This window comes from Gilliamella sp. CG16, assembly GCF_046635785.1.
Taxonomy (GTDB): domain Bacteria; phylum Pseudomonadota; class Gammaproteobacteria; order Enterobacterales; family Orbaceae; genus Gilliamella; species Gilliamella apicola_I.
Window position 1 is genome coordinate 461370 of record NZ_JBIDFL010000001.1, and the last position, 57671, is coordinate 519040.

A 57671-nucleotide genomic window follows, 5' to 3' on the forward strand; every position below is an offset into this window, starting at 1 on the left:
AGAAGAACCAATTGTTTCGAGATCTGGCCACTCTTGTAAATTACCTTTAGCAACCTGATCAGCTGCACTTTTTAAACGTCTTGCTGGTTTTGCGATACTCCAAGATAACCAAAGTAAAAATGGCGAGCTAATTAACATTGTTAATGCTAACAACAAAAAGGGATGATCGAAGATAAGGCTAACAAACTGTGATTGAATATCCGATGCTGGTTGTAAAACATACAATTTATATTGCTCTTTAGCGTAATTAACCAGAAATGGACCGATGATTTCTTGCGAACCATAAATCTTTTTAGCAGGATCATCAACATTATGAGATTTTTCACTAAAGTTTTTTACTAAATCTATGTTTTTAGTATCTGCGGTTATGATTTGCTCATTGGGTGTTAAGATAAATAAGAATTGTTCGGATTTTTGATGATTATCCATAACAACAATAAAACGCATCCACCAACGAAAACTATTTTTAGGAACATTGATTAGCTCTTTTTCGAGCTGATTAGCGAGTATATTGCCAGTTTCTTTTTCTTTATTCGCCAAATAAGTTAAATTTCGGGAATCCAGAGTCGGCAAAACGATAATCAGCATCAAAAAAAAAGCTATTGTCAGTAAGAATATAGTGAATATTCGGATAGTCAGACGATCAAAAATCCACATATCTTCTTACCTTTTTAATAAACAACATCTAACTTTGTAACAGATCATCATTCTGATCTACGACAAATAGATAGCCCTTAGATCGCAATGTTTTAATCCACGGTAAGCCATCACTACGGGGTGGAAGCTTTTTACGTAAATTAGAAACATGAACATCAATTGAACGCGCAAGAGGAATAAACTCTTTACCAAGCACTGTTTCACTCAAGGTATCACGAGAAATTATTTTTCCTGCATTTTCAAGAAGTTTTAATAATATTTGAAATTCGGTGCCTGTTAATTCAATATATTTGTCATCAAAAGAAACAGATTGTTGCTTTCGATTAACGGTTAATTTATCAATCGTATATTGAAGAGACTTCTCACCAAAGCCACCAACTAAATTATCCCAACGTTTACGACGTAATAGTGCGTTAATCCGCGCAACTAACTCCCTATCATTAAATGGTTTCAAGATATAATCATCTGCACCAAGTTCAAGTCCAATAATTTTGTCAAACTCGTTGTCTTTAGCTGTTAAAAAAATAACTGGAACCGTGTATTTATTTCTAAGTTGAGATAAAACACTTAATCCATTCATTTCAGGCATCATAATATCAAGTAATATAAGATCAATGGTATTATCAAACTTATCTAAAGCCTGTACTCCATTATTAGCTGTTACAACTTCAAATCCTTCTAATTCTAATAATTCACACAACAACGAGGCTATCTCTGGATCATCATCAACTACAAGTAATTTGTTCATTACAACCCTCTTAATCCTATTGATTCATAATATTTATATTTTAATTAAAATTAATCCTATTATTGATATAGCTTTTATTTTTTCCTTACCGTTATTATATATGCAAAAAGTGCTAACAATATACAAAATTCTTAGCAATTTTATTCTTTAAATATTTTAACGTTACAAAAACCCTGTTCAATAAGGTATAAAGCCTGTAATTTACTCATTACACCTCGTGCACAATAAAGTAAATATTGCTTAGATTGATCTAAATCGCCGAATTGAGTGGCCAACTTATAAAATGGAATAAGCTTAACTTCAACATCGCTTAATTCAAGAGGCTGATCTTCTTGTTCATCTGGGGAACGAATATCAATAACCACATGTTCATCATTAAGTTTACTAACAGTTTCTACTTGCTTGATAGTTGTATCGGCTTGTTTAGCAATTTCGCGGATATCGATATTTTCAGCTTCGTCAACCGCCTTATCTAAAATAGAAAAATCAAAATTCAACTCTTCGGCTTCAATTTTTTCTTTTACTGCTTTCACGGTTGGACTTTTCGAAATCACACCACAAAATTCTGGCATCGTTTTAGCAATATCTTCCGTTCCAATCTGACGAGCAAGATTAATAATGGTTTCTTTATCATGCGTAATAAGAGGACGTAACACTAAAGTATCACTAACATTATCGATTAAGCGTAAATTGGTTAAAGTTTGACTTGAGACTTGCCCTAAAGCCTCACCAGTCACTAACGCTTCGACCTTATAGCGCTGAGCAATTTTTGAGGCAGCTCGAATCATCATTCGTTTAAGAATAACGCCCATTTGACCGTCATCCACCTTTTCAAGAATCTCACCTACCACGTCGGCAAAATCGATAGCAATAAAACGGACTTTATGCGAACTCCCAAAACGCTCCCATAAATAATGCGCCATCTGTTTAACACCAATTTCATGTGTCTTACCGCCAAGATTAAAAAAGCAATAATGAACACGACAGCCACGTCTAATGAGCATATAGCTTGACACACCAGAATCAAAACCGCCTGAAATTAACGAAATCACATCTTCTTGTGTGCCTGTTGGAAACCCACCAATACCATCATATCGACCTTTAACAAGCAACAACTTATCTTTATCAATTTCTAAATTAACGGTAATGTCAGGGCGAGTTAATTTCACTTTAGATGAAGCAACATATTGATTAAGCCCCCCACCGACATAACGCTCAACATCAATCGAGGTAAAATCATGTTTTCCTCGACGTTTAACCCGTACACAAAATGATTTGTTTTCGATTAACGGCGCATAGTAATTCAATGCTTTTTCGAATATGTCGTGAATATCCACATAAGGCAGCTCATCGACCGCTAAAATATGATGAATACCGGGAATCCGGATTAATAAATCAAGAATTTGCGCTTCACTGTTGGCAACTTTTGGACGGACTTCAATAAAATCCCAATGACGAATAACCGCAACGTCTTCAATATGACGTTTCAAAATGTTACGAATATTACTGGTCAATATTTTTATAAAACGTAAACGAACAGATTCACTTTTAATGGTAATTTCAGGAAACAGCTTAACAATAAATTTCATAAAACAACGATACTATAATAAAAATGGCGACATTATACTGATTTTTACCCCGGAAACATACAATTGATTACGATAAATACAGAAAATAAGAAAATATACTTGCTTGTTTGTCACACTTTCGCTAATATTTCGCATCTATAAATTTTTGTTGTATAACACTTAAAAAGTGACAGGTTAAAATGTACGGAATTTTAATAGCAGGTTATTTGGTTATTGCTTTAGCAATAATTGTACTAGTATTAATACAGCGTGGTAAAGGTGCTGAAATGGGCTCTTCATTTGGGGCAGGTGCATCTGCAACCTTATTTGGTTCATCAGGCAGTGGTAACTTTTTAACACGTACAACTACCGTTTTAGGTGTGCTATTCTTTGCATTAAGCATTGTGTTATCTAACATGGTCGGTACCAGTAAATTCAGTCACATTGACGTGAATGAAAGTACGCCTGTGACAACACAACAAAATACAAGCGAACAAGCAACACAACAAACAACAAATGATAATCCGACATCGGATATTCCAAATTAATTACGGCGCCGTGGTGGTGAAATTGGTAGACACGCTATCTTGAGGGGGTAGTGCTCTAAGGGCATGCGGGTTCAAGTCCCGCCCACGGCACCAATTCAATAATCAGCAACATTCTTCAAAATCCTTTAAAGCACATCAAAATCAGCATAAATAAGGCTTAAAACCTATTTTTACTTTTAAATATAATCTTAATCTTTTTGTTATAAAATTGATTTATTTGTCATTTATAAAGTAAAACAATTTTATTTAAAACACTGCAAATAAAATCCCCTCTTTTCATTAGTATTCACTACCTCAAATTTGACTTTATGAATATAAACACAGTGCTATAATGTAGCTAACTGAATATTATAATATTATTTGCATCTAGGCTGATCCCCGAACATTCGCAACCCTAGCGAACTGGTGCAAATATCTATTAGGGGCGTGAGGGGCGTATGAATCATTCTAAACTATTGACATTAAAAAGATATGTGACCTTATCAGAGGCAGCTGAACGGTTAACTAGATTATTTGGGGAATCAGTTACAGTTATTGATATTTTAGAGTGGGTTTTAGATAAAAAAATAGTTTTATCGGTTAAATTTCCTTATGGAGTAAAAGTAATTGCTTGTAAATACGGGGATCATAGGCAGCTACAAAGTGATTTCGATAGAATGATATTTGGAATGTTTCATGCTCCCAAAGAGCTTAGAAATGAACATTCAAGAAATACAGAAGAATATAAAAAATTAGAGATGGAATATTTAAAGGATCAATATAAACATCTGCTTTCTAATCTACAAGAAAAATATGAAAATGAACAGCCAGATATATATCAAGAATATCTAAAATATAAAGACAAATTCACATTTGATTTTTATATGGAAGAGCTAGTTTTAGTTACAAAAGGAACTATTGGTAAATCATTTTATTTAGATAAGGATATTTATGATTTTCCTTTGGTAGGAACAGAAAGAGTTTGGATTGAAAATCTTATTTCTTCATTAAAACAGCATACTGTAGTTGAACGATTTGTGATTGATGGTAGCTTTCTTCTCGATGAAGATGGAAATATTTTAAGTCTTAGAGAGCAGTTTGAGGATAGCCCAGAAGATTATCCTGCAGATAATTTACCTGAGGATCATGAGTTGGTTATTACGACCAAGCATTTATTAGAGTTTGAGCAGTCTTTAATGGGAAATGATGATAGTATTGACTATAAATATTCACAATTATTACTTGCTTCAATATTGAAAATTTTGAAAGAATCTAGCCCTAAAAAATGGACTCAAGGGGAGTTATCTGATTTGATTTCAGAACAATCACAATTCAAAGGGTTAGGAAAAAGGAAAATTGATTCTTTCTTTTCTCAATGTAATAAATTATTATATAATTCAATAAAATAGGATAATAATATTTTGCATGCAAAAATTTAATTTTGTGTGCAATGATATATTTTATTAACAGTTATATCCTTTACCTGTCTTTAAACATCAGGAGAATATAGCTAATGACCAATCAAATTTTATCCAAAAAAGATGTAAAAACCTTACTTCACTTCAAAAGTGACTCTAGCCTTTATACGCCAGAACAGAAAGATGAAACCTTTCACCTAAAAATCAGAATAGGTTTACGCCTTGTTGGCTATCGAGCTGATGAAATTTATTCTTGGCTTGAATCTCGCAAAGTAGGACGTCGCGAGGTGGCATAATGGAGATAAAGCAAAACCCTTTATATGACGAAATAGTAAAGGGCTTCGATTGGAACTTAGGCGCCTCCAATCATAGCCAATCTTGCTATAAGTGTCTACATAAAAAGATAACCATTTAGTTAATTATTTAAAAACAAAGCGCATTTTTGCGCTGACGGTATCCCCTTGCCTAAATTTAGCTAAATGGGGAATAAACAGATAGAATTGGAGAAAAAAATGGCAAATATAATTAATTTAGTACCAGTAACCGAAACGCAATTAAACGGCAAATTACAGCAAACAGTTAGCGCAAAGGATTTGCATAATTACTTAAACGTAGGAAATGATTTTTTAACCTGGATAAAGGGAAGAATAAAAGAATATGGGCTTATTAACAATGATGATTTTCTAATCATTGATTCATCAGAATTTAGGAATCAAAGCACAAATAACGAGCAACAAATAAAATGGACAAGTGAGCGAGGTGGAGATCGTAAAAGTACAGATTACATCCTGACAATCGGAACCGCTAAAGTATTAGCAATGATTGAAAACAACGAAAAAAGTAGAGCAATAAGAAAGTACTTTATTCGTTGTGAACAACATTTTAAGGAAATTGAGCCTGTAATCCAAAAGAAAGAGCTTAAGCGGTTAAAAGCACGCATTGAGGTGGCAAATTATACCCGTCCTATGCGTGATGCATTAACTTTACAAAGGTTATCACAGGGTAAAAAGACTAAAACATATCACTACACTAATGAATTTAATATGATTAATGGTATTGTGCTTGGTATGTCTGCGAAGGATTTTAGAAAAGCACATAATATCACTGGTGATATTCGCGACTATCTTAATGAACAGCAGCTTAATCACCTAGCCTACCTAGAAAAATCAAATATTACATTAATTGATATGGGGTGGGATTACGAAAAACGAAAACCAGAGCTTATCAAGCTATCAAAAAGCTATATGATTCGGTTATTGGGCGATGAAGCATTATGTCCTTAAATGCTAATTTAAACTATTTAAAAGCCCTAGCAATAGGGCAATCTATCCACTCCCTAAATAATCACTTAGTAGATCGCAACGGCACGATTAACGCTATCCAAAAGGTGAAATCTTTCTTCTTGGTTAGCAATGAAGATTTTCTACTAGCAATAGCCAATCAAATAGCTACTTTTTAGGAATAATTTAATTTTTCGACATACTGGCAAGATTTAATATTGAATTTAAAAAGTAGGTTTTGCACGTCCATAAAAAAAGAAAATAAGGAATTTAAGGGAATAATAATAAAGAACCCATAGCGAGAATAAAACCAATACCACTAATCAGTGGTATTAAGTTAAAAGACTATTTCTTTTTTGATTTAGCTAGCTTTTCACGACAAGCATCCTTGACCCATGCGCTAAAGTTACTATTTTCTTGTAATATTTGTCTTTCGATTAGTTCAAGTAAATCGTCTTCGAAACGGATTATTTTAGATGTACTTTTGGAACGATCAAAACTTCTTTTTTTATTTTCTTCTTGCATTGGTTTATACCATTATGTTAGATTATTAGTTAATGGTTTATACCATACTAAAGGTAAGACCATTAAAAAGCAATGCCTCGAAGTGCTACCAACACTATCGAAGCATCTAACCACAAACATTATACGGAGTAATGCTATGGCTAATAGTAATGATACCCTATACCCTGAAAACGGGCAACTTGACCTGTCTAATTTACTTTCTGTCTTAAATCTTTATAAGGCGGATTTTCCTGTCGAACATTTATCACGAGTAGAGAGCCATTTTGAAGAACTGCAACAATCGATTTTAGGTGGAATCGGTGCGATTGGTAATTTAATGTTCTGGGCTTGTGAAAATGAGGATTTTACCGAGCAAAGCCTTAAAAATGATATGCGTGACATAGGTTATTTGTTCATACAATTAAGAGATTTGGCTTGTTTCGCTACCAATCAAAGAAATCTACTCAATGCCAAACTTAGCAATAAGGAAGGTAAATAATATGTTGAACTCAAATCATAATATTAAATTGTTTATATTTTATAACATGTCACTTGCACAGGTAGTCAAAACGCTGGTGTTCATAGCCCATAAACAGGTAAAAGTAATACGGTTATCGGCACAATGGACACTTTATGCATATATTGAGTATGCTTTAAACACAGGGCTTAACAAGCCCCCTTTTACTAAACAGCTTTGGCACATCATTAGATTAGGCTATAAATGAAAACCATAAGGCTTATATTAAAAAACGTAATAACACTGGGATGGGAAAAAAATTACAAATAAATTGAGACATGAATAAAGATTGGCTATGAAGAGCAGAATAATTTAGTTGATTGTTATTATTTGTTATCATATAAACCGCCTAATTTTGGTGGTTTTATTAATAACAAAGTTTCAAACAACTAATGGGATAGTTTATGGATAGCATTAAATCTAAAATAGAAAATATTGAAAAAATTCAAAAACAAAAATTAGAGTTACAAGAAAAATTAAACCAAACAGATTTTGAATTAACACAATTAGTCAATGAGGTTATTTCATACAAACAGGAAGATGAAAAAATAAAAAACAAGCTACATGATTTCTTAAGTTTTTTCTTTATCCATATTAGAAACTTAAATTCATCTCTAGCTTTTTGGGGAATAAGTATTACCTGTGTAATACTTGTTGAACTAAAGAAAAAATTCGGAACTACATTCTTTATAATAGGTTTTGTTATATCAGCAGCTCCTTTGTTGTTTTCTTTAATCGATATTTTGTGCAGTATCTCTAAAGTTAAATCTAAATTTATTCAAGTATTATTATTGTTTTTACCATTTTTAGCTTATCTAATCATAATTATTGGTGCGTTAGTTATTTTTTATAATTCTTTTGATGTTGCACAAAAAATCCATCAACTATCATAAATCGAGTTTCAATTAAAAGGTAAACACTGGTGAACACTTTTTTTACAAAATTTTATTTTTATGGAGGTAAGGTAATAGTCTGCAACTTTTCAAATGGACACCGCCCACCAGTCAAATTTTTACACCGTCAAAATTTCAAAATCAATTTTTCAACTTTTCAACTTGGCAAAATAAAAAAGCCTAATTTATAGAGTTATCTTTTATTTTGGGGGTACAAATGGGATTACACCAAACTAATAAAACAAAAAAATACTACTTAAAAAAACGATTTAAAAGGCATATTTCAAGTCCCGCCCATGGCATCAATTCAATAATCAACAATATTCTTCAAAATTCTTTAAAACACATCAAAGCTAGTAAAAAAAGCCTTAAAGCCTAGTTTGCTATTCTTCAAGCGTCCATAAGATACATTTACAACTACATTATTTAGTTATTCGTATCTCATATAACTAAAAATCGTATAACGATGGCTTGTATAACTGTCCTATTAACAGTTACTCAAATCAAAACAATTAAATTATAAGATAAAGATTATTCGTTATCAGACAGCAACAATTTAGTTTTGAGTTTAATTTGGTTTGATTATTTTTATTCCTTTACTTTTGAATAAGGTTAAGGTATTGGTTGATATAAGGCTTAATCACTTAAATTATTCTCTTTTTTTAAATTGCGATTAATATTTGTTAATACTGGTTAATTTTTCTTATGTTATCACTACACTAACAAGAAATGACTACATATTATTTTCTTTTTAAGCTATTCTATTAAGTACGCTATAACTAATTTTTTTGTTATAGCTTTTCTATTAGCCTTTAATCATTTGGCTATATTACTTAATCCAATTTACTAAACCAAACAATGGAATATATCATGAAAAAATTCATTCCTATATTATTCTTATGTAGTTTGTATGGTAGTAATAGTTATGCAGATGAAAGTCAAAATAGTTTCCAAAAACAACCTCAGTCACAAACAAATACCGATTATACTGAATATAAAGCTCATTTAGCCGATAATCTTTCTTTGTCATTTTTTGTTGATAGCCAAGAACAAAAAGCCATACCCGTGTTATTGAAAGATGGCAAAAAATATCAGCCAATTAGTATCAAATACTGTATTAAAAATTCTGATGCTTGCTGGCGACAAATTATTTATCATAATTCACTTTCTCATATTAGTTACAACCTTGATAAACCCGAAAGCAGAAAGAATTTATTGATATGGAAAATAGAGTATCTCGATAATGGTCAATTAGCTGAAACCGATTTTACACAGGCACCAAAAACAGGAGCTTTACCTGATGGAGATGATGATTATGATCCGTATATCCTTTGGCAATCAGATTTGAGCAATTATTAGTTCAAAATAATGTCAGCAAATAAGTTAATATAATAAGAATTAGCAAATCGATAATTTGCTTTTTGATTATATTAACTTATGTTTTCTCTAAAAAATGAAATTTAATCGGTCACCACAAATTAGAATTTTATTCTTCTAACTCAATTTGTATTGAAAACTCACGTTAATTTACTAAAAAATCATTTCTAAAATTATCTTTTCAAATCAATGATAATGGCGATAACTAAAATAAGTAATATCCTATGTGAATATCTAAATTTTCCTTAAAACTTAATCAGTTTCAAAAATTTTATAATTAACAACTAGTTGTTAAAATTGTATTTTTATGTTAATTTGCATCATCAATTTAACAATCTTATAGTTAGACATAAGAGTTATTGGATATTTAATAAGGATATGTATGTTATCAACTATTATTATTATTCTAATTTTTATCACCGGTTGGTTATTCTTTGCCTATAATAAACTACGTGGTTTAGCCGAAAATGTTAAGCAGACACAGGCTAATATTTATGCTACGGTCAAAAAGAGACAAGATATAGCACAACGACTTTCTGATATTGCTTCGAGCTATGGGAATCACGAAAAGCTTACACACTTTACCATTACTGAAAGTGACAGCATTAGCAACGCAGCTACCCGCACGTCACAAACTTCTCAGATATTAGGGAATGTTCAAATGTTAGCTAATCGATATCCTGATTTAAAAGCCAATACAACTTACCAACAATTAATGGTTCAATTAGATGAAATTGAAAACTCCGTTCTGATACGAAGAGAAGCTTATAATGCCGCAGTACAAGTATATAATTCCACTCGCGGTAGTGTTCCTCATCTATTCTATGCTAGTAAACTAGGATTTGGTGAAGCGGCCTATTTTGAAATGGATCAAAATGGTACTGAACAACAAGCATCGTTTAAAACCGACGATGGTAAAATATTAAGAGACACAATTGGTAGAATGGCCTCAGTAGCTTCAGGAAGGGTAAAAAAAATTAAAGAAAAAACAAATAATAACTCAGAAGATAATCAGTCCAATCAACAAAATTAGTTAATCCTATTTTTACACTGACAGCCTTGTTGTTTTATCAGAATAACAAGGTAATCTTCATTTATAATAATTTTTTGTTTTTCATCACAATTAATTAAATTTTCAGCATTCTATAGTTGTAGGTTTCAAAAATGAAGGTAAAGCACTCTTCTGGATATTGTTAACCCGTACCTAGTCAATTTCGATATTCTTTTTATTAAAAGCTAATTGATGAATTTAATATCAGACAATAACCTCTTTATCGACTTTCATCAATAAAGAGGTGGTATAAATCAATCCAGTATTCCGTTATGCAAAGCCTTTTAATCCAACCACATGAACATGTTCTTGATTGTTGATTACTTTACGTACCAGTTTGTAAGTTGTACCTTTTTCTGGACTAATGTTTTCAGGTGCAGCAATAATAAGCTGCATTTCTAACCGTTCACAAAGTTCAAAGAGTGTAGCAATAGATTTGGCATCAAGTCGAGCGGCTTCATCCAAGAATAATAAACGACATGGCGAGATATCTTTATTACGTAAGCGTTTGGATTCTTCTTCCCAACTTTGAATAACCATTAATAGTATTGACATACCGGTACCGATTGCTTCACCGGTTGATAATGCACCACTTTCAGCACGTAACCAACCATCTGCCCCCCGATTAACTTCAACATCCATTTCTAGATAGTTGCGGTAATCAAGTAATTCTTCACCAATATTTTGTGCGGTTCGTTGTCCCATATCGATATGAGGATTTAAACGTTGATAAAGTTTTGCTAACGCTTCAGAGAAGGTTATGCGGTTATTGCTGAAGAGATCTTGATGCTCGTTCTGGTCATCTGCTAATGCCGCTAACAGTGATGAGTGAGCTTCACGAATCGTGACATTTAATCGTACGCCATTCACCTGTCCAAATGCCACCGCTTGTAAACCTTGGTTAAGCATACGAATACGGTTTTGTTCACGCTGAATAGTTTTACGGATAATATTTGCCACACTTTTTGAGCTGATGGCTAACTGTTGCTCACGTGAAGTTAATTCTTCGGTCAAGCGTGATAATTCAATTTCCATTTGTTCAATGGCTTCAATTGGGTCATCCGTTTTAACGATATCTTGGCGAATTCGCTCACGAAGATGTTTATAAACCGCAATGTAAAATTGAATTTTACGTTCTGGTCGTTTTGGATCTTCGGATAGTCTTAATACATCACGTAAGTGCTCGTTATCGTTGACCGCTAAACGTAATGAACCTAACGCTTTATCCGACATTGAACGTAGTTCATCTGCACTTAAATAAGCCAGCTCACGACGATGTAATCGGCGTTCAACGCTGTTTTCTTTTACTAAACGTAATACTAAGCACCACCCAGCTTTAGCTTCAACAACTTGTTCTCTTAGCTGTTTATAATCCCGCAGTGTTTGAGCAAGTCGTTTTTGCATTTGGGTCATTTCGCTTTCACACATAATGAGCTGCTTTTCAAGCGACGTACAATGTTGGCGATTACTATTTAGTTTTTGATGAATTTCATCACGACGAGCTCGAGCACGCTCTTCAGTGATCGCATCCGCTTTCACACCAATTTGATCTATTTCTTTATGCAGTTCATTTAGCATATCTCTTTTAGTTTCAAAAGCGCTTTTTAGTGAAGCTAACGTTTGATTGTATTGATTATACTTATCTTGATATTGCTGCATTTGACTGCGTGCTTCAGTTCTTTGTGCTTCAACAATTTCTAATCGAGCGCGCAATTTTTCGTTCAAATCAGTATTTTCATTCAACATTCCAGCTGAATCTTCGTAACTAAAGTGAGCTCGGCGTTGCATCACTTCAGTAAGTGCAAAGACTTGTTGGCGAATAGTGTGTTGCTGGGCTTTAACGATGTTGTATTGTTCACGCAATGCTTCGTTTTGCTCAGGATCACTTTGTAATACAGCAACTAACGGTTCAAGCTCAGAAACGGTATGGCGATGACGGCTGACGTATTGCGCCGCATCTTGTGCTTCAGCAACCTGTTCACGCAATTCATCTACTCTATCCGCTAAATCATCATCAGCCAGTAAATGCATTTGAGCAACTAATCGGTTTACTGTCACTAATTGCTCTTTACAATTGGCAACTTGCTGTTGATTTTGTTTATCAATCGATTCTTGTGATGTTAATTGACGTTCAATTTCATTGCGTCTTGTCGCTAATTTTTGCGCTTCAGCTTCGGGATCGATATCAAAGGCAACCGATAAATATTCACCAATAAATTGACCAACATTTTGTTCAATACGTTGTAATTTTTGTAAATCAAATGAGAGGTTAGCATAACGTTCATGCAGTTCATCTCGCTCTAATGATAGTTTTTCAAGATGAATTTCACGTGCTGCTCGCCCAAATAACGGAACTTTTGGAAAACTGGAGAAGCGCCATTGGCGTTCACCTGTTTTAACTAATACAGCCTTATTCATCTCTTCACAATCAAAAACACTATCATCAAATGAGGATGGATCACCTTCAATAAAATAGATATCTTCTGGATAATCTTCTTCACTGGTGGTCAGATTTTCAAGTTGTGCTTTAACTTGCGACAAATCCGGCACCACAATTGCTTGACGTGATGGACCATATAACGCTGAGAAGTAAGGTGCATCATCAATGGTGACATCTTCGTAAATTTCAGAAAGTAATACACCATTAAATCGCTCAGCTAATGCAGATAAACGACCATCATCAACCCCACTTGGTTGATTAAGTTGTTCAATTTGAGTATCTAATTGATTTCGTTTGAACGTTATCTGATCGCGTTCTGTAACTAATGCGCGTTCTTGTTCAAGTAGCTGTTGCATATGTTGCGTAACAGCTTGACTGTGGGTAAAGCTTTGTCCAGTTTGCTCTTGTAGGGCAATTAAGGCATCTTGTGCTTTTATCCACATTGGTGCTTTTTGTCGATAATCCGCTATTTTGGATTGAATTTGTTCAAGTTCTTGTCTGAATTCGATTCGTTTTTCACTTGATTCATTGGCCAATATTGCGTTTTCATCAAGTTGTATTTCAAGTTCTTGTTTCAACTCGTCAAGTTGATCATATTCAATTTGGCGACCAAAACGTTTACAGAATTGGGTTAATAGTGATTCGGCTTCTTTTTGTTCAAAAAAGCGTTGTTCTAATTCATCAAGTTGGAGTTGTAAATGTTCTGCTTGTTCAGCTTGATAACATTGTGACGGCCATTGTCTTAATGCTTCTTTGGCTGCACGCCAAGCATCACTACGAACAACATCGCCGACTAATTTCACCACTAATTGATATGCCCGATCAAATTGATTTATCGCTGCATCAGAAACACTGAGTCTTTGCTCCATTTCAAGCACTTGATCAGTTATTTCTTTTTGTTTTTCTTCAAAAATCTCAAAATGATTTTCGATATTGCTTATGCCTAATTTGGGTAATTGACATAAAGATTGAGCATTTTTTAGTGCTTGCAAAGCTTGTTGATATTGAATGGCACGGGTTTGTTGTACATCAAGCGCTTGTTGATAATCCGCTAATTGCGTTTTGATTTCATCCACTTCGCGTTCGGTGTGTTCGACTTGATCTCGATAAGTTTGATACTGTTCATTTGCTTCAAGTACAACTTCATTTTGCTCTTCAAGTTTTAAATTGAGATCATCTAAATCGGCTTGATAACGGTCAATTTTTTCTTGTTGGCGTAGCGCTGTTTGCGCTAAATTAAGGTGATCATTGGCTGCTTGTAAGTCGGTTTCTAAGTCACTTTGTGCATCTTGAAACTCTTTAAGTTCTTTTGCCATTTCAACTTGGCGGAACTGGTTACTAATGAGCAAATCTTGTGTTTTAAACATATCACGACGCAAACCCAGCACCGATTCAATATGTACACGACGCTCGTTAGCATGACGCATATAATCCGCAGCCACATAATCGGTTGATTCAGTGATAAGATGTTTAAATAGGTCTCGGTCAGATTGAGTCACCCGAATAGCTTCTAGTGTCATTCGGTTTTCACGAAGTGCCGCTTCCATATCCTGAAACGCTTTACGTACACCACTATTTTCAGGAAGTAAGTAATCACGAAGTGAGCGAGTAATCGCACTTGAAATACCACCATATAGTGACGCTTCAATCAATCGGTAATATTTACTACGATCGGATGAGGAACGTAAGCGCTTAGGTAATACACCAAAGTCAAACATAACCGAATGATAATCGGTAATTGAATTAAATTGCTTAAAGATAACGCCTTCTATTGTTTCGACTTTATCTTTTAATTCAGGCAAGGATAAAATTCTTGCTTGTTTATCATTTAAACGTTCGGTTACCAGTTCAGTTGGGCTAATGCCAACAGGTAAACCTTGTAATAGAAAAGGTTTGATATCGACTTTTTTATCACGCCCAGCCACTTGCTGTAATCGAACACCGCATATAATTCGCTGATTACGTGAGTTAATGACATCGAGCATGGAATAACAAACGCCAGGTTTTAATTTACCGTGTAGACCTTTATCACGTGATCCTGATGTTGCACCGGCTTCAGTAGTATTTCGAAAGTGTAATAGTGTTAAATCAGGAATTAATGCGGTCACAAACGCCGCCATGGTTGTGGATTTACCTGCCCCATTCCCCCCTGAAAGCGTGGTGACAAGTTGATCTAATTCAAATGTTCTGGCAAAAAAACCATTCCAGTTTATTAGGGTTAATGAGTGAAACTTACCGTGTCCAATCATAATTATTCAATCTCCTCATTAACATCTTCTTCTTGTTCTTCGTTATTATCATCGTCTAGGATAAGCGATGATTCGATTTTGATTGCTTCACCGTCTCGAATTAAACGTAATTGCGCTTCTTGTGCATCATCACTACTACGCACGTCTGCACCAAAACGGAAGATAGATTCGTTGATACGAAAACGGCTACTGTCATTTCCTACAATAAAAAATATCATGCCTAAACGACGTAATCGATTAAGTGCCGTTTTGACTTTATCAAATAGCTTTTGTCGATCCAAATCTGATCCAGTCGACCGTTGATTAACTAATTTAAGTAATTTACTTTCATCCGCTAACGAAACAAGTTCGTCAAAGAGTTCTTGTAAGGTAAAAATACCTTCATGCGCTAGCCGTTCAGGACTGAGATATAAGTAACAAAGGACTTTACCAACTAACATATCAAGTTCTGATAATACCGAACGGGGAATTAATGTTGTTGAACGAGGACGAAGGTAAAAAAAACCTTCTGGTGCACGAATTAATTCGACATTATAACGTTGATAAAATTGTTCCAGTTCAAGTTGAAAATCCATTAAAAAGGCGTGATTATCGAGTTCATCTATACCGATATGACGTCCGGAACGCAATAAACTATCAAGCTCAGGAAAAAGGGGATTGGCAATTGCCTGTGCTAATTTAACGGGCATATATTTATCGATAGATGCTTGGGAACTTGCCGCAATGCGCCCCATGACTTCATCAAGATGATGAGCTGTTTGTTCTAATTCTAAATCTTTAGTATCTGTTGATGACATGTGCTTGTACCTTAGCTCCATAATCGTTAATAGGTTTCCATTCGGCTGGGATACCGAGTAAATCATTTTCGGCAATCCCTAAACGAATAGCCTGATCGATAAATAATCTTGCAATATCAAAATGTTGTTCTCGAGGGAACTGTGCTAGATAACTATGAATAGCGATACTCATATCCAGTGGTTTATTTTCTTGTTTGAAGACCAATAAATTTTGTTCGATATGGGCAATAATGTGTTCTTGAATCTCTTCAATCATTTCAAATTCAAGTTCTGACGGTAATTCACCTGTTACTTCTGCTTCATGTAGTGCAAGTTCTTCATCACGCATATCAAGTAGGCGATCAGCATTGGCAAAAATAAGTGACCATGGTAAATCGAAATAGCCTTGTATTGATTTACGTAATCGCTGTGAAAAGACTCTATTTTTATCTAAGTCAATAGCGGTTCGGATAAATTTATGAACATGGCGATCATAACCAATCCAAAGATCAATCGCCTTTTGTCCCCAGCCAATAATACGATCAAGTTTGCCTTGTAAATCCATAACCACATTATTGATTTTATCAAGTTCAGGATTATCCATGGTTGCATCTTGAATCAAGAGCAGACTTGCTTGGAGTTTATCGCCTGCAGCGGCGAGTGTATCTTGCAATTCTCGTAATGTTTGTGACGTTTCAGTGAGTAAGCCTTCACAACTACTAATTGCTGCTTGCCAATCTTGGCTTAATAATGCCGAAATATTTTGTTTTACATCCGCTTGTTGCTCATCCATTACCCGTTGGGTAATATCAATACTATCAAAAATCTCTGCAACGGAGTATTTCAAGGGTGCAAAAACGTTACGATGCCAGTGAAGATCATCACCACCTTCTAGTGCTGCATCAGCCGCACGTTTTAGCTCTTGAGCAACAATAGAAAGCTGAATTGATAAACGTAACGTAGAAAATTCTCGTTGACGAATATAGTAATCCGAAATGCCTATTCCCAAAGGCGTCAAACGATAAATTGAATAACCATCCGTCATTTCGCTAGCAAAACGCGTAATTAATCGCTGGCGTACTAAATCATTAATGGCATTATTTGCTCGAACAGCAATGGTATCTTCACTCTGTTCAAAAATTTGTGATACATGCCTGAAAGCATCAATTAATTCAGATTCAGTCATTTCACCATCAAAGCGTTCGCTATTTAAGACGGCTATCGCCAATAAAAAAGCGAGCCGTTCAACTGGCAAATTAATTGAAAAATCATTTTTTTTTGCCCAAGAGACCAGTTCTGGCACTGATTGGGAAAAATCCATCATAGTGGTTCCTTAATAATAGATGCTCAATTGTTGAATGCGCCCTAAATATAAATGAGTAAGACAATATATTGCGTTAAGGACAAAATACTTTTGATTATATAACAAATTGTAATAGTTAAAAATAGCAAGTTTAAGATTTGTTATTCATAATATGTTTTTATATATCAAAAAAATAAAAACATAATTTGGTTATTTATATTCAAGAATTGTAATGCAATTATTTTATTACTAAAGCGATCAAAAACGAACAAAACATATTTTATATTTAATTATCATATTAAACATTTTTTGATGATCAATAATTACACAAATAGCATTGACTTTTTTTATATCGATATGATAATGATTATCATTTTCATAAAATATAAGGATTTTTATCATGCGTAAATTATTTGTACTCATCTTATCAGGAAGTGTTACTTGTATGATATCACAATCGCTTTCTGCTCATGGTATTTGGATCGCTAATCGGGTTGATCAAAAGCAAATCGTTTTAGGTGAAGGCCCGTTAGATAATGGTTATCAAACGGAATATGTAAAAAAGATTCATGCTTATAATGGTAATTGGACTTCTTTACCGATTAATCAAAAAAAACATCAAAATTATGTGACCGTTGAACCGACAGAAAATACCGCTGTTGTAACGGTTAGTTTTGATTATGGTTATTGGACTAAAAATGCACAGGGTAAATATGTTAATCTTCCGATGAATAAAGTAGAAGGAGCGAGTAAAGGAACCCATGCCATTAAATACAGTGTCAATTATTTATCATCCGTCAACGCACCTAAACGGGTTGAAGATATTCCGTTACAAATAGTACCAGCAGTTGATCCAACTCAATTAAAACGCGGTGATAATTTACTCGTAACGGTGTATAAAGATGGTCAGCCATTAACAAATACTGCTGTTATTATCGATGTCGTTAATAATTTAGATAAAACGGTTACAACTGATGATAAAGGTCAAGCGACCATTACTATTCCTAATCAAGGCTTAAACGTAGTAGGTGTCGAAATAGGTTTTCCCCTAAAAGATAGCCAACTTGCGACTCAAGAAAAATTTTTTACAACACTAGTTTTTACACTCATGCCAGAAGAAGATTAATTTAAACAATAAAAACGGGATTAAAAAATCCCGTTTTTATCTTGATTTTATACTTCAGCTTCGACAGGTCGAGGAATAAAGAAACTACAAACTAAGGCTAAAATTGTAATGATTAATCCTAATAACATTCCATTAAAATAACCCTTAACGGTATAACCACTTATCATTTGTACAGCAGGCAATAAAGCAAAACTTAATCCTGCACCTAAATTAAAAGCCCCTGCATTCATGCCTGGCAGAAAACCTAAGTTTTCTTTAGGCGATAAGACTATACCAAGACCATTTAAAATGATATTCGCCATTCCTGCATAAAAAATACCTAATGCAATAACACCAATAATTAATATCGGTAGTGAATCAATCCCGTAGAACATGATCATTAATTGACTAATGACACATCCTATTAAACCTAATTTAAGTACCTTATTGTAACCTAAACTTGGCGCCAAACGTCCAGAAAATGGCCCTATCAACCACCCAATTAAGGCATAAGGTGTTAATAAAATAAGTGAAGCCCAATCAGCTTCTAAACCAAATCCGATTTCAGTATTTTGCGCTAATGACATCACTAACCCATTAACGACGGCAAAAATCCCTGTCATAGTTAATAGTGTGGTTAACAATATTGCCCAAGTTGCTCTGGTTTTTAAATGTACTATCGTTACTAATGGTTGTTTACTGGTTTTTTCTGTTTTCCAAAATAGAATAAAACAGATACCAGCAAAAATAGTTAATCCTATGACTTTAAACCAGTTGGCAAGGGCTAAATTCCCTGCTTCATTTAGCGCTAGTAACAATGCAGCAACGGTAAGCACAATGAACAGCACGCCTAACCAATCCATTTTGGTTCCTTCAGAAGGTTTAGACTCAGGTGCATAACGATGAACAAAATAGGTAGATAGCGCTGCGGAAATCGCAATAACCCAAAACACCGAACGAAAACCGCAATAAGTTGCAAGCAGACCGCCGGCAATTGCATCTATGCCAGCAATACCGCCATTTACAGCAGTCACTATGCCCATTAACATGCCAGATTTTTTGACATCTTTAACTTCATGACTGAGCATCAGTAAACAAAGTGGAACGACTGGCCCTGATACACCTTGAATAATTCGCGCAATATATAATACAACGATATTCGGTGCAACCGCTGCAAGCACCGTACCTAATGTCATAATAAACAACATAATCGTTAAGACTTTTTTACGACCTTTTATATCACTTAAACGGGGTAAAAATAATGAAAACAGTGCAGCAGAGGTAAAAAAAGCGGTTTGGGATAATCCGACTTGAGCGTCGTTAGAACCTAATTCTTTAGCAATAGTGACTAATACTGGGCTTAACATACTCGCATTGAGTTGAAATGCTACACAAGCAGCAAGCAATGCAAACATTAATGTTAGCATACTATTTTTTTTCTGGCTTAATTCGGCCATATTTTACCTCGTTAATACTTATTATTGGACAATACTTGGTTTTACCATAACCTCAACAGCAAATTACAGAGCTATTAATTGTTACGTATAAATCAAAACAACACTGTTTTGTGTTTATAAGACTGACACTAAAAATCCCAACGATTTAATATCAATTGGGATAGGTTAACGTTTTATCTCGCCAGCATTATTTACTGATTTTTCCATAAATCTTTTTAATTGAACTATTTTTATTGAATATTCTGATAAATTCCAAGTTTTATACGATGAATCACAAGCCAACTAAACCTGTTTTCTTTCTAATAAATGCAAAGCTATCAGTAGAAGGAATGATCAATTTTAGGTAAACTAACACATCTATTTCTTCCTTAATTAGTTCACTATCAAAAAGATTTAATCACATTGGTTGCAGGGTAAATATTTTAATTTTAATTCACAGATTTAAAATCCAATTATTATTAAATTTAATATTAATATTTCGATAATAAAAAATAAATTCCCTACTCGCACCGTCGCTAATTTATGCTAAAATCGAGAAACATTTACAAGCTCACTTAACATAAGGACGTAACGCAATGCATATCGGTATACCTAAAGAACGGTTAGCCAATGAAGCAAGAGTTGCTGCTACACCACAAACTGTTGGACAACTGTTAAAACTTGGTTTTACAGTTTCAGTTGAACAAGGTGCTGGACATGCTGCTCATTTCGAAGACCAAGCTTTCATTGATGCTGGAGCCACAATTCAAAATACTCAAGATATTTGGCAAAATGACTTAATTCTTAAATTTCACGCACCAACTGATGAAGAAATCGCGTTGATGAAAGAAGGATCAACTCTCATTAGCTATATTTATCCTGCTCAGCATAAAGAGTTATTGGAAAAACTTGCTGCCAAAAACATAACAGTCATGGCAATGGATTGTGTGCCACGTATTTCACGAGCACAATCACTTGATGCATTAAGTTCAATGTCTAACATCGCTGGTTATCGTTCAGTTATTGAAGCGGCAAATCAATTTGGTCGTTTTTTTACCGGTCAAGTTACCGCTGCAGGTAAAGTCCCACCAGCAAAAGTTTTAGTCATTGGTGCCGGTGTTGCCGGTCTTGCTGCAATCGGTGCAGCGGTGAGTTTAGGTGCAATTGTTCGGGCATTTGATACTCGCCCTGAAGTTGCCGAACAAATTAATAGTATGGGCGCTGATTTTTTAGAATTAGATTTTGAAGAAGAAGCCGGTTCAGGCGACGGCTATGCAAAACAAATGTCAGCAGCTTTTATTGAAGCTGAAATGGCTTTATTTGCTGAACAAGCCAAAGATGTGGATATCATCATCACAACCGCTCTTATCCCCGGTAAACCTGCGCCGAAGTTGATTTCTAAAGAAATGGTAGAATCAATGAAACCAGGTAGTGTGATTGTAGATTTAGCGGCACTAACAGGTGGTAACTGCGAATTAACCAAACCAGGTAAAGTTTTTGAAACCAATAATAACGTTAAAATCGTTGGTTATACTGATTTAGCTAATCGTATGCCTGCACAAGCCTCACAGCTTTATGGTACGAATATTGTTAATTTGCTAAAACTGCTCGCTAAAGAGAAAGACGGCAATATTGATATCAACTTTGATGATGTTGTTATTCGTGGTGTGACAGTGGTTAAAGATAAAGAAATCACTTGGCCTGCACCACCAATACAAGTGTCGGCTCAACCGCAACAAAAAGCGACAACGCCTGTTGTAAAACCCGAACCGAAACAAATGGCACCACAAAAAAAATTTGGAATTCTGGCTCTGTTAATCATCGCCTATTTTTGGATTGCTAATTCAGTTCCGGAAAGCTTTTTAGGGCATTTTACTGTTTTTGCCTTATCCTGTGTTGTGGGTTATTACGTTGTTTGGAATGTCACCCACTCTTTACATACACCACTTATGTCTGTAACAAATGCGATTTCAGGCATTATTTTAGTCGGTGCCATATTGCAAATTGGTGATGATAATGGTTTAACGACTGCCATTGCCTTTGTAGCTATTTTGATTGCTAGCATCAATATTTTTGGTGGATTCTTTGTTACTCAAAGAATGCTAAAAATGTTCCAACGTGGCAAATAGAGGGGAGTATCAATAATGTTCAGTAATGGAATTATTCAAGCAGCCTATGTGATTGCTGCATTACTTTTTATATTTAGTCTACGTGGACTTTCAAATCAAGAGACAGCTAAATCTGGTAATATTTACGGTATGATCGGCATGACTATTGCACTTATTGCTGCCGTTGCAAGTATTAAAGGTGGATTGCATTGGATCATTATTGCCATGATTCTGGGTGCTGCTATTGGTTTATACCTAGCCAAAAAAGTCGAAATGACGCAAATGCCTGAACTGGTGGCATTACTTCATAGCTTTGTTGGGATGGCAGCAGTACTTGTTGGTTTAAATAGCTTTTTAGATTTAAATAGTGCAATACTGATATACCATAGTAGTGAAATGACCGTCCATTTAGTCGAGATTTTTGTCGGTGTCTTTATTGGTGCAGTAACATTCTCAGGTTCTATTGTCGCATTTGGCAAACTTAATGGACGCATTAGCTCAAAACCGTTATCTATTCCAAATAAACATTATTGGAATTTAGCTGCAATTGTTGTCTCAATCATTTTAATGTTTACGTTCATTGAGCTAAAAACAGGCGCTGGCGCACTGGTCTGCTTACTTGCCATGACCATTATTGCATTCGTATTTGGCTTCCACCTTGTTGCATCTATCGGTGGTGCAGATATGCCTGTGGTTATTTCGATGTTAAACTCCTATTCAGGTTGGGCTGCCGCCGCTGCCGGATTTATGCTAAGTAATGATTTATTAATTGTTACCGGCGCATTAGTTGGTTCTTCAGGCGCCATTCTTTCTTATATTATGTGTAAAGCAATGAATCGCTCTTTCATTAGCGTTATTGCAGGCGGTTTTGGTACTGACGGTAGCTCAGCTAACACTACTGATGAAGAACAAGGTGAATATCGTGAAATGCAACCTGCTGAAGTTGCACAAACGTTAAAAGAAGCGCGTTCTGTCATTATTGTACCAGGTTATGGTATGGCAGTTGCGCAAGCACAAGGCGCTGTCAGTAATATTACAGAAAAACTACGTGGTATGGGAATTGAAGTAAGATTCGGGATTCACCCCGTTGCAGGACGTTTACCAGGTCACATGAATGTATTATTAGCAGAAGCTAAAGTCCCTTATGATATCGTACTAGAAATGGACGAAATCAATGATGATTTTCCTGATACAGATGTTGTTTGGGTCATTGGTGCAAATGATACGGTTAACCCTGCGGCAGAAGAAGATCCAAATAGCCCTATCGCAGGCATGCCTGTACTTGAAGTTTGGAAAGCGAAAACGGTGATTATTTCTAAACGTTCAATGAATACGGGTTATGCAGGCGTACAAAACCCACTATTTTTTAAAGAAAATAGCTATATGTTATTTGGTGATGCGAAAGATAGTGTTGAAAAAGTATTACAGAATCTTTAATGATTATTGATTAAATCATTTTATTTAACTGCGGTTTAAACCGCAGTTTTTTTATAACCAAATTATAGGTTTTATTAAATAAAAAAATTAAATTAGCGATTTTCGAGTTTAATTTGTTCTTTATGATAAAGATAATAGGCGCCACGTGAAACCATACGAAGTTGAAATATCAGATCTTCGATAAGTTCCTGACGTTGAACGATATCAAAATCAATTGCTTCCGCACCCGCATTAAATGCAATGGTTACCATTGCCTCTGCTTGAGCTTCATTATAGTAATGGGGCATGTTATTGGCATTATCAAGATAATCAACCAGTTCAACAATAAAATGTTGTATTTCGCGAGCGATAGCGGAGCGAAAAGCTGATGAGGTTCCGGCTTTTTCACGTAGTAATAATAAAAAAACTTTCGGATTTTTATCAATAAACTCAATGAAAGTTGTGACAGAGGTGCGTAAGACACTGCCTCCTTTCTCAATACGTTTTCGAGCTTGACGTAATAATTGACGAAGTGTTAGACCACTTTCGTCAACCATTGCTAAACCTAACTCATCCATATCTCGAAAATGACGGTAAAAAGAGGTCGCTGCAATACCTGCTTCACGTGCAACTTCACGCAAACTTAAACTTGCAAAACCTTGCTCTGCGTTAAGTTGATTAAATGCTGCATCGATTAAGCTACGGCGTGTTTTTTCTTTTTGTTTTGCACGCACGCCACCTGATTTGCTATTTTTCATTTTTATTTTTAATAACTTTAAATAAATTGATTCGTTCTAAAATAATTATTTCGCCACGTTAAGTAATTTTTCTTTTTCAGCAAATACTTTTGGCATATGATCACGAATTGTTTTAGCAATGGTTTCATAACGAGACCGTAATGGTGAACCTGGTCGATAAATCAGCTCAATACTTCGTGAAGGAACAGGATCAGTACAAGGGATATAACAAATATTATCACGAGTTCGCTCGTTTGGCGCGGCTAACTCAGGAAATAAAGTAATTCCACGACCGGCTGAAATCATACTGCGTAAAGTCTCAAGACTTGTTGCTTTAAATTGCTTGTCTTCGTCGATTCCAACTTGGAAACAATAACCCATAGCGTGTTCACGTAGACAGTGTCCGTCTTCTAACATGAGGAATTTTTGCCCTTTCAAATCTGAAAGCTTGATGGTTTTTTGATTAGCTAAATCGCTATTTGTAGGTACAGCTAAGAACATTGGTTCATCAAATAAAGGTAATTCAATAAATTGTGCTGTCTCTTTAACTTGAGCAACAATCGCACAATCAAGTTTACCACTTTCAAGTTGTGCAACAATATTGGCCGTTTGAGCTTCGTGCAAATAAAGTTCTAATTGAGGGAAAGATTCATGTAAAACCGTGATGACATGAGGCAATAAATAAGGTGCAATGGTGGGAATTAATCCAATATGCATTGGCCCTGACATCTCTTCACCTTGGCGGCTTGCCATCTCTTTCAAAATTTGGATATTACGTAATATCTCTTTGGCTTGTTCTACAAGCATCATGCCAGTTTGAGTAAATAAAACCTTGCGACTAGTGCGTTCTAACAACATTACGCCAAGTTCATCTTCCAATTTTCTGATCTGTCCACTTAAGGTTGGTTGACTTACATTACAAGCATCAGCTGCTTTACGAAAATGCCGGAATTCAGCTAAAGAAACAAAATATTCTAAATCACGAATATTCATAATGCCCCCGATAAGTTATCAGTTAATAGTATATACTCAAGTGATTTTGGGAACTTAATTGCAGTATAAAAATTAACGGTAAAAATGTCTTGTAATCATGTTTTAACGTTGTGTCTGTTGCTGGAAATTATTGTTTCCCTACAATTAACTCAAAAAAATTCAAGTATAAGTTTAAATAATTATAATCAGTTCCATGATATTACATAGATACAAACGAAATTAAATAAGTCGTTTTGATTGAACGATATTACTATATTGTACTATATAAATAAATGTTATTTTTGATAATTGTATTTAAAAAAATCAGATAGAAAAATCATTGACTGTTTTACTACGACTTATTCAAGGAGTTTAATGATTACTTAATAGTTATTGGTTTGAGCCGTGGAAAGTTAAATTCAATTAGGCTATAATTCGGCATTATATTTGGTTTACAATTTATAACAAATTTTGAGGTGCGCTATTTTTAAACAAGTTTCCCGCTTTTATCGTAAAATGTTTTGCCATGATAAACACCCTGAATCACATTATGTGTCCATTCCTCGTAATGAACATAATATCTCTCGCAAAGAGATAAGTGAAAATGCGCTTAAAGTACTTCATCGATTAAATAAACAAGGGTATGAGGCTTATTTAGTTGGAGGGTGTATTCGGGATCTTCTTTTAGGCAAAAAGCCAAAAGACTTCGATATTACAACCAATGCGACACCAGAACAAATACAAAAGATTTTCCGTAATTGCCGTTTAGTTGGAAGACGTTTTAGACTTGCCCATATTATGTTTGGTAAAGAAATTATTGAAGTGGCAACTTTCCGTGGTGAACATGATAATCAATTGGATCAAACCAATATGTCTAGACGTTCGCAAGCCGGAATGTTATTACGCGATAATGTGTACGGAACCATAGAGCAAGATGCTATCCGTCGGGATTTCACCATAAATGCACTGTATTACAGTTTAAAAGACTTTAGCTTACGTGATTATTGTGGCGGTATTACAGATTTACAAAAAGGTCTAATTCGCTTAATCGGCGATCCTCAAGTACGCTACCGAGAAGATCCGGTCAGGATGTTAAGAACGGTACGCTTTGCCGCTAAATTGGATATGGAAATTGAAGCACAAACAGCAAAACCCATTAAGCACCTAGCACCATTATTGAAAAATATTCCAGCTGCTCGACTTTTTGATGAGTCGCTCAAACTTTTACAAACGGGAAATGGTTACGCAACTTATAAATTATTAAAAGAATATCATCTTTTTGAACAACTTTTTCCAGCTATTAACCGATTGTTCACAAATAATCAAAATAGCTTTTTAGAAAAAATCATTGAGCAAGTTCTTAAAAATACCGATTATCGCATTGCTAATAATAAAAGGGTTAATCCGGCATTTTTGTTTGCTGCATTTTTTTGGTACCCAATTATTGAGCAAACACAATTAACTTGTATTGAAGGTGGTTTGCAATTTCACGACGCTTTTTCTGTTGCTATCAACGATGTTCTTGCTGAACAATGTAAAGTGCTTGCCATCCCTCGACGGTTAACCTCTATTATGGGCGATATATGGCGTTTACAGCTACGCATGAAGAAAAGAGAAGGCAAACGAGCATTTGCAATTTTAGAAAATCCTAAGTTTCGTGCTGCTTATGATCTTCTTGAAATGCGAGCATCAATTGAAAAAGGCGAATTACTTGAACTGGCTAAATGGTGGGATGAATTTCAATTTACATCGCCTGAAAAACGAGTAATCATGGTCAAACAACTCAATAAAACATTTAAACGCAAAGGAAAACGTTAATTTTTCATTCGCACTTTTATAAATAACCGTTATAATGTGTTAATTATAAAAAACATAATTAATTTTAATCATTGATGAAAAAATTAACGCCATCACTAATCACATTAACCATAGTTTTTTCCTTATATAACAATGTTTGTTATGCTATTGCTTTGCCAAAATCTGATAGCAATAACGCTCAATGTCTAAATAATGTGCCTAGATTTGATCGACCATTAGTCAATGGTAATATCAATACATTACCGGTTAATGCTGAATCAAACGAATTTGAAGCTAACTATCCAAATACAGCCACTTACAAGGGTAATGTATCAATTGAACAAGGCAATCGGGTTATAAAAGCCGATAGAGTAACAATAAACTCACAAAATAATACCCAAACCGTCACCCTCGATGGCAGTATCAATTATCAAGATAATTTAATTCAAATGAAAGGCGATCATGCATCGATGAATCTTAATAATAACGATACTGCAATAACATCAAGTAAATACCATTTGGTAAATCGCCTTGGTCGTGGTCAAGCCGATGAAATCAAACTTGAGAATAATCGTTATGTGATCTTGAAAAATGGTAGTTTTACGTCTTGTCCTGTTGATAACAATACTTGGAGTATCAAGGGTACAACCGTAATTCATGACAACAAAGAAGAATTGCTTGAAGTTTGGAATGCGGTTTTTCGAGTGGGAAAAATACCTGTTTTATATTCACCTTATTTACAATTACCTACCGGAAATAAACGACGTTCAGGGTTATTAATGCCGAATCTTAGCTTTAATAACAAAGATGGCGTTGATTTTTCGCTACCTATTTATTGGAATATTGCACCTAACTATGATGCAACTTTTCAACCAAGAATCCTAGTAAAAAGAGGATTTCAATTAAAAACTGAGTTCCGTTATCTTAACGAACTTGGTGCGGGTACGCTTGCCTTTGATTGGCTACAACATGATAGTCAATATAATAAAGACCGTGATAATAAAGCCAATGGTATTAATTATGATGATAATCGTCAACGCTGGTTATTCTATTGGAAAAACGATGAACTGATTAATTACAATTGGCGACTAAAAATTAATGCTACACGTGTCAGTGATAACCAATATCTTTCGGATTTAGATTCCGATTATGTTTCATCAACGGCGGGTTACCTTTCTCAGCTTTATCAGTTGGGTTATAACGACGAAAATTGGGACATTACATTAAGCCAATTAAACTTTCAGACTTTCCGTACTAATTTAAAAGATAATCTTTATCAAACTCAACCTCAGTTAGATATTACCTATTACAATTATGATTTCGGGCCATTTAAATTTAAAAACTATGCGCAAATCAGTCATTTTGTAAGTAAAGGAAAAAATGAACCTAAAACTTGGCGTACTCACATCGAACCAACATTAAACTATACGTTAACTAATTCTTGGTCTTCGATATCAACTGAAGCTGGTTTTATGGCCACTTATTACAATCAAGATTTACCAAGTAATAGTAACCGTTTCAAAAATCTTGATAAAAATGTCAGTCGATTTATACCCAAAATATCGATTGATGGTAAAATTATTTTTGAACGAGATACAACCCTCATTGAAGGCTATACCCAAACATTAGAGCCACGTGTAAAATACATTTATATACCTTATAAGAAACAATCGAATATATTAAATTACGATTCGACCTTACTCCAATCAGATTATATCGGATTATTTAGGGATCAACCTTATAGCGGTCTAGACCGAATTCCATCTACTAATAAAATTTCAACCGGTATAACAACACGTTTCTATGATATAAATAAAGTTGAACGATTCAATTTTTCGATTGGGCAAACCACGTATTTTACTAAATCAAGAACCAGTGAAAACAATACCAAATTGGATAGAAATTCTGATACGGGTAGTATAACTTGGGCAGCAGACAACTTTTGGCAAATTTCAGATGAAATTGTATTTAGAGGTGGGGTACAATATGATACTCGCCTTGATGCAATATCATTAGCCAACAGTATTTTTGAATATCGTCCTTCGAGTAATAAATTAATTCAATTATCATACCGTTATGCAAATCATAAATACATCGATACGGTTGATTTAAACTCGATTTATAATAACTATAAGCAAAATATTTCTCAAACTGGTATTATGACTACTTGGCCACTCTCTGAAACAGTTTCAGCAGTTGGATCGTATTATCATGATGTCAAAAAAGGACAAATGGTCGATGGGTTTGTTGGATTACATTACAGCGACTGTTGTTGGGGGATGACAGTGCAATATGGACGAAAACTAACTGATTGGAATATCGATACGCATAAAAGTAAATATGAAAATAAATTGTCTTTAAACTTTGAATTACAAGGATTTGGACGCCGAAGTGACGCAAAAGCAAAAATGTTAAATTACGGCAAACTTCCTTATGTCTCAGCGTTTGAATAAATTGTTCAAAAAAACATAATCAATTAATTTATTACTATAGCAATGACACTATAGCAAAAAAATGAGTTAAAAATATGAAATTATTAAAACTAATTATTGCGTTAAATTTAAGTTTAAGTATTGGTTTGCTTAATCCTTTAACAGCAAATGCTGCGCCACGCGTTATTGAGCAGGTTGCTGCTGTTGTCAATAATAACGTCATTTTAGAAAGTGATGTTCAAGAAATGCTTAAAACCATTAAAGCAAGCACAAATCCTAACAATTTACCGAATGATAAAATACTTCGTCAACAAATCATTGATCGTTTAATTGTTGAAAACTTAATATTACAAAAAGCAGCTAAAGCTAAAATTACAGTCAGTGATGATGAAGTAACTAAAGCAATAGCTCAGATTGCAAGTGAAAATGGCATGACCGTCAATCAATTACGCAGTAAGTTATCAACAATGGGAATTAGTTATTCAGCTTATCGTGAACGTATTCATAACGATATGCTAATTGATCAAACCCGTATGAATGAAGTTAGACATCGTATCAATATTTCTGACAAAGAAGTGGAAAATCTATCAAAAAGTTTGACCAAACAACTCACGAATAATTTAAGCGTAAAGATTAGTCACATTTTAATTGCTATTCCTGAGAAAGCGTCTAAACAACAAGTTGATGTTGCAACCGAAAAAGCACGGGATGTAATCAATCGAGCTAAAAAAGGCGAAAATTTTGCTAAACTGGCTGCCTCATATTCAAACGATGATCTTGCCTTAAAAGGCGGTAACATGGGGTGGCGTAAACTCAACGAGCTACCAACGATATTTGAAGAACGTTTAGTTCGTGCACCTAAGGATAGCATCATAGGACCAATTCGTTCTGGGGTAGGATTACATATTTTAAAAGTTGATGATACTCGCACTGAAAAACCAAAAGCAATTACTGTTCAAGAAGTGGATGCTCGTCATATTTTGATTAAAACAAATGTCCTTGTTACAGACCAAATAGCTAAACAGAAATTAACAGACATTCGAAAAGCAATCGTGAGTGGTGCTACCACTTTTGAAGCAGCAGCGAAAGCGTATTCTGAAGATCCCGGTTCAGCCGATAACGGCGGTAATTTAGGTTGGAGTATGCCAGAACGTTATGATACCGGCTTTAAAAATGGATTACTTAAACTTAAAAAAGGTGAAATCAGTCAGCCTGTTCAATCTGCTTATGGTTGGCATTTAATTCAGCTACTCGATACCAGAAAGGCAGACAAAACCGAATCAGCAAAACAAGATCATGCTTATCGACTTATATTTAATCGTAAATTTGCTGAAGAATCTCAAATCTGGATTCAAGAGTTAAAAGGTGACGCATATATCAAAATCAAAGGTGTAGATGATAATGAATAATCGAGTTCACCAAGGACATTTTGCCCGTAAACGTTTTGGGCAAAACTTTTTACATGATGATTATATTATTGAAAGTATTGTTGCCGCAATTCAACCTAATAAAGATCAGGCACTTGTTGAAATTGGGCCTGGTCTTGCAGCACTAACTATACCCGTGAGTAAACTTGTCGATCACCTTACTGTCATAGAAATTGACCGTGATTTGGCGGAAAGACTAAAACAAAATCCTTTATTAACTGACAAGTTGACCGTAATCGAACAAGATGCACTTAATTATGACTTTAATATACTTGCAACTGAATTAGGTAAACCATTACGCGTGTTTGGTAATTTACCTTATAATATTTCCACACCTTTAATGTTTCACCTTTTTGAATTTGCAAATATCATCACTGATATGCATTTTATGCTACAAAAAGAGGTGGTTACACGCTTGGTCGCAGCGCCGAATAGCAAAGATTATGGTAGATTGAGTGTTATGGCACAATACTATTGCCAAATCATTCCCGTTTTAGAAGTTCCTCCGAGTGCTTTTAAACCTGCGCCTAAAGTTGATTCGGCGGTAGTTAAATTAATCCCTTATAAGCAAAAACCTTACTTAGTTAATGATGTTAAGATACTTTCTCGATTAACTACTGAAGCCTTTAACCAAAGACGTAAAACGATTCGTAATAGCTTATCCAATATGTTCTCTGTAGAACAACTCATTGAATTAGATATTGATCCAACGCTACGAGCTGAAAATTTAACTGTGCAGCAATATTGCCAGCTTGCCAACGCATGGAAATGATGTCATGGCAAACTTACTTATCGGTGATATTCATGGTTGTTATGATGAGTTTATGCGATTGCTTGAAAAAGCTGGATTTTCCTCAACCGATACGTTATGGCTAACAGGTGATCTTGTAGCACGAGGTCCTAAATCATTAGAAGTTTTAAGATTTGTCAAAACGAATACCAGCCAAATTCGGCTGGTATTAGGTAATCATGATCTTCATTTGTTATCAGTTTATGCTAATGTTACGCCGCCTAAAAAGAAAGATAATCTTGAAGAGGTGATCAATGCACCAGACTATGATGAATTGATGAATTGGTTACGTAAACAGCCTTTAGTTCAAATTGATGAAAAGTTAAAAATCATTATGACCCATGCAGGTGTCTCACCGCAGTGGGATATGGAAACATTAAAAAAATGTGCGGATGATCTCAATAAAATATTATCTAGTGATTCTTATCCCCTCTTTCTTGACAAAATGTATGGAAACTTTCCGGATGAATGGTCATCTGAATTACAAGGTTTTGATCGTCTACGTTATGCCACCAATGCGTTAACACGTATGCGATTTTGTTATGATGATGGTCGACTTGATTTTTATTATAAAAAACCACCTGAGCAAGCGCCAACCAAACTTAAACCCTGGTTTTTAATTCCTAGCCAAATACCGCCTGAATATTGTATCGTTTTTGGACATTGGGCGGCACTGAATGGTAAAGGTACGCCAGAAAATATTTTTGCACTTGATACGGGATGTTGTTGGGGTGGAAAATTAACTTGTTTAAGATTTGAAGATAAGAAGTATTTTAAGAAAAGAAATATTGAAGCTAAAAAATTAGATAAATCATTATGAAAGGGTCATTTACTATGTCTGTTTTATCCGTCATTAAATCCATATGGAAAGTTATCAATTTCCTAAGAGAGCTTTTTTTTAACATTATATTCTTGATTGCCATATTACTCATTTCAAGTTTTATTGCATTATTTAAAGAATCACAAAGTTTAGACGACGTTCCACAAAATGGCACATTAGTTTTAGATCTTGAAGGTGTTATTGTTGATAGCACACTTTATAATGATGATATTTATCATTTACAAAACAAGATATATGGAAAACGAGTAAATCTTGCTCGAGAAAACAGTTTATTTGAATTAACACAAAAGATAGATCAAGCTGCCGCAGATCCAAATATTGAAAATATGGTATTAAGATTAGATAATTTTGTTGGGGCAGATTTGAGTTCACTACAATATATAGGTAAATATCTCACTAAATTTAAAAAGGCGAATAAACCCATTTATGCCTCAGGCACAAACTTTAATCAAAGCCAATATTATTTAGCAAGTTATGCTGATAAAATTTCTCTTACCCCGCAAGGTGCCATTAATGTCTATGGGCTTGCTGCTAATAACCTATATTACAAGACTTTACTGGATAATTTAAAAGTGAACACGCATGTTTTCCGTGTTGGTACCTACAAATCAGCTATCGAGCCTTTTATCCGTAATGATATGTCTGCTGAAGCAAAAGCGAATACCACAAGATGGTTAACATTGATGTGGAATAATTATTTAAATGATATTGCTTCCCAACGAAAACAAGCACCATCACAACTGGTTCCTAGTCCGGAAATCATGCTATCTAGATTGCACGAGGCTAATGGCAGCATGAGTCAATATGCGTTATCAAATGGTTTAGTGGATTTCGTAAAATCGGATTACCTTTTTGAACAAGATTTTTATGAATTTGTTCTAAAAGATAAAGATTTACCTGAAGTCAGTATTTATGACTACAAATTAAAAGATGATAAAAAACAGGATACTAATTCTGTTTCTAAACCGCTTATTTCTATAGTTTTTGTAAATGGTACGATTTCAGATGGTGAAAATGATAGCAATATCGCCGGCAGTCAAGAAATTGTTGATCAACTCAGAACAATTCGTGAAAATTTAACCGACAATAACATTCAAGCTGTTGTGTTAAGAGTCAATAGTCCTGGTGGCGGTGTAGAAGCATCAGAAGCCATTCGTAGCGAACTTGAAGCATTACATGAATATCAAATTCCTATTGTGGTTTCAATGGGTGGTATGGCTGCGTCAGGAGGATACTGGATTTCAACTGCATCGGATTATATTGTTGCTAGCCCTAATACGATAACTGGATCTATTGGTATTTTTGGAATGATTCCAACTTTCGAAAACTCGCTTTCTCATATAGGGGTTTATAGTGATGGCGTGTCAACTTCTCCATTGGCAAATAATAACTTTGCTAAAAACTTGCCTGAAGAGATGAATCAACTCATACAGATGAATATTGATAATGGTTATAGTACATTCATTTCTTTGGTGGCAAAATCACGTAAAATGACCACAGAAGCAGTGGATAAAATTGGTCAAGGCCAAGTTTGGCTAGGTGAAGAAGCCTTTAAAAATGGGTTAGTAGATAAACTAGGTGATTTTGATGATGCCATTGAAATCGCCGCAACGTTAGCTAATTTAACTGACTATCGAATTGATTGGCAAAAACCGGAAGTCAACTGGTTTAGCGCCTTTTATTCAGATATGATTGCTATGTTACCAAAATCAACGGCGGAAGTTTTATTTGAAAAACTTCCTGAAGTAAAACAAATTCGTGAACAAGTCTCTTTATGGGATAAATTTACCGATAAACAAAATCGCTATATTTATTGTCTGAATTGTGCTGATGTTAAATAACATCATCTTATGCCACCAAAATTTTGGTGGCATAATTTTATTTATTACCTTCCTGATAAAAGTATCGCATTTTATTCATCGCATCTTGAATGTATTGATAGTTTGGCGTTTGATCAACTTCATGATTTCGTGAATCCATATAATGGCTAATACCCATTCGATTAACAAAATAGATATTATCCAACGTTCGTACCGCATAAGAACTGTAATTTGACATTAACAACCAATTTCTATCTGTGATTGGACTAAATAAATCATACCCTGTTGAATAATCAGATATGTCATTTTGAACATGTAAATAATGTTTCATTAACGAAGGTACAACATCTTCATGACTTGTCAAACGTTGACTATTTTCCTGAAGGATTTTTATATCTTTCGCTCCAATGATAATAAAAGGCACCTTAGTTTGTGCATCGGTATAATTCCCATTATGCCCCCAAAACCCTAGTCCATTATCATTGATTTCTTGAGAATGATCACCCGTAATAATTATTAACGTATTATTGAGTGTTCCCGATTTTTTTAGTTCATCATAAATATTTTGCATCAAATAATCATCATAATAGACACTCTGTTTATAACGATTAAGAATTGGCAGTGGATTAGTATTATTATTCAAGGTGATATAATTTATATCGCCTACGGGTTTATACTTTACTTCAAAGTCATTTGGAAAATCATAACCATGAGGAGCATCATAAAATAAAAACGAAAAAGTCGGTTTAGAGGTATCCCGATTTTGATACCAAGCTAGCCAATCATTGGTCATCTGTTTATCACGATATGAAGGCGTACCATTTGGACTGCTAATTCTCAAATTTTTAATGGTTACAAATGCTGTGCGGTCAAATTCAGGAGACGAAACTTTAGCAGAGGTAAAAATACCAATATTATAATTTTGTTGCTGTAAAGTAGTAATAAAAAGTGAGGGAATACTATTACGCAAAAATGCATCCCAATAAGTACCAGGGATACCATAAAATAATCCGAAAATTCCAGTACGGGTTGCATTACCTGTTGAATAATGATTATCAAAAATGACACCATTATTTTGTTTAACAAATCGATAGGTATTGGGTGAATTATCTTCATTGAAAGTATCGTAACGCCATGAATCTAAGACGATAAACATAATATTCATTTTTTCTTTATTTTCAGGATCAATCACTAAACTATTTTTAGGATAATAGATATTTGCACTTGATTTGGTGTACTGATTAATCACTTTACGCTCCCCTGCTTTATCAAAAAAACCCATGATTTTTTTTGAAGTAAAGGGACGATAAAGAGGAAGATACTCTTTAACTACCATAATGGGTGAATAAGCATAATAGAAAGCCACCATATGGATTACATGACTAATTAACGCAGCACCCAATAACATGATTGTGGCTATAACAATCATTCGTGTCTTCTTTCGATGATCTTTTGATTTAGTCATCTTTTTATCTAAAAAACACAGAATAAGTAATTCGATACAAAATACTAAAGTGGCAAGTGCTAACATTACAATATAAGTAATAATTGAAAAATCTACCACTTGTCCAGAAAAGACTAATGAAAGAACTGATTGATTAATATGAAAGCGATATTGTTGAAAAACAATCGTATCACAAAATAATACTATCTGCGCTAAACTAACCAACAAAGCAGCAATAGTATTAAAATAACATTTTTTTAACCAAATTAAAGAAACGAGAATCAAAAAAATCAGAAGATAAAATGAAAAAAAATGCCCTAGCACGGCAAAAAATGAAAAAAAACCACTTTGCCATGAAAACGTGACTCCAGGTATCAAAAAGTATCTGATTGCAATTATGGATGAGATGAAGGTATTGATTAAAATAAATGTATATAATTTTTTCATAATAATTGATTACTTTTAAAAATATTCAGCCATATATCAATTAGATAATACAGTAAGATATAATTAAAATTCCATTTACAGAAAAGTTGATGCTTAAAAGTTGGATTACAACGAGAGCAATAAGGGCTCAAAAGAGCCCTTACTATATGAATAAATTTGAAACTATCGACGATCAGCAAAAATTCTTAACAACAAAATAAACAAGTTGATAAAATCAAGATAAAGCGTTAATGCTCCAAGAATAACATAACGTCTAAACATATTCGGGTCATCTTGTGATATGTTTTCGCCTAATTCTTTTAATTTTTGAGTGTCATACGCTGTTAACCCTGCAAAAACAAAAACACCAATATAGGTAACTGCCCACATTAATGGTTCACTTTGTAAAAATATATTTACGATCGAAGCGATAATAATACCAACTAATCCCATAAATAGGAAACGCCCAAAACCGGATAAATCACGTTTTGTCGTATACCCATAAAATGCAAGTGCACCAAACATACCCGCAGTGATAAAGAAGACGCTTGCTATTGAAGATGAGGTATAAACAAGGAAATAAATAGAAAAAGTACAACCATTTAAGACTGAATATAACATAAATAATGTTGTCGCCGCTGCACCTGATAATCGGTTAATTAAACCAGAGATAACAAATACTAATCCAAGCTCAGCAATCAATAGAACCCACATTATGTTATATAATACTCGCATAAGATGCACATTCGTTGATGCAAACCACGCAATCATTGCCGTTAAAAGCAAACCTACCGTCATCCAACCATAAACATGACTCATATATGTTTGCACACGGCTACCGGATTGTTCAATAATTGAACCATTAGGAGTATATCCTGCCATTCCTTACCTCTCATTAAAAATAAATTGACATAACATAGCTATTATATAGTAAATAGTAATTAATACCATTTTTTCAATGCATCAACGTCAGATTTTTTTGCTTCAACCCAATTATTACCATCAATAGTATTTTCTTTTTTCCAAAATGGCGCTTCATTTTTTAATATATCCATAATAAACTCAGCTGCCGCAAATGCATCTGAACGATGTGCACTACTCACGCCCACAAATACAATTTTTTCATTGGTTTTAATATTACCCACTCGATGAATGACAGCGATTCGACTCAATTGCCAACGTTGTCGAGCTTGTACAATAATATTGCTCAATACCTTTTCTGTCATTCCCGCATAATGCTCCAAATAAAGTCCAATGTTTTTTTTTTCTGTACAACGAACTTTACCAATAAATGTTACCACCGCACCATCTTGTGGTAATTCAGAAAGCCAGCTAATAATGTCATTAGTATTAATCGATTCATCGTCAATTTTAATTATATCCATTTTATCCTCCCGTTACGGGCGGGAAAAATGCAATTTCATCGCCTGATTGAATAATATAGTTAACATCCACAAATGTTTGATTCACTGCACATAATACTGTTTTTTCTTTTAATGCCAATGCCCACTTATCACCGCGTTGACTAAGATGCTCAATAAGTTCGGAAATAGACCAGTGTTCGGCATTCAATTTAATATTATCTATTCCAACTAACTCTCTGGTTTGAGCAAAAAAAATAATTTTATTCATGATGTTCTATTTCTATGTTTGTACAACAAAATCACCGGATTTTCCACCGGTTTTTGATAGCAACCTTACTTGTGTTATTACCATATCTTTTTGAACTGCTTTACACATATCATAAATGGTTAATGCGGCAACCGAGGCAGCAACTAGCGCTTCCATTTCAACGCCGGTTTGCCCATTTAATCGGCAAAAAGATTCAATTCTTATACAACTTTTATCAATATCTGCTTGAATATTGATTTCAATTTTAGTTAATAATAATGGATGACATAAAGGAATCAGTTCCCAAGTCTTTTTTGCTGCTTGAATCCCAGCAATTCGTGCTGTTGCAAACACATCCCCTTTTTGATGCTTTTCTTCTAGAATCATATTTAATGTTTTTTCACTCATTAAAATTATTGACTCTGCTTTCGCTTCTCGCGTTGTTATTTTTTTTTCTGAGACATCAACCATGTGCGCATCACCACGCTGATTAATATGTGAAAATAACTCTGACATCTTTTATCCCTTTCATAGTCATCAAAAATCCGATAAGATCAAGATAGCAAATTTTACAACTTGAAACCACTTTTCACATCTTAAAATTAGATTTCATGGTGTAGCTTTTGCGAGTTCATTTAATTTTACGTACAATACGAGTTTAATTTAACCATTGATGTGATTTTTCATGCTTATCGCTCATGTAGCTTTACCTGTACCATTACACCAACTTTATGATTATCAATTAACTATGCCTGCTCAAATTGGTATGCGGGTGAAGGTTCCTTTTGGTCATCGTGATGCAATAGGCATAATTGTTAATATCGATAAACATACCGATGTTGATATTAGTCATTTGAAATCCATAAAATCAATTGTTGATGAATCACCCATATTTAATGATTCAATATGGCAATTATTAAATTGGGCAGCAAGTTATTATCATTATCCAATAGGTGAGGTGTTATTTCATGCTTTACCCATTTTATTAAGACAAGGACGAGCAGCAAGTAAGGATGAAATTAAAAAATGGCAATTAACTGAGCTTGGTAAGCAGTTCAATATAGACTCAATGCCTCGTGCGACCAAACAAAAACAACTATTATTAGCATTAAAAAATGATACGCTACAAGAAACCGACTTTAATTCAGCTGTCTATCTTGCATTACAGAAAAAACAGTTAATAGAACAAGTCCGTTGTTTACCAGACAGTACTGAATGGCAAACTTGCTATTCAACAAATACAACTACAATTGAACTCAATGCACAACAATCAAATGCCATTCAAAGCGTCAATAAACAGATTGATAATTTTAATGTGTTTCTTTTAGAGGGAGTGACCGGTTCAGGCAAAACTGAAGTCTATTTAAATATTTTATCTCACGTGTTATCAATGGGAAAACAAGCATTGGTATTAGTACCTGAAATCAGTCTCACACCGCAAACCATTACCCGATTTAAACAACGTTTTAATGCACCGATTGACATTTTACACTCAGGATTAACGGTCAAAGAAAGACTGGGGGTATGGTTAAGAAGTCGTAATGGCGAAACAGCTATTGTCGTTGGAACACGCTCTTCACTTTTTACACCATTTAAAGAGTTAGGTATCATTATTATCGATGAAGAACATGATAGCTCTTATAAACAACAAGAAGGTTGGCGCTATCATGCTCGAGATTTGGCAATAATTCGAGCCAAAATTGAAAATGTTCCGATTTTGTTGGGTTCTGCAACACCTTCACTTGAAACGCTCAAAAATGCTATCTATCATAAATATCAGTTACTCCAGCTTACTGAAAGAGCGGGTAATGCAACGCTGGCTAAACAGTCTATTTTAGATATTCGAGGTTTAAACCTCGATGCAGGATTATCACAACCATTAATTGAGCAAATCCAGAAACACTTATCTGATAATAATCAAGTCATGCTCTTTTTAAACCGACGGGGTTTTTCACCATTACTGATCTGCCATGACTGTGGTTGGATTGCAGAATGTCCTCGTTGTGACAGACCCTATACTTATCATCACAAACAGCACAAATTGAGTTGTCACCATTGTGATACACCACGAGCTGTTCCTCAACAATGCCCTAAATGTGGATCGACTCACCTCGTGCCAATTGGATTTGGAACTGAACAGCTTGAAAAAAGACTCGAAGTTTTATTCCCCGATATTAAAATTAGTCGCATTGATCGCGATACAGTCAGTAAAAAAGGCGCATTGAATAATTATTTACATGATATTCAACAAGGCGGAGCTCATATCTTAGTTGGCACTCAAATTTTAGCGAAAGGCCATCATTTTCCAGATGTTACTTTAGTTGGAATTATCGATGTAGACGGAGCGCTATTTTCAAGTGATTTTAGAGCAACAGAACGATTTGCACAAATTTATACTCAAGTTTCTGGTCGGGCCGGTAGGGCAACCAAAGCTGGCGAAGTTATTTTGCAAACCTATCATCCAGATCACCCACTTCTTAATATTTTATTAAATGAGGGATATCAAAAATTTGCAAGCGTAACACTACACGAACGTCAATTAACACAGTTACCCCCTTTTAGCTATCAAGTATTGATCCGTGCAGCAGATCGTAATAATCATTATGCCCCCATTTTTTTACAAAAAATTCATGACTGGTTAAAAGCAAACTGTGATTTAGGTTTATGGCAACTTGGCCCGATGCCGGCAAATCAAGCCAAAAAGGCAGACTACCATCGGTGGCAATTACTTTTACAACATACTAATCGCAAATTGTTACAAAAAATATTGGATAAACTTATTCTCAACATTGAAAAGTGGGGAGAAAGTTCACGAGTACGTTGGAATATAGATGTCGATCCGGTAGATTATTAGGGTTAGGCATTTTCCACCAATATGAATTGGTGGAAAATAATATCACAACGCTATTTTCCCGATGTTTTTATCAAGAGTGGCTTGCCCGATACCAGAGACTTCTTTAAGTTGTTCAACCGATACAAATGGTCCAAATTTTTCACGATATTCAACAATTTTTTGAGCTTTACTTAATCCAATTCCTGTTAATATTTTTGTCAGTTCTTGCGCTGACGCAGTATTAATATTAACTTGAATGGTCTGCTTTTGTTCTTGCTTAACGGGTGATATTGGCGTTGGTTCCGCTAAACTGATTGATGAAAAGATAAAAGACGATAGTAAAATACCAAATAATGAAATTCGTTTCATATAATTAACCTCTAAAATTGTTACGCAATTAAATTTGCGTTAGCACTATCTCATTTAATTTAATGAAACGATTTAACTTGTTATAAAAATGAGAAAAGCCACACAAGTGGCTTTTAGTTTTAACAGTGTCTATATCAAATTTTCGATGTATATCACAAATTTGAGTTTGGCATAATTTCAATTTTTGCTCTAGAACGCATATCCGTAGCTAAAGAATTATAGGTATTTTGCAAATAATAACGCAGTAAATAAGATGAAACATCTTGCCACTCACCATCTTTAACTTGTGTTAATACCGTGATATAAGCATCATGTTTATTGATGTATTCAACCCCATAGACACGTTTATCGGTTGCCGAAGGAACTAAATTAAACACCATATCAACCACTTTCCTATCAAGTTCATTAGAATCTCTTTTCAAGGTATAATTGGTAGAAAATTGTACTTGTTTTGATGTGCCTTTTTCATTTAACTCTTTCACAATATCATCTACTGTTGATTTAAAACGACTATCAACAATATCATCATAAAGTTTTTGATGTATCTCGTTTTTTACCTCTTCAAATGAAGCAATTCCTTCAGGTTTATAATCAACAACTTGAATGATAAAATCTGACATGTCTAAATCTCGTCCTACAGGTATTATTTCTGAAATTTTACCCGTCACTTTATCATCAGCAATCATGTCGCTACTAAATATGACATCTCGTACTTCTGGATAACGAGCAATTGAACTTGCATCATTATAATAAGTCCAATCTGTTTCTTTAACGTCTAAACCAGCCTCTTTAGCTATCGCATCGAAATCGTTAGAATGGTTAACTAGCGCTGACTTCATTTTATCTTCAGCATTTTCAAAATGTTGTTGAATTTTATTTTCTTGAAGCTTGGTCTTAATTTGGTATTTTGCATAATCATAATCCATAGATTTAGCTTTTTGTAAATCATCTAGTTTGACAATGACATAACCACCTTCGACTTGTATTGGTTTAGAAACTTCACCAATATTGTGTAAATTTGCCTCTTTAAAAGGTTGTGGTAAGTCATCATTATCAGCAAACCAACCTAGTGAACCATTTTTGCCATAAGGGGAAACATCTTCATTCTGATTAATATTCTTCAATACTGTTGAAAATTCGGTACCCGATGATAGGTCTTTGACGATATCTTCAGCTTGATTATAGTCTTTTACAAAAATCACACTAAACGATTTTTTGGCAGGATAGGTATATTCCTTTAGGTTATCATTAAATTCTTTTTTAATGTCTTTATCATCAATACTGATAGTGTTTAGATAATCTTGCTTAGAATTTGCTATGTATTTAAATTTAACTCTTTCCTTTCTAAAAAAAGAATTTTTATGCTCATCATAGTATTTTTGCTCATCTTCAGTCGTAATATTGACATCATCCATTTTGACAATAGAAGAACTGATTGGCGCGGCATAAATAGTTCTTGTTTGATCAAGTAATTGTGAAAAATCAGAATCATTTGGTACAACAAAATCACTATAGATTAATGAACTGATAAGCTGTTGTCGCTGTGCAGCTGCTCTAATAGACTCCGCATAAGCCTCTGGTGTAAAGTTATTTGCCGCAAGAAGATTTAAATATTTTTGATTACTAAACTTTCCGTTTTCAAAAAATTCCTTTTGCTTGCTAATCATTTCTTTTAAACGATCGTCACTAATATTAAGGTTGAGCTCTTTAGATAATTGGTAAGCGAGATAGTTATTAATTTGATCAGCAAGAACATCTCGACGAATTTGTTTAATAAAAGTGCTATCACCCATCGCTCTTGATGATTCTGCACTAGCCTGAGCCTCAAATTGCGCTCGACTAATCCCTTCACCATCCACTTTCGCTATATATATTTGTTCATCACGTGCACTATTACCGCCACTGAACACGCCGGTAAAAATAAAACTTATAATAATTATAGCGAATATAATTTTAACAGCTACATGGTTTGCAGCTGCTCGGATTGTTTCCATCATTTCTAAAGATTCTCCATAAAACCAATAATTAATTTGGCAAGTATAGCATATTTACTAAAATAGGCTATTGTCAGAATGTTAAGCAAAAAAAAAGATCAACATGCGTTGATCTTTTTGAAATTTAGATAATTAATTTAATCGAGCTGGCACTTCAACATTCCCTTTTACTTTTTTAATCGCCTTTTTAGTCGGTTGTTTTAAAGTAACTTTATTGGTAACAGGTTCCATTCCAAATGGGTTATTTTGAAGTGCTACGGTTATAACATCATCAATCCATTTTACAGGTATAATTTCAACTTCAGATTTAACATTGTCTGGGATGTCTTCCAGATCTTTGACATTATCCATTGGAATTAACACAGTTTTAATGCCACCACGATGTGCTGCAAGAAGCTTTTCTTTCAAACCACCAATTGGTAACACTTCTCCACGCAATGTGATCTCGCCTGTCATTGCAACATCAGAACGAACAGGATTACCCGTTAATGTTGATATTAATGAAGTACACATAGCAATGCCTGCACTTGGACCATCTTTTGGTGTCGCACCATCTGGCACGTGCACATGAATATCACGTTTTTCATAAAAATCACTATTGATACCCAATTTCTCCGCTCGAGAACGAACAACTGTTAATGCAGTTTGAATGGACTCTTGCATAACATCACCTAATGATCCAGTATAGGTAAGTTTTCCTTTACCTGGAACACTGACAGATTCAATAGTTAACAAATCACCACCGACCTCTGTCCAGGCAAGTCCAATAACTTGTCCTATTCGGTTTTCATTATCCGTTTTTCCATAATCGAAACGTTGCACGCCTAAGAACTCTGCTAAATTAGCTTGCGTGACTTTCACTTTTTTCAATTTACTATCTAGCGCTAATTGTTTAACAACTTTGCGACAAATTTTGGCTATTTCACGCTCTAAACTTCGCACACCTGCTTCACGAGTATAATAACGAATAATACCGATAATGGCAGAATCTTCAATGTCAATTTCTTTTGATTTTAAGCCATTATTTTCAATCTGTTTAGCAATTAGATGTTGTTTAGCAATATTCAATTTTTCGTCTTCTGTGTAACCAGAAAGTCGAATCACTTCCATTCTATCAAGTAATGGAGCAGGAATATTCATTGAATTTGCCGTTGCAACAAACATCACATCGGATAAATCATAGTCAACTTCCAAATAGTGATCACTAAATGCATTATTTTGCTCTGGGTCAAGAACTTCTAATAAGGCAGAAGCAGGATCTCCACGCATATCAGATGCCATTTTATCAATCTCATCTAATAAGAATAATGGATTTTTCACCCCAACTTTAACCATACGTTGAATTAATTTACCCGGCATAGAACCGATATAAGTACGTCGATGTCCACGTATTTCTGCTTCATCACGTACACCACCTAAAGCCATTCGGACATACTCTCGCCCTGTTGCTTTAGCTATTGACTGACCAAGCGAAGTTTTACCAACACCTGGCGGCCCAACTAAACATAAAATAGGACCTTTTACTTTATTGACTCGTCCTTGCACAGCTAAATACTCTAAAATTCGGTCTTTGACTCTCTCAAGTCCATAATGATCCTTATCTAGAATCTTTTGAGCAGCTTCAATATCTTTTTTCACTTTACTTCGTTTATGCCAAGGAACTTGTAACATCCAATCAATATAACCACGTACCACGGTCGCTTCCGCTGACATTGCTGGCATCATCTTAAGTTTATTAAGTTCAGCCATAGCTTTTTCTGTGGCTTCTTTTGGCATTTTTGCTTTAGTGATTTTGGTTTTTAACTCTTCAAACTCATCAGGTTTATTATCAATATCACCCAATTCTTTATGAATAGCTTTGATTTGTTCATTTAAGTAATATTCTTTTTGCGCTTTTTCCATTTGTTGTTTTACACGCTGACGAATATTTTTTTCAACTTGCAACAAATCGATTTCAGCTTCCATCATTGCAATAAGCAATTCGAAACGTTTTTCTAAATCAGCTGTGACTAGAATTTGTTGTTTCTGATCCACTTTCAAAAATAGCGTTGCCGCAATAGAATCTGATAATTGTGAAGGTTCTTTTATTAAACGAATTGAATCAACCACTTCTTGTGTGATTTTTTTGTTGAGTTTTGAATATTCTTCAAAATTAGATAATACAACGCGGACAAGCGCTTCATTGAGATCTTGAGCACGTTTTTTCTCACTAAGTGGTTTAATATTAGCAATTAAAAAGTCATCATCATTTTGATCGACAATATCAACTATTTTAGCTCGCTCTACGCCTTCGACTAAAACTTTCACTGTGCCATCTGGCAATTGGAGTAATTGTAGAATATTCGCTATCGTGCCAATTTCATATAAATCTTCAATATCTGGATCATCTTGCGATGGATTTTTTTGGGTAACAAGAAAAACTTGCTTATCCATTTCCATTGCACTTTCAAGGCAACGTATAGATTTATTTCGTCCTACAAAGAGAGGGATCACCATGTGTGGGAACACAACAACATCACGTAATGGTAAAATAGGCATAATCATTGATTTAGTTTGTTTTGTTTTCATATTGTTCTCTCTGGTAATACAAACTTATTAGGTAGATATTGGGATTGTTTTGAGATATTCAAGCCTATTTTATTATTGTTTAAAACATATTATTCCTTAAAAGCCTTGACGAATTCAATCACACATAATGTTTAGTTTTACTTATACAATTTTTTCATCAGTATACTGCCACTTTCATGGCAGTTTATTTCTATCATTAAGCTAAAAGTTTCGTGTTATCTCGATACACTAGCTTAGGTGGTTGAGATTTTTCAACCGTGTCTTGTTCAACAATCACTTGTTTAATATTTTTTTCTGATGGTAAATCATACATCGTATCTAATAAAATATTTTCAACAATCGAGCGTAAACCACGCGCCCCTGTTTTACGTTGCATCGCTTTGACGGCTATGGCGTCTAATGCTTCTTTAGAAAACTCAAGATCTACACCATCTAAATCAAACAATGCTTGATATTGTTTAGTTAATGCATTTTTAGGTTCAGTCAATATACTGATTAGCGCATCTTTATCCAGTTCAGATAGTGTACCAATCACAGGTAACCGTCCAATAAATTCTGGAATTAAGCCAAATTTCACTAAATCTTCAGCTTCGATTTGGGCTAACAGTTCAGATTCAGAAGCTTTTTGCTTGGTACTTTTAACATCAGCGCCAAAACCGATTCCTGTATTAGTTGAAACACGATTTTCAATGACTTTATCCAAGCCACTAAATGCGCCACCACAAATAAATAGGATTTTTGATGTATCAACTTGTAAAAATTCTTGTTGAGGATGTTTACGTCCCCCTTTAGGTGGAACGGATGCAACCGTACCTTCAATAATTTTTAACAATGCTTGTTGAACTCCTTCGCCCGAGACATCCCGTGTGATTGATGGATTATCTGATTTTCGTGAAATTTTATCAATTTCATCTACATAAATAATACCACGTTGCGCTTTTTCAACGTCGTAATCGCAATTTTGTAGTAATTTTTGAATAATATTCTCAACATCTTCGCCCACATAACCCGCTTCCGTTAGCGTTGTGGCATCGGTCATTGCAAAAGGAACATCCAGATATCGAGCCAATGTTTCAGCTAATAATGTCTTTCCACTACCTGTTGGTCCAATTAATAAAATATTACTTTTACCTAATTCAACATCTCTCGGATTAGAATAGTTGCGTAACCTTTTATAATGATTGTAAACCGCTACAGATAATACTTTTTTGGCGCGATCTTGACCAATAACGTACTCATCAAGATGTGCACGAATTTCATGAGGGGTTGGTAAAGGTTTACTGATAAACTCTTCATGGGAAAGAAAATTTTTAGTTTCCTCTTTCAAGATATCATTACACAAACCAATACATTCGTTGCAAATATAAATAGATGATGGCCCTGCAATGAGTTTACGAACTTCATGCTGACTCTTACCACAAAAAGTACAATAAAGTAATTTTTCGGAATTTGTTTTATTCACTTTAACCACCTACCTAGTCTGTTATTAAGATCGTTTACTGTATATGGCATCCACTAAACCATATTCAACCGCTTTTTCAGCAGACATAAAGTTATCACGATCTGTATCTCTTTCAATCACGCTAATATCTTGACCTGTATGCATCGCCATAATTTTATTTAATCGACTTTTAACCTGTAAAATTTCTTGAGCATGAATTTGTATATCAGAAGCTTGACCTTGAAAACCGCCTAATGGTTGATGGATCATCACTCGAGCATTAGGCAAGCAGTAACGTTTTCCTTTTGTACCGGCAGTTAGAAGTAAAGACCCCATTGAACAAGCTTGGCCTAAACAAATAGTGCTAACATCAGGTTTGATAAATTGCATCGTATCATAGATTGCCATTCCTGCTGTTACTACACCACCAGGTGAATTGATATAGAGATGAATATCTTTTTCAGGATTTTCGGCTTCTAAAAATAGCATTTGAGCAATAATTAAATTAGCCATGTTATCTTCAACTTGACCTGTTAAAAATATAATCCGCTCTTTCAATAAACGTGAATATATATCATAAGCCCTCTCTCCACGAGAACTTTGCTCAACCACCATTGGTATAACACTCATAAATGGTTCTAACGGCATTTTTATCTCCTAATTAAACAAAATAGCCCAAACAGATAATCCTTATTTGGGCTTTAAAGTAATTTTTTTAAACTGAATAAAACTGCTAATTAAGCCATTTGCTGATTCATTAATTCAGAAAATGAAGAATTTTTATCAGTTACTTTTGCACTAGCTAATAACAGATCAACAACTTGATCTTCTAGCGCTACAGAACGGATATTGTCCATCGCTTTTTTATCTTTGCGGTAATATTCTATCACTTCTTTAGGATCTTCATAAGCCGTTGCTATTTCATCAATCAATGTTTGCACACGAGCCTCATCAGCTTTGAGTTTATTACTTTCAATGATTTCACTGAATAATAATCCAATACTGACACGTCGTTTTGCTTCAGCTTCAAATAACTCTTTTGGTAGTTCCATTGGTTGTTTCATGTTGCCACCAAAACGTGATAAAGCCTGTTGACGTAATACATCAACTTCACGATCGATTAACGCAGTTGGAACGTCAATTTCATTATTTTTAACCAATCCGTCGATAACTTGTGATTTGATTTTGTTACGAATTGTCGCATTAAGTTCACGTGTCATATTTTTACGAACTTCAGCGCGTAAACTTTCGATTGTTCCATCAGCAATACCAAAACGTTTAATAACATCTTCAGTCAGCTCAGGAAGTTCAAGCTCTTCAACTTTTGTCAATGTTGCAGCAAATACAGCTGGTTTACCTTTCAAGTTTTCAGCGTGATAATCTTCCGGGAAGGTTACATTAATATCAAACGAATCACCTGCTTTATGCCCAATAATCGCATCTTCAAAACCGGGGATCATTCGACCTTGTCCTAAAACTAATGCAAAATCATTAGCTTTTCCACCTTCAAACTCTTCTCCATCTACTTTACCCACAAAATCTAAAGTCACTCGATTTTGTTCGCCTGCAGCTTGTTCTGTTACTTTCCAAGTACCTTGTTGTTTACGTAGTGTTTCAATCATAGTTTCAACATCTGCATCGACAACTTCTGCAACAGGTTTTTCAACTTCAATTTTATCTAAATCTTTAACTTTAACGTCAGGATACACTTCGAATTCAACGTTAAATGTGTAATCTTCACCATTTTTATATTCTTTAGGAGTATAAGTTGGAGCACCAGCTGGATTTAATTTTTCTTGAATAATCGCATCAATAAAACTTTTTTGCATTAAATCACTTAATGCTTCTTGTAAAATTGAAGCACCGTAACGCTGTTCAACAAGTTTTAAAGGCACTTTTCCTTTACGGAAACCATCAATACGAACTTTTTTAGCCGTATTAACTAATTCTTTATCAATAGCTTTTTTAATATTTTCAGCTTTAATAGTAATTGACAAACGTCGACCTAAACCTTGTGTTGTTTCTACCGAAACTTGCATCTTTATACCTCGGAATTATTGAATATATTCAGCCCATAAATAAATCATCAATGATATTTGGGCTTAAAAAAATTATAAAATAGGTTGGCATTATACCGACCGAAACTGGCTACGTCGAGCTATTTAATAGTTTCTTCTCAAGTGATTTCAAGCGTTTATTCATTTCATCAATATGTAAAACTAATGAAGCGGTTTTTCGCCATATTTTATTCTCTTGCAATGGAATACCTGATGAATAAACGCCTGGCTTAGTGATCGGGCGCATAACCATGCCCATTCCAGTCACAGTGACTTGATCACAAATTTCCATATGTCCATTGATTACACTTGCGCCACCAATTAAACAATGACGTCCTATAGTCAGACTTCCTGCCATTATTACACCACCAGCAACGGCAGTATGGTCACCTATAATATCATTATGGGCAATTTGGCATTGATTATCAATAATCACCCCATTACCAATCACGGTATCATCAAGTGCACCACGATCTATCGTAGTTGATGCCCCAATTTCGACATTATCACCGATAATAACACGTCCAAGTTGAGGGATTTTAATCCATTTACCTTTGTCGTTCGCATAACCAAATCCATCAGAGCCAATAACGGTTCCAGATTGAATCAGGCAATTTTTACCAATAACGCAATTATGATAAACAGTTACATTAGCCCACAATTTAGTGTCGGCACCAATAGTCGTATTTTTTCCTACAAAACAACCCGCTCCGATAATGCAGCCATCCCCTAAATTTACACCGCTTTCGATAACGGCATTAGCACCGACCGAAACATTAGCGCCTAATTGAGCGGTAGGGTCGATCACAGCAGAAGGCGCGATATCTTTGGCAGGATCGGGGGTTGTATCAAGATATTGTGCTAATTTTGCATAGGCAAGATAAGGATTTTTAACAATCAATGCAGCACCGTGCCAATACTTAAGGCTATCTTCAGTCATCACAATAGCAGAAGCTTTACATTCTGCTAATTTGCTTTGCAATTTTTGATCCGCCAAAAAAGTGATTTGCCCAGATACAGCGCTTTTCATTGAAGCTATACCGGTAATGAGTATATCTGCATTACCGTGTAATTGTGCGTCAAGATAGTTTGCTAGTTGCTCTAAACGACAAGCCAACATTATTTTTTGACCTTTTCCAATACTTTTTCAGTGATATCAACGGCATCAGAGGCAGAAAGTGCTGCTTCGGCTTTCAAAATAAGATCATATTTTTCAGTAGCAACAATCTCTTTAACTGCACTTTGAATTTGTTTCAATAATTTTTCTGCTTCTTCATTTTCACGTTTACGATATTTTATTGAAAAATCTTTTGCTTTACTTTCAAAATCAGCAATTGTTTTATTCAATTTGCTTTTTTCCGATGCAGATAGTGTTGGACCATCTTTTTTCAAACGAGCGCTTGCATTCTTCGCTTTTTCTTCTTGATCTTGTAACGATTTGATTTGTGATTCAAATTCCTTATCTAATGCTTTACCAACGGCTTCCCGTTGAGGCATTTGTTGTAATACAGACATCACATCTATAACACCAATTTTTATTTCTGCATTAGCTATACCTGTATAGAGAAGCGCTGCACTAAGACTAATAATAGATATAATTTTTTTCACTTTTTTCACCTATGTGTATTTCATTTAATTACAACATGGTTTTACCATGTTGAACCTATGTTAAACTGGAATTGTTGAGACGAATCGCCGTCATATTTCTTAAGCGGTATTGCGTAAGAAAATACTAATGGTCCAAGTGGTGACATCCACTGTACTGCAACACCTAGCGAAACTCGTATATTTGAAGGAGAACTGTAATCATGCAAATGATTACCTTTTAAGTTCCATTCGGTATCCCAAACCGTACCTGCATCAACAAAGAATGATGTTCGAATACTATCGGAATACTTTTCACTAATAAAAGGCGTTGGAACAATTAATTCAGCACTTGCAAATGCTAATGCATTACCACCTACCGCATCCTTAGACTCTACACATCCTGAAGTATTATTTAAATTACTACAGTTTGCTCTATTAAAATAGACTGCTTTAGGCCCAACAGTATTGGATTTAAATCCTCGAAGCACGGTCGAACCACCTGCATAAAAGTTTTCATAAAATGGTAGCTGTTTTCCACCAAAACCATTTCCATAACCTAATCGACCACGCGTTAAGAATACCCAATTATGATCGCTATCAAGAGGATAATAATAAGATGCATCAGCAACCACTTTATAGAAGCGGTTATCAAATATTGGAGCCGTAATTTTTGCGTTAGCCGATACTTTTAAACCTTCTGTCGGGAAATAACCACGATTTAATGAATTATATGTCCAATTCGCATTTAATAATAAATCATTAGTATCATAGGTCATGGAGTGTTTATTTTTAGTGTTTTCACCCATTGAATGGAAGTAACGCCACATACCATATTGTGGTTTCATATCGGATAATTTCCGATTAGCATACTCGCTACCAAAACGGATAAAATTATTTTCACTAATTGGGAAACCTAAATTAGCTGATGCACCCCACAACTTACTTGAATAAACAGATTCATCATCATCATCATCTGCTTTATAAGTATTGTAATAAATGCTTCCACCTAAGCTCACCCCGTCAATAGTAAAGTAAGGGTTTACAACTGATATCGATGCAGTTTTATCGGTATTTGTCGTATTTACATCGAATGAAACACTATTACCCGTACCTAACCAGTTATCTTGCGAAATACCAGCATTAAAACTAATACCACTATCAGAACCAATACCGACACCAAGTTTGATGCTACCTGTGTTACGCTCCGCGACTTTGTAAGTAATATCAACTTGATCTTCGGCCCCCGGAACACGCTCAGTTTCAACATCTACTGATTCAAAAAATCCTAGTCGACTTAAGCGATCTTTACCTAATTCTACAAGTCCATTACTCAGCCAAGAACCTTCCATTTGACGAAGTTCACGACGGATAACACCTTCACTTGTTATGGTATTACCTTCAATGTTGATATTACGAACATAATAACGCGGCCCTACATCAACAAACATAATTAATTTTACGGTATGCGTTGAATCATCCATTTCAGGTTGAATACTGACTTTTGGATAAGCATAACCAAAATTTGCAAGTAGCTGTTTTACATTATCTTCAATATCAGTAATTTTTTTACCATTATACAAATCACCTGTTGAAACACGCTCTTTTGCTATTTTAGTAATCGCATCCTTATGTCCGGCAAAATCCCCTTTGAAGTCAAAATCAGATAATTTATATTGTTCACCTTCATGAATATTGATAGTGACATAAATACCTTTCTTATCTGGCGTTAAACTGACTTGCGTGGATTCAATATTAAAACGTGCATAACCTCGATTTAAGTAGAAGCTTTGTAATTCATCTAAATCAGAAGCTAATTTTTGTTTTTGATATTTGCGATCGCCAAGCATGTTCCACCACGGCACTTCATCACGCAGAGAAAAGCGTGAAATTAGCTCTTCGGACGAAAATGCCTTAGCCCCAACAATGTTGATTTGATCGATTAACGCTGATTTACCTTCCGCTACAACTAATTTTAAATCAACGCGATTACGAGATAATGGTGTGACAACAGCTTTAATTCGAGCATTATATTTACCGACGCTATAATAAAAATCTTCTAGCCCTTTTTCCATGGCAGAAAGCATGGTTCTATCAAGTGCGTCGCCTTCCCGAATACCTGAGCTATCTAAATTCTTTTTCAGCATATCATCTTTAATTGATTTATTACCTGAAAAAGTAATACTCGCAATGGTTGGACGCTCTTCAACATGAATGATTAAGCTATTACCATCTCTAGAAATAGTAATATTATCGAAGTTTCCACTTGAGTAAAGTGATTTAACAATATGCCCCAAATCAGACTCACTGACATAATCACCAACTTGGATTGGCATATCAAGCAATGCTGCCCCTTGAGTTACCCGTTGTAATCCTTCAAATTTGATTTCTTTTACTACAAAATCATCAACACAAAATGCATTGGAACTATATACTGCTGTTGTGCTAAACAGCAAAGATGCTATAAGTAATTTATTTATTTTTTTCATTGTAAATGTTTATAACCTCATTCCATCACAATCGTAAAACATCATTAAATAGTGCAATCCCCATTATTACCAGTAAAAAAGCAAATCCGAAACGATAAAAACGTTCTTTTGCTTTAATTGATAAGCTTTTACCTTTTATTTTTTCAAATAATAAAAAAATTAGGTGCCCACCATCTAGCATTGGTAATGGAACAAGATTGATTACCCCCAAACTTATACTAATAAATGCCAGAAAATATAAGTAAGGTGTGAAACCATAACTTGCTGTTTGCCCTGCGCTTTTTGCTATTGTTATTGGTCCTGATAAATGATTAAGTCCAATAACACCTGTTACTAACTGATAAAAAGAACGAATTGTTAACTGAGTAGTTAACACTGTTTGTTCTAATCCTTTGCCAAACCCTTCTAAACATCCATACTGCTTAATGACTGCTTCCGAGGTAGGATATAGCCCCGCAATACCTTCACCATTTGCCTGTATTGACGGCGTTAAATCAAGGTAAAGATTTTTATTTTCACGCTCAATTTTTAATCTTATTTGATTACCTTTCTTTATTATAGCTGAAAAATCATTCCAATCTACATAAGGGTGTTCATCATAACTTAGAATCTTATCACCAATTTGTAAACCCGCTTTTTCGGCAGCTGAATTTGGTATAATTTTACTCACAATTGGATAAATTTCCAATGTTTTAGGTACCAACCCAAAGGTCTTTATTGCTGATTCTTTTTCAATATCAAAATGCCAATGACGAATATCAACACGTTGACTAACTTCTTTTTGATGATTATTACCAGCATTAATCAAATAGGTAATCGTCACATCATCTTGTCCTAAAATAGACATTAATGCAAAATTTACATCATTCCAACTTTCAATCTGTATATTATTAATCTTTTTTAACTCTGCCCCTGAAGGGATATTCACAGTAGCAACAGGTGTATCGGGTATTGTACTGCCTATTTTAACCGGATAGGTAACAACACCAAGCATAAAAATTATCCAATAAAGAATGAAAGCTAAAATAAAGTTAGCAAATGGACCTGCAAATATAATTGCTGCTCGTTGCCATATCTTTTTTTTATCAAAAACCAGTTTTTCTTCGTCGGTTGATAAGTTTTTCGCATTTCCGTCCAGCATTCTAACATAACCACCTAGTGGAATCATAGCAATGACAAATTCTGTTCCACCTGAAAACTTATGTGACCATATTTTTTTCCCAAATCCTATGGAAAAACACTCAACCCGAACGCCACATAGCCTTGCCACGAAAAAATGCCCAAATTCGTGTACTGTAACTAATATACTAATGGTAATGATAAATAACAACAGAGACCAAAGCAAAGTTAATTACCTTATTTAAAATAAATTGAAAGATAATGCTGCAAAAATCGGCACTGCAGCAGTCAAACTATCAATACGATCTAAAATACCGCCATGTCCAGGGATTAAATTTCCACTATCTTTGATGCCTGCTTCACGTTTGAACATGCTTTCAGTTAAATCACCTAATGCTGATGCAAAAATAGCGAATAAAGAACTCATAATAAAACTGGTCAAATTAATTGAAATAAATCCGGTAAAGTAGGCAATAAAACTAATAACAACGGCAACAATCACACCGCCAATAAATCCCTCTAAAGTTTTACCGGGTGAAACTTTTGGTGCTAATTTACGTTTCCCCATACTGCGCCCAACAAAATAAGCGCCAGTATCTGTTGCCCAGACTAAAATAAAGACATATAACAGACAATAAGCGCCGGTATAAGTATTCGCACTATAATTAATCATTCTAAGTTCGATCATCCCGATAAAAAAAGGAACGAGAGTAAAAAAAGCAAATATTAATTTAGCAGTGATAGAACCACGCCAATATTTAGCCGTATTTGGATAGGTAAGAACTAAAAATAGTGCAACCAACCACCAACATAACGAAAGTAACAATAACCCTGAATATAACTTCAATTTTACCACAACCGGAATGGGTAATAGACAGAGTAAACTTAATAAAATAATAACGACTAAAGCAAATATAACTCTTTGCGGTTTTTGGGTTATTGCTAAAAACTGCGACCACTCAAACGCTGCAAGACCACAAATAAAAATCATAATATAGGTGAAGAGTGATAATGGCGCGAAAAAAAGCGTTAGTATAACAACAGGTATTAGAATAATAGCAGCTAAAATACGGTGAATTAACATGATTGCTCCTCCACTAGAATACCGCCAAAACGACGATCCCGGGTATTAAAATCACTGATTGCTTGATCAAATAACGCCTGATCGAAATCCGGCCATAAAGTATCAGTAAAATAAAGTTCAGCATAAGCAATTTGCCATAATAAAAAATTACTTATTCTGTATTCACCACCAGTACGAATAACTAAATCAACATCCGGAAAATCACCCATTGACATTTCTAACCCTAAACGTTCCTCAGTAATATCATCTATCATCAACTCACCATGTTTTACTTGTATTGCTATATTGCGGGCTGATTGTAATATATCCCAGCGTCCGCCATAGTTAGCGGCAATATTTAACACCAGTCCCGAATTATTTTTAGTTAATGCCTCTGCATTAACTATCATAGTTTGAAGTTGCTCATTAAAACGCGAAATATCCCCAATGATATTCAAACGAATATTATTTTTATGTAAACTTTTTGTTTCTCGGTTTAATGCATAAATAAATAGCGAAAGTAAAGATGACACTTCATTGGATGAGCGTTTCCAATTTTCACTACTAAACGCATATAAAGTTAGTACTTTGATACCAATGGTTGCAGCATAACTCACAATTTTACGCACAGCTTTCAAACCGGCACGATGACCAAATGCTCGTAATTGATTTTGTTTTTTTGCCCAGCGACCATTTCCATCCATAATTATAGCCACATGACTTGGAATACATCTTTCTTGTGTCATGTAATATCTCGCGTTATATCAATCATGTTATGACTAAATTTCGTAATATTTTTCAATTATCGTGTACCATAAACGACAATCGTTTTACCGTGTGCAGAGATGAGATGCTGATCTTCAAGCATTTTTAAAATTCGCCCTACTGTTTCTCGTGAACAACCAACTATCTGACCTATTTCTTGACGAGTAATTTTGATTTGCATGCCATCCGGATGCGTCATCGCATCGGGCTGTTTTGCTAAATTTAACAAAGTTTGTGCAATACGACCGGCAACATCAAGAAAAGCTAAATTACTGACTTTTTCTGAAGTCACTTGTAAACGACTTGCCATTTGGCTTGCCAATCGCATCAAAATATCAGGATTAACTTGTACAAGTTGTTTAAATTTTTTGTACGATATTTCAGCCACTTCGCAACTTGTTTTCGCTTTAACCCAAGCACTTCGTTCTGTGCCTTCTTCAAAAAGTCCTAATTCGCCCAAAAACTGACCTTGATTTAAGTAAGACAAAATCATTTCATTGCCTTCATCATCCTTGATTAAAACAGCAACAGAACCTTTAACGATGTAATAGAGAGTTTCGGCTTTTTCTCCTTGGTGAATCAGGGTACTTTTAGCTGGATATTTATGAATATGGCAATGAGACAAAAACCATTCCAACGTTGTATCCGATTGTTGCTTACCGATAATCATTCAGTCCTCTCTATACTATTTTACAATTTACAACTTATACACTATAACAAAATTACATAATAAATTATATACTCACAATTAAGATAATCCGTTTTTTATTCTAGATAAATCGTTGTTATATCACTTATTATAGCTATAATATCAGGACTAAATATTTAAGTTTGATTTTTACACAATTTCTGGAAGATAACGATGAAAAATGAATTCGTGAATATAATTTATATAACAATTAAATATTTATAAAGAATTCAATTAGGCAAAAAGTATATTGATTTAATTCTAATTATACTCTAACAAACGTGATGACCAAGTACGTCATCGTAAGCAATATCAATGACCAATGGAACAACTTCACCGTCAAAAATGCTGTGATTGATCTGTGATTCGCTTTAAATGTTCTGAAATCTCTTTTTGTGTTTTTAGTGTCCTAATTTGACTGAGTAAGTCTGATGCAGGCGCATAGTATTGCCGAAAATAAGCAAGCCACTGTTTAATGCGAGCTGAGTGATATAACGGTTTTACATCTTCTATCGTTATGGTTGCGTAACGCATTAATATATTTAATACATTTTGCCAGCTTAAAGGCGCTTCATTAAAACGTAGCATATTCGCTAAATTTGGTATAGTTAATATTCCGCGTCCTAGCATAATATCGCTTGTTTGGCTTTGTCTTACACAATCTTGCGCATGTTGTATAGAAAAAATCTCGCCATTGGCTATGATCGGAATATCGACCCGTTGCTTTATATTTCCAATTGTTTGCCAATCAATTTTATCGGCTTGATAACCATCCGCTTTTGTTCGACCATGAATAACCAACTCATTTGCACCAGCAAGTGCAATGGCGTCAGCAATTTCATAACAATAAGATTTATCTGCCCAACCTAAACGAATCTTAACGGATAATATTTCGGATGTTCCCATTGCCTGTCTGACTTGCTTAACAATATTGAAGATTTGATCTGGATATTGCAATAGATATGCGCCACCATGACTACCAACAACGGTTTTAGCAGGACAGCCAAAATTAATATCTACCCCATGCGAGC

Annotated in this window: 47 protein-coding genes and 1 tRNA gene (2 of these 48 cut by a window edge); 19 read left to right on the top strand and 29 right to left on the bottom strand. The window is 34.7% G+C overall.

Annotation, left to right across the window (positions count from 1 at the left end; all coding sequences use genetic code 11):
- The 3 genes from cpxA to thiI form a co-directional block, all read right to left on the bottom strand.
- Nucleotides 1-657, bottom strand: the start of a protein-coding gene (gene cpxA, locus ACGH47_RS02085; RefSeq protein WP_411622553.1) for an envelope stress sensor histidine kinase CpxA. It extends 726 nt beyond the left edge of the window; the window shows 657 of its 1383 coding nt (coding positions 1-657); its start codon is at nucleotides 655-657; its stop codon lies beyond the left edge, outside the window.
- Between the two features lie 28 nt (nucleotides 658-685).
- Nucleotides 686-1405 (bottom strand): response regulator, encoded by a 720-nt coding sequence (locus ACGH47_RS02090; RefSeq protein WP_065558927.1) that lies wholly within the window; start codon nucleotides 1403-1405, stop codon nucleotides 686-688.
- A 140-nt stretch (nucleotides 1406-1545) separates the two neighbouring features.
- Entirely contained in the window at nucleotides 1546-2994 is a 1449-nt protein-coding gene (thiI, locus tag ACGH47_RS02095) for a tRNA uracil 4-sulfurtransferase ThiI (RefSeq protein ID WP_411605019.1), read from the bottom strand.
- A 179-nt stretch (nucleotides 2995-3173) separates the two neighbouring features.
- Between thiI and secG the strand changes: the two genes are divergently transcribed.
- The 5 genes from secG (at nucleotide 3174) to ACGH47_RS02120 (ending at nucleotide 6201) form a co-directional block, all read left to right on the top strand.
- On the top strand, nucleotides 3174-3521 hold the full coding sequence (secG, locus tag ACGH47_RS02100; protein WP_267361386.1) for a preprotein translocase subunit SecG: 348 nt from the start codon (nucleotides 3174-3176) through the stop codon (nucleotides 3519-3521).
- 7 nt (nucleotides 3522-3528) lie between these two features.
- Nucleotides 3529-3614: transfer RNA gene (locus ACGH47_RS02105), tRNA-Leu, on the top strand.
- Nucleotides 3615-3958: 344 nt separating this feature from the next.
- Nucleotides 3959-4909, top strand: coding sequence for a hypothetical protein (locus ACGH47_RS02110; RefSeq protein WP_411622554.1), 951 nt, complete (start codon nucleotides 3959-3961; stop codon nucleotides 4907-4909).
- Between the two features lie 104 nt (nucleotides 4910-5013).
- Nucleotides 5014-5214, top strand: coding sequence for a helix-turn-helix transcriptional regulator (locus ACGH47_RS02115; RefSeq protein ID WP_411622555.1), 201 nt, complete (start codon nucleotides 5014-5016; stop codon nucleotides 5212-5214).
- 216 nt (nucleotides 5215-5430) lie between these two features.
- Entirely contained in the window at nucleotides 5431-6201 is a 771-nt protein-coding gene (locus tag ACGH47_RS02120) for an antA/AntB antirepressor family protein (RefSeq protein ID WP_411622557.1), read from the top strand.
- Between the two features lie 342 nt (nucleotides 6202-6543).
- Here ACGH47_RS02120 and ACGH47_RS02125 read toward each other — a convergent pair whose 3' ends face one another.
- Entirely contained in the window at nucleotides 6544-6723 is a 180-nt protein-coding gene (locus ACGH47_RS02125) for a YlcI/YnfO family protein (protein WP_065558933.1), read from the bottom strand.
- Nucleotides 6724-6859: 136 nt separating this feature from the next.
- Between ACGH47_RS02125 and ACGH47_RS02130 the strand changes: the two genes are divergently transcribed.
- The 4 genes from ACGH47_RS02130 (at nucleotide 6860) to ACGH47_RS02145 (ending at nucleotide 10522) form a co-directional block, all read left to right on the top strand.
- A complete protein-coding gene (locus ACGH47_RS02130; protein ID WP_411622559.1) occupies nucleotides 6860-7201 on the top strand; it encodes a hypothetical protein in 342 nt (113 codons plus the stop codon).
- Between the two features lie 422 nt (nucleotides 7202-7623).
- A complete protein-coding gene (locus ACGH47_RS02135) occupies nucleotides 7624-8112 on the top strand; it encodes a hypothetical protein (RefSeq protein ID WP_411622561.1) in 489 nt (162 codons plus the stop codon).
- A gap of 870 nt (nucleotides 8113-8982) precedes the next feature.
- Entirely contained in the window at nucleotides 8983-9471 is a 489-nt protein-coding gene (locus ACGH47_RS02140) for a hypothetical protein (protein ID WP_267352374.1), read from the top strand.
- 400 nt (nucleotides 9472-9871) lie between these two features.
- Complete coding sequence (locus tag ACGH47_RS02145) at nucleotides 9872-10522, top strand: LemA family protein (RefSeq protein ID WP_267352375.1); 651 nt, start codon at nucleotides 9872-9874, stop codon at nucleotides 10520-10522.
- A gap of 288 nt (nucleotides 10523-10810) precedes the next feature.
- On the opposite strand, the gene mukB is transcribed toward ACGH47_RS02145, so the two are convergent.
- From mukB to mukF, 3 genes are read right to left on the bottom strand one after another with little or no spacing between them, the layout of a single operon-like run.
- Nucleotides 10811-15229, bottom strand: a complete 4419-nt coding sequence (gene mukB, locus ACGH47_RS02150; protein ID WP_411599067.1) for a chromosome partition protein MukB — start codon at nucleotides 15227-15229, stop codon at nucleotides 10811-10813.
- Between the two features lie 2 nt (nucleotides 15230-15231).
- Nucleotides 15232-15963, bottom strand: a complete 732-nt coding sequence (gene mukE, locus ACGH47_RS02155; RefSeq protein WP_363317426.1) for a chromosome partition protein MukE — start codon at nucleotides 15961-15963, stop codon at nucleotides 15232-15234.
- A gap of 43 nt (nucleotides 15964-16006) precedes the next feature.
- The gene (gene mukF, locus ACGH47_RS02160; RefSeq protein WP_267352378.1) at nucleotides 16007-17329 is read right to left on the bottom strand and encodes a chromosome partition protein MukF; all 1323 of its coding nucleotides are present in this window, start codon (nucleotides 17327-17329) and stop codon (nucleotides 16007-16009) included.
- A gap of 379 nt (nucleotides 17330-17708) precedes the next feature.
- Here mukF and ACGH47_RS02165 point away from each other — a divergent pair, with 379 nt between their 5' ends.
- Nucleotides 17709-18434 (top strand): DUF4198 domain-containing protein, encoded by a 726-nt coding sequence (locus tag ACGH47_RS02165; RefSeq protein ID WP_411599068.1) that lies wholly within the window; start codon nucleotides 17709-17711, stop codon nucleotides 18432-18434.
- Nucleotides 18435-18481: 47 nt separating this feature from the next.
- On the opposite strand, the gene ACGH47_RS02170 is transcribed toward ACGH47_RS02165, so the two are convergent.
- Nucleotides 18482-19870, bottom strand: a complete 1389-nt coding sequence (locus ACGH47_RS02170) for an MFS transporter (RefSeq protein ID WP_411622562.1) — start codon at nucleotides 19868-19870, stop codon at nucleotides 18482-18484.
- 575 nt (nucleotides 19871-20445) lie between these two features.
- Between ACGH47_RS02170 and pntA the strand changes: the two genes are divergently transcribed.
- Both pntA and pntB read left to right on the top strand, forming a co-directional pair.
- Nucleotides 20446-21978: a Re/Si-specific NAD(P)(+) transhydrogenase subunit alpha gene (pntA, locus tag ACGH47_RS02175; protein ID WP_411599070.1), complete on the top strand. Its 1533-nt coding sequence runs from the start codon at nucleotides 20446-20448 to the stop codon at nucleotides 21976-21978.
- A 15-nt stretch (nucleotides 21979-21993) separates the two neighbouring features.
- Entirely contained in the window at nucleotides 21994-23394 is a 1401-nt protein-coding gene (gene pntB, locus ACGH47_RS02180) for a Re/Si-specific NAD(P)(+) transhydrogenase subunit beta (protein ID WP_411622564.1), read from the top strand.
- A gap of 92 nt (nucleotides 23395-23486) precedes the next feature.
- On the opposite strand, the gene fabR is transcribed toward pntB, so the two are convergent.
- Both fabR and oxyR read right to left on the bottom strand, forming a co-directional pair.
- The gene (gene fabR / locus ACGH47_RS02185; protein ID WP_267352383.1) at nucleotides 23487-24131 is read right to left on the bottom strand and encodes an HTH-type transcriptional repressor FabR; all 645 of its coding nucleotides are present in this window, start codon (nucleotides 24129-24131) and stop codon (nucleotides 23487-23489) included.
- A gap of 45 nt (nucleotides 24132-24176) precedes the next feature.
- A complete protein-coding gene (gene oxyR / locus ACGH47_RS02190; RefSeq protein ID WP_267361364.1) occupies nucleotides 24177-25103 on the bottom strand; it encodes a DNA-binding transcriptional regulator OxyR in 927 nt (308 codons plus the stop codon).
- Nucleotides 25104-25598: 495 nt separating this feature from the next.
- On the opposite strand from oxyR, the gene pcnB reads away from it, so the two are divergent.
- From pcnB to sppA, 6 genes are all read left to right on the top strand, one after another.
- On the top strand, nucleotides 25599-26900 hold the full coding sequence (pcnB, locus tag ACGH47_RS02195) for a polynucleotide adenylyltransferase PcnB (RefSeq protein WP_411622566.1): 1302 nt from the start codon (nucleotides 25599-25601) through the stop codon (nucleotides 26898-26900).
- Between the two features lie 74 nt (nucleotides 26901-26974).
- Nucleotides 26975-29332, top strand: coding sequence for an LPS assembly protein LptD (gene lptD / locus ACGH47_RS02200; protein WP_411622567.1), 2358 nt, complete (start codon nucleotides 26975-26977; stop codon nucleotides 29330-29332).
- Between the two features lie 74 nt (nucleotides 29333-29406).
- Nucleotides 29407-30720, top strand: a complete 1314-nt coding sequence (gene surA, locus ACGH47_RS02205; protein ID WP_267352387.1) for a peptidylprolyl isomerase SurA — start codon at nucleotides 29407-29409, stop codon at nucleotides 30718-30720.
- Complete coding sequence (gene rsmA / locus ACGH47_RS02210) at nucleotides 30713-31510, top strand: 16S rRNA (adenine(1518)-N(6)/adenine(1519)-N(6))-dimethyltransferase RsmA (protein ID WP_267361358.1); 798 nt, start codon at nucleotides 30713-30715, stop codon at nucleotides 31508-31510. The genes surA and rsmA overlap by 8 nt, the downstream gene beginning before the upstream one ends.
- Nucleotides 31511-31514: 4 nt before the next feature.
- Nucleotides 31515-32348, top strand: a complete 834-nt coding sequence (gene apaH / locus ACGH47_RS02215; protein WP_411589945.1) for a bis(5'-nucleosyl)-tetraphosphatase (symmetrical) ApaH — start codon at nucleotides 31515-31517, stop codon at nucleotides 32346-32348.
- Between the two features lie 14 nt (nucleotides 32349-32362).
- Entirely contained in the window at nucleotides 32363-34210 is a 1848-nt protein-coding gene (gene sppA, locus ACGH47_RS02220; RefSeq protein ID WP_411622568.1) for a signal peptide peptidase SppA, read from the top strand.
- A 37-nt stretch (nucleotides 34211-34247) separates the two neighbouring features.
- On the opposite strand, the gene ACGH47_RS02225 is transcribed toward sppA, so the two are convergent.
- The 5 genes from ACGH47_RS02225 to moaC all read right to left on the bottom strand — a co-directional run bounded on the left by ACGH47_RS02225 (nucleotide 34248) and on the right by moaC (nucleotide 38186).
- Complete coding sequence (locus ACGH47_RS02225) at nucleotides 34248-36080, bottom strand: sulfatase-like hydrolase/transferase (protein ID WP_411599077.1); 1833 nt, start codon at nucleotides 36078-36080, stop codon at nucleotides 34248-34250.
- A gap of 162 nt (nucleotides 36081-36242) precedes the next feature.
- Nucleotides 36243-36941: a Bax inhibitor-1/YccA family protein gene (locus ACGH47_RS02230; protein WP_411589948.1), complete on the bottom strand. Its 699-nt coding sequence runs from the start codon at nucleotides 36939-36941 to the stop codon at nucleotides 36243-36245.
- A gap of 59 nt (nucleotides 36942-37000) precedes the next feature.
- Entirely contained in the window at nucleotides 37001-37444 is a 444-nt protein-coding gene (gene moaE, locus ACGH47_RS02235) for a molybdopterin synthase catalytic subunit MoaE (RefSeq protein ID WP_411622570.1), read from the bottom strand.
- A 1-nt stretch (nucleotide 37445) separates the two neighbouring features.
- Nucleotides 37446-37691: a molybdopterin synthase sulfur carrier subunit gene (moaD, locus tag ACGH47_RS02240; RefSeq protein WP_267352394.1), complete on the bottom strand. Its 246-nt coding sequence runs from the start codon at nucleotides 37689-37691 to the stop codon at nucleotides 37446-37448.
- 12 nt (nucleotides 37692-37703) lie between these two features.
- The gene (moaC, locus tag ACGH47_RS02245; RefSeq protein ID WP_411622571.1) at nucleotides 37704-38186 is read right to left on the bottom strand and encodes a cyclic pyranopterin monophosphate synthase MoaC; all 483 of its coding nucleotides are present in this window, start codon (nucleotides 38184-38186) and stop codon (nucleotides 37704-37706) included.
- A 169-nt stretch (nucleotides 38187-38355) separates the two neighbouring features.
- Between moaC and priA the strand changes: the two genes are divergently transcribed.
- The gene (gene priA / locus ACGH47_RS02250) at nucleotides 38356-40524 is read left to right on the top strand and encodes a primosomal protein N' (RefSeq protein WP_411622572.1); all 2169 of its coding nucleotides are present in this window, start codon (nucleotides 38356-38358) and stop codon (nucleotides 40522-40524) included.
- Between the two features lie 42 nt (nucleotides 40525-40566).
- Here priA and ACGH47_RS02255 read toward each other — a convergent pair whose 3' ends face one another.
- The 14 genes from ACGH47_RS02255 to dusC all read right to left on the bottom strand — a co-directional run.
- A complete protein-coding gene (locus tag ACGH47_RS02255) occupies nucleotides 40567-40872 on the bottom strand; it encodes a ComEA family DNA-binding protein (RefSeq protein ID WP_267352397.1) in 306 nt (101 codons plus the stop codon).
- Between the two features lie 152 nt (nucleotides 40873-41024).
- On the bottom strand, nucleotides 41025-42869 hold the full coding sequence (locus ACGH47_RS02260) for a SurA N-terminal domain-containing protein (protein WP_411622573.1): 1845 nt from the start codon (nucleotides 42867-42869) through the stop codon (nucleotides 41025-41027).
- 129 nt (nucleotides 42870-42998) lie between these two features.
- Nucleotides 42999-45434, bottom strand: coding sequence for an endopeptidase La (gene lon, locus ACGH47_RS02265; RefSeq protein ID WP_267352399.1), 2436 nt, complete (start codon nucleotides 45432-45434; stop codon nucleotides 42999-43001).
- Nucleotides 45435-45630: 196 nt separating this feature from the next.
- Nucleotides 45631-46896 (bottom strand): ATP-dependent protease ATP-binding subunit ClpX, encoded by a 1266-nt coding sequence (clpX, locus tag ACGH47_RS02270; protein WP_267361334.1) that lies wholly within the window; start codon nucleotides 46894-46896, stop codon nucleotides 45631-45633.
- A 24-nt stretch (nucleotides 46897-46920) separates the two neighbouring features.
- Nucleotides 46921-47523 carry an ATP-dependent Clp endopeptidase proteolytic subunit ClpP gene (clpP, locus tag ACGH47_RS02275; RefSeq protein ID WP_065558960.1) on the bottom strand — a complete coding sequence of 201 codons (603 nt, stop codon included), beginning with the start codon at nucleotides 47521-47523 and terminating at the stop codon, nucleotides 46921-46923.
- A gap of 89 nt (nucleotides 47524-47612) precedes the next feature.
- Nucleotides 47613-48914, bottom strand: coding sequence for a trigger factor (tig, locus tag ACGH47_RS02280; RefSeq protein ID WP_267352401.1), 1302 nt, complete (start codon nucleotides 48912-48914; stop codon nucleotides 47613-47615).
- A gap of 109 nt (nucleotides 48915-49023) precedes the next feature.
- Entirely contained in the window at nucleotides 49024-50052 is a 1029-nt protein-coding gene (gene lpxD, locus ACGH47_RS02285) for a UDP-3-O-(3-hydroxymyristoyl)glucosamine N-acyltransferase (protein ID WP_411622575.1), read from the bottom strand.
- Nucleotides 50052-50540 (bottom strand): OmpH family outer membrane protein, encoded by a 489-nt coding sequence (locus ACGH47_RS02290; protein ID WP_267352403.1) that lies wholly within the window; start codon nucleotides 50538-50540, stop codon nucleotides 50052-50054. The genes lpxD and ACGH47_RS02290 overlap by 1 nt, the downstream gene beginning before the upstream one ends.
- A 41-nt stretch (nucleotides 50541-50581) precedes the next feature.
- Nucleotides 50582-53005 (bottom strand): outer membrane protein assembly factor BamA, encoded by a 2424-nt coding sequence (bamA, locus tag ACGH47_RS02295; RefSeq protein WP_267380407.1) that lies wholly within the window; start codon nucleotides 53003-53005, stop codon nucleotides 50582-50584.
- Between the two features lie 25 nt (nucleotides 53006-53030).
- Nucleotides 53031-54350 carry an RIP metalloprotease RseP gene (gene rseP, locus ACGH47_RS02300; RefSeq protein ID WP_267361329.1) on the bottom strand — a complete coding sequence of 440 codons (1320 nt, stop codon included), beginning with the start codon at nucleotides 54348-54350 and terminating at the stop codon, nucleotides 53031-53033.
- Nucleotides 54351-54365: 15 nt separating this feature from the next.
- Nucleotides 54366-55208: a phosphatidate cytidylyltransferase gene (locus ACGH47_RS02305; protein ID WP_411589954.1), complete on the bottom strand. Its 843-nt coding sequence runs from the start codon at nucleotides 55206-55208 to the stop codon at nucleotides 54366-54368.
- Nucleotides 55202-55933 (bottom strand): isoprenyl transferase, encoded by a 732-nt coding sequence (locus ACGH47_RS02310; protein ID WP_267352407.1) that lies wholly within the window; start codon nucleotides 55931-55933, stop codon nucleotides 55202-55204. Before ACGH47_RS02310 ends, ACGH47_RS02305 begins: the two co-directional genes overlap by 7 nt.
- 56 nt (nucleotides 55934-55989) lie before the next feature.
- Nucleotides 55990-56622, bottom strand: a complete 633-nt coding sequence (gene crp / locus ACGH47_RS02315; RefSeq protein ID WP_267352408.1) for a cAMP-activated global transcriptional regulator CRP — start codon at nucleotides 56620-56622, stop codon at nucleotides 55990-55992.
- Between the two features lie 357 nt (nucleotides 56623-56979).
- Nucleotides 56980-57671, bottom strand: the 3' portion of a protein-coding gene (gene dusC, locus ACGH47_RS02320) for a tRNA dihydrouridine(16) synthase DusC (protein WP_411589955.1). It continues 271 nt past the right edge of the window; the window shows 692 of its 963 coding nt (coding positions 272-963); its start codon lies off the right edge, out of view; it ends in the stop codon at nucleotides 56980-56982.

Bases quoted from the DNA above. Each gene is read 5' to 3' on its own strand.
- mukE (WP_363317426.1), bottom strand. From the start codon at position 15,963: ATGGGGCGCATTGCGGCAAGTTCCCAAGCATCTATCGATAAATATATG.
- pntB (WP_411622564.1), top strand. From the start codon at position 21,994: ATGTTCAGTAATGGAATTATTCAAGCAGCCTATGTGATTGCTGCATTA.
- ACGH47_RS02110 (WP_411622554.1), top strand. From the start codon at position 3,959: ATGAATCATTCTAAACTATTGACATTAAAAAGATATGTGACCTTATCA.
- ACGH47_RS02130 (WP_411622559.1), top strand. From the start codon at position 6,860: ATGGCTAATAGTAATGATACCCTATACCCTGAAAACGGGCAACTTGAC.
- ACGH47_RS02090 (WP_065558927.1), bottom strand. From the start codon at position 1,405: ATGAACAAATTACTTGTAGTTGATGATGATCCAGAGATAGCCTCGTTG.
- sppA (WP_411622568.1), top strand. From the start codon at position 32,363: ATGTCTGTTTTATCCGTCATTAAATCCATATGGAAAGTTATCAATTTC.
- moaC (WP_411622571.1), bottom strand. From the start codon at position 38,186: ATGTCAGAGTTATTTTCACATATTAATCAGCGTGGTGATGCGCACATG.
- ACGH47_RS02305 (WP_411589954.1), bottom strand. From the start codon at position 55,208: ATGTTAATTCACCGTATTTTAGCTGCTATTATTCTAATACCTGTTGTT.
- moaD (WP_267352394.1), bottom strand. From the start codon at position 37,691: ATGAATAAAATTATTTTTTTTGCTCAAACCAGAGAGTTAGTTGGAATA.
- ACGH47_RS02310 (WP_267352407.1), bottom strand. From the start codon at position 55,933: ATGACACAAGAAAGATGTATTCCAAGTCATGTGGCTATAATTATGGAT.
- ACGH47_RS02225 (WP_411599077.1), bottom strand. From the start codon at position 36,080: ATGAAAAAATTATATACATTTATTTTAATCAATACCTTCATCTCATCC.
- lpxD (WP_411622575.1), bottom strand. From the start codon at position 50,052: ATGTTGGCTTGTCGTTTAGAGCAACTAGCAAACTATCTTGACGCACAA.
- ACGH47_RS02145 (WP_267352375.1), top strand. From the start codon at position 9,872: ATGTTATCAACTATTATTATTATTCTAATTTTTATCACCGGTTGGTTA.
- ACGH47_RS02115 (WP_411622555.1), top strand. From the start codon at position 5,014: ATGACCAATCAAATTTTATCCAAAAAAGATGTAAAAACCTTACTTCAC.
- ACGH47_RS02120 (WP_411622557.1), top strand. From the start codon at position 5,431: ATGGCAAATATAATTAATTTAGTACCAGTAACCGAAACGCAATTAAAC.
- ACGH47_RS02165 (WP_411599068.1), top strand. From the start codon at position 17,709: ATGCGTAAATTATTTGTACTCATCTTATCAGGAAGTGTTACTTGTATG.
- ACGH47_RS02260 (WP_411622573.1), bottom strand. From the start codon at position 42,869: ATGATGGAAACAATCCGAGCAGCTGCAAACCATGTAGCTGTTAAAATT.
- pntA (WP_411599070.1), top strand. From the start codon at position 20,446: ATGCATATCGGTATACCTAAAGAACGGTTAGCCAATGAAGCAAGAGTT.
- ACGH47_RS02230 (WP_411589948.1), bottom strand. From the start codon at position 36,941: ATGGCAGGATATACTCCTAATGGTTCAATTATTGAACAATCCGGTAGC.
- ACGH47_RS02125 (WP_065558933.1), bottom strand. From the start codon at position 6,723: ATGCAAGAAGAAAATAAAAAAAGAAGTTTTGATCGTTCCAAAAGTACA.
- oxyR (WP_267361364.1), bottom strand. From the start codon at position 25,103: ATGAATATTCGTGATTTAGAATATTTTGTTTCTTTAGCTGAATTCCGG.
- apaH (WP_411589945.1), top strand. From the start codon at position 31,515: ATGGCAAACTTACTTATCGGTGATATTCATGGTTGTTATGATGAGTTT.
- lptD (WP_411622567.1), top strand. From the start codon at position 26,975: ATGAAAAAATTAACGCCATCACTAATCACATTAACCATAGTTTTTTCC.
- rsmA (WP_267361358.1), top strand. From the start codon at position 30,713: ATGAATAATCGAGTTCACCAAGGACATTTTGCCCGTAAACGTTTTGGG.
- mukB (WP_411599067.1), bottom strand. From the start codon at position 15,229: ATGATTGGACACGGTAAGTTTCACTCATTAACCCTAATAAACTGGAAT.
- thiI (WP_411605019.1), bottom strand. From the start codon at position 2,994: ATGAAATTTATTGTTAAGCTGTTTCCTGAAATTACCATTAAAAGTGAA.
- lon (WP_267352399.1), bottom strand. From the start codon at position 45,434: ATGAAAACAAAACAAACTAAATCAATGATTATGCCTATTTTACCATTA.
- clpP (WP_065558960.1), bottom strand. From the start codon at position 47,523: ATGCCGTTAGAACCATTTATGAGTGTTATACCAATGGTGGTTGAGCAA.
- surA (WP_267352387.1), top strand. From the start codon at position 29,407: ATGAAATTATTAAAACTAATTATTGCGTTAAATTTAAGTTTAAGTATT.
- moaE (WP_411622570.1), bottom strand. From the start codon at position 37,444: ATGGATATAATTAAAATTGACGATGAATCGATTAATACTAATGACATT.
- bamA (WP_267380407.1), bottom strand. From the start codon at position 53,005: ATGAAAAAAATAAATAAATTACTTATAGCATCTTTGCTGTTTAGCACA.
- pcnB (WP_411622566.1), top strand. From the start codon at position 25,599: ATGTTTTGCCATGATAAACACCCTGAATCACATTATGTGTCCATTCCT.
- ACGH47_RS02135 (WP_411622561.1), top strand. From the start codon at position 7,624: ATGGATAGCATTAAATCTAAAATAGAAAATATTGAAAAAATTCAAAAA.
- ACGH47_RS02170 (WP_411622562.1), bottom strand. From the start codon at position 19,870: ATGGCCGAATTAAGCCAGAAAAAAAATAGTATGCTAACATTAATGTTT.
- priA (WP_411622572.1), top strand. From the start codon at position 38,356: ATGCTTATCGCTCATGTAGCTTTACCTGTACCATTACACCAACTTTAT.
- ACGH47_RS02255 (WP_267352397.1), bottom strand. From the start codon at position 40,872: ATGAAACGAATTTCATTATTTGGTATTTTACTATCGTCTTTTATCTTT.
- secG (WP_267361386.1), top strand. From the start codon at position 3,174: ATGTACGGAATTTTAATAGCAGGTTATTTGGTTATTGCTTTAGCAATA.
- tig (WP_267352401.1), bottom strand. From the start codon at position 48,914: ATGCAAGTTTCGGTAGAAACAACACAAGGTTTAGGTCGACGTTTGTCA.
- mukF (WP_267352378.1), bottom strand. From the start codon at position 17,329: ATGATGGATTTTTCCCAATCAGTGCCAGAACTGGTCTCTTGGGCAAAA.
- ACGH47_RS02140 (WP_267352374.1), top strand. From the start codon at position 8,983: ATGAAAAAATTCATTCCTATATTATTCTTATGTAGTTTGTATGGTAGT.
- crp (WP_267352408.1), bottom strand. From the start codon at position 56,622: ATGATTATCGGTAAGCAACAATCGGATACAACGTTGGAATGGTTTTTG.
- fabR (WP_267352383.1), bottom strand. From the start codon at position 24,131: ATGAAAAATAGCAAATCAGGTGGCGTGCGTGCAAAACAAAAAGAAAAA.